Genomic DNA, 55133 nt, shown 5'->3' with positions numbered 1-55133 from the left:
TCGGTGGCCGAGGACAGCGGTACGAGGTAGGGGCGGCAGCCGAGCGGGAAGGACAGGTCGCCGGTGTGCACGTCGTAGACCGGGTCGAAGCCGCGCCAGGACAGGAAGGCGAGGTAGCGGCCGTCGCGGGTGAAGACGGGGTTCTCGTCCTCGAAGCGGCCGTTGGTGACGTCGACGATCGTGCGGTCCTTGATCCGGGCCATCTTGATCAGCCGCAGGGAGCGGCCGATGCCCGGGTGCGACCAGGTCAGCCAGGCGCCGTCGGGGGAGAACGCGAGGTCGCGGACCGGGCCGTTCGTGGACCGGATCAGTTCGGTGACCTCGCCCCCGGACTCCTCGGACGCGTCGAGCAGCAGGACCCGGCCGTCGTTCGAGGCGATGGCGAGCAGCTCGCCGTCCGGGTCGGAGACCAGTTCCTGTACGCGGCCCAGGGCGCCGGAGGCGAGGCGGCGCGGGGCGCGGTCGCCGCTGGCCCGGGGCAGATAGGCGATCTCGACGGCGTCGGCGCCCTCCGCGTCGGTGACGTAGGCGACCTGGCCGCCGGAGCCGAGCATCTCGGGGAGCCGGACGCGGACACCGGGGGTGTCGGCGATGGTGCGGGCGGGGCCGTCGCGGTGGGTCAGCCAGTACAGGGAGCCGCGGACGACGACGGCGCTGGCCCGGCCGGTCTCGTCGACGGAGAGCGCGTCGACGTGGTGGGCGGCCGGGACCTGGTAGGCGCGGCGGCCGGAGCGCGGGCCGCCGAGCCGCACGGTGAGGCGGCGCGGGCGTGAGTCGGGGGTGAGCGCGTCGAGGATCCACAGTTCGCCCGCGCACTGGTAGACGACGCGGGTGCCGTCGGTGGAGGCGTGCCGGGCGTAGAAGGCGTCGTGGTCGGTGTGACGGGTGAGGTCGGAACCGTCCGGGAGGCAGGAGTAGACATTGCCGACGCCCTCGTGGTCGGAGAGGAACGCGATGCGGTCGCCGACGAACATGGGGGCGTCGAGGTGCCCGTCGAGGTCGGCGAGGATGCGCTGCCCGTGCACCCACAGGCGGCCCTGGGCGCCGCCGCGGTAGCGCTTCCAGGCGGCGGGTTCGTGGGGCGGGGTGCCGGTGAGGAGGAGGGTGCGGCGCGCGTCCCCTTCGGCGGTCGGGAAGTCGGCGACCTGGATGTCGGAGACCGGGCCCCAGGGGAGCTTGCCGCCGGGGGAGCCGTCGGTGGGGACGCTGTAGGCGAACGTGAAGTAGGAGAACGGTTCGCCGTGCGAGGCGACGGCCAGGATGTCGCCGTCGGGGGTCCAGCCGCGGACCTCCGTGTCGGGGGAGCCCCAGTAGGTGAGCCGGCGGGCGGCTCCGCCGTCGACCGGGGCCAGGTGGATCTCGGGGTCGAGGCTGCGCCAGGTCGTGTACGCGATGTGACGGCCGTCGGGACTGAAGCGGGGGTGGCCGAGTTTGGTGCGGTCCGCGGTGAGTCTCCAGGCTCGGGCCGAGCCGTCCAGGGGGGCCAGCCAGAGGTCGTCCTCGGCGACGAAGCAGAGGCGCTCGCCGCTCAGGTGGGGGAAGCGGAGGTAGCCCGGGGTGGTCGTCTCGGCCGTCTTGTCGTCCGTCACGTGTTCATGCTTTTCCGTTGTGGGGGGTCCGGCAACCGGGGAGGGGTGTTCCGATTCGTTGCCGTCCTGAGGCCGGTGGGGCTTCTCGCGCAGTTCCCCGCGCCCCTGAAATGCAGACCCTTCGGGTCGCATTTCCCCGATGGAGGTGTGGCGGGGAACACGTACGAAACGGTTTCGTTTCGTTAAGGGGGCGGGTAGATTCGGGGCTGGAAGACCCGGAGTGGAGAGGTGACCGGCATGGCGGCGGAGCCGATGCGGCGGAGTCGGATCACGCCTGAGCGTGAGGCCGAGTTGTACGGCGCCGTGCTCGATCTGCTGCGCGAGGTCGGTTACGACGCCCTGACGATGGACGCCGTGGCGGCCCGCACCCGGTCCAGCAAGGCCACGCTCTACCGCCAGTGGGGCGGCAAGGCCGAGCTGGTCGTGAAGGCCCTGCGCCAGCAGAAGCCGCACTTCGACGAGATCGACACCGGCACCCTGCGCGGTGACCTGCATGCGATGACGCTCCGCGAGGACGACTGTCACATGGAGCAGAACAGCGCGCTGATGCGCGGTCTGATGGTCGCCGTGCACGCCAACCCGGATCTCCTGGAGGCGTTCCGCGAGTGGATCGTCGAGCCGGAGATGTCCGGCCTCGACCGGATGCTGCGGCGGGCGGTGGAGCGGGGTGAGATCCGCCCCGACAACCCGGCGCTCGGCTACGTGATCCACATGCTGATCGGCGCCTTCGCCACCCGGACGCTCATCGACGAGCTGCCGCCCACCCAGGCCTATCTGGCCTCCTACATCGACGCCGTGGTCCTCCCCGCCCTCGGCGCCTGACCTCACCGGAAAACCCGCACCACCCGCAGCACCTGACGCGCACCGCTCACGTCGTCGGGCCGATGCCCCCTGCCCAGACTCAGTCCCACGACCTGACCGGGAGTACGCCCCCGTGGCCACGTTCCTCTACAAACTCGGCAAGTTCGCCTTTCGCCGGCGGCACTTCGTCGCCCTGATCTGGGTGGCCCTGCTCACCCTCGCGGGCGTGGGCGCCGCCACCGCCCCGACCGCCGCCTCCAGTTCCTTCTCGATCCCCGGGACCGAGGCGCAGAAGGCCTTCGACCTGCTCGACCAGCGCTTCCCCGGCTCCGCCGCCGACGGGGCCACCGCCCGCGTCGTCTTCAAGGCGCCGGCCGGCGAGAAGCTCACCGATGCCGCCAACAAGGCCGACATCCAGGACACCGTCGCGCAGATCAAGGCGAGCTCGGACCAGGTGGCCTCGGTCGCCGACCCGTTCGCCGCCAAGACGGTGAGCCGGGACGGCACGATCGCCTACGCCTCGGCCTCGTACAAGGTCTCCGGCATGGAGCTGACCGACGAGGACCGGGACGCGCTGCAGGAGGTCATCGACGAGGCGCAGAAGACGGGGCTCACCGTCGAGGTCGGCGGTGACGCGCTGCAGGCCGTCCCGGAGACGGGCGCCACGGAGATCATCGGCATCGCGATCGCCGCGGTGGTCCTCGTCATCACGTTCGGCTCGCTGATCGCCGCCGGGCTTCCGCTGCTCACCGCGATCATCGGCGTCGGCATCGGCGTCTCCACGATCACGGCCCTGGCCAGCGTCCTCGACCTGGGCTCCACCACGTCCACGCTCGCGATGATGATCGGCCTCGCGGTCGGCATCGACTACGCCCTCTTCATCGTCTCCCGCTACCGCGCCGAACTGGCCGAGGGCCGCGAGCGCGAGGAGGCGGCCGGGCGGGCCGTCGGCACCGCGGGCTCCGCGGTCGTCTTCGCCGGGCTCACCGTCGTCATCGCCCTGGTCGGCCTCGCCGTCGTCAACATCCCGATGCTCACCAAGATGGGCGTCGCCGCCGCCGGCACCGTCGCCATCGCCGTGCTCATCGCGCTCACCCTCATCCCGGCGCTGCTCGGCTACGTCGGCAAGCGGGTGCACGGCCGCAAGGCCCGTAAGAACCTGGCCGCGGAGAACCCGGTCGAGGCGAAGGCGAACATGGGGACCCGCTGGGCCCGCTTCGTGCTCCGCCGCCCGGTCGCCGTGCTGATCGCCGGCATCGTCGGTCTCGGCGCCATGGCCGTCCCGGTCGCCTCGCTTCAGCTGGGCCTGCCCGACGACGGCGTCCAGCCCACCGACACCACCCAGCGCAAGGCCTACGACCTGCTGTCCGAGGGCTTCGGCCCGGGCTTCAACGGGCCGCTGCTCACCGTCGTCGACGCGCGGGGCGCGGACGACCCGAAGGCCGCAGTCGACCGCGTCGTCTCCTCCATCAAGGGGACGGACGGCGTCGCCGCGGTCACCCCGGCCACGTTCAACAAGGCCGGTGACACCGCCATCGTCACCGTGATCTCGAAGTACCAGCCGTCCTCGACGGAGACCGAGGACGTCGTCCACGCGATCCGCGCGGAGGGCAAGGAGATCACGAAGGGCACCGGCGCCGAGCTGAGCGTCACCGGCTCGACCGCCATGAACATCGACGTCTCGCAGAAGCTCAACGACGCCCTCGTGCCCTACCTGGCACTCGTCGTCGGCCTGGCCTTCCTGCTCCTGATGGTCGTCTTCCGCTCGGTCCTGGTCCCGCTCAAGGCGGCGCTCGGCTTCCTGCTCTCGGTGCTCGCCGCGCTCGGCGCCGTCGTGGCCGTCTTCCAGTGGGGCTGGCTCGGCTCGCTGTTCGGCGTCGAGCAGACGACCCCGATCATGTCGATGATGCCGATCTTCATGGTGGGCGTGGTCTTCGGCCTCGCGATGGACTACGAGGTCTTCCTCGTGACCCGCATGCGGGAGGCGTACGTCCACGGGGAGCGTCCGGCGCAGGCCGTCGTCACCGGGTTCAAGCACGGGGCCCGGGTGGTCACGGCCGCGGCGATCATCATGATCGCGGTGTTCGCGGGCTTCATCGGCTCCTCGGAGCAGATGATCAAGATGATCGGCTTCGGTCTCGCGATCGCCGTCTTCTTCGACGCGTTCGTGGTCCGCATGACGATCGTGCCCGCGGTGCTCGCACTGCTCGGCAAGCGTGCCTGGTGGCTGCCGAAGTGGCTGGACCGGCTGCTGCCGAACGTCGACGTGGAGGGCGAGGCCCTGCAGAAGGCCGACGAAGGCGGAGCCGGCAAGGACGGCGACGCGGACCGGGAGCTGGTCAGCGCCTGACGGTTCGGGACGCGGCCGCTCAGTGAGCGGCGGGCACCGGGGCGACGGCCGTGTACGTACGACGCAGGAAGCGGATCAGCGCCTTCACGTCGAACTGCACGACCGTCGCCCCGTGGTGTGCGTGGAACTCCATGACCGCCTGGACCCGGCCGCACGGCCAGATCCGGATGTCGCCGCCGGTGGCCGGGGCGCGCAGCCCGCGTTCGAGCAGCTCGCGCGCGAAGGTCCACTCACCGGCGTCGGGCAGGGTGACGTGGACCAGGCCGCCGGTCCAGCGGAGCACGACGGCGACCGAGCGGGCGGCTTCGGGGGAGTCGGTGACGACGCGGGCGCGGACGTACTGCTCCACGTACTGCTCGACGGACTGCTCCGTGAACTGCTCGGCGGCATCCATGCCATCCAATGTCCCATATGTCCGAGATAAGTGACGAGGTGCGGGCTGTGACCAGCTGAGGGACAGGCGCTCTTGCGAGCAGTTCGCAACAAGGCCCTATCATCGAACGGCCGACCAGCCGGTCGACCAGCCGCCCGAGCGCCGGAGTTCCCGCCCATGCATGTCCCCGACGGATTCATCAACGCGCCCGTCTCCGCGGCCGCCGGTGTCGTCGCCGCGGGTGCCGTCGCCGTGAGCCTGCGCGGAGCGCGCCGCGAGCTGGACGAGCGCACCGCACCCCTGGCCGGCCTGGTCGCGGCGTTCATCTTCGCCGTCCAGATGCTGAACTTCCCGGTCGCCGCCGGCACCAGCGGCCATCTCCTCGGCGGCGCACTCGCCGCGATCCTCGTGGGCCCCTACACAGGGGTCCTGTGTGTGTCCGTGGTGCTGCTGATGCAGGGCGTGCTGTTCGCCGACGGCGGCCTGACCGCGCTCGGCGTCAACGTCACCGACATGGCGATCACCACCACCGTCGTCGCCTACCTCGTCTTCCGCGGCCTCGTGAAGCTGCTGCCGCGCGGCCGGCGCTCGATCACCGTCGCGTCCTTCGTGGCCGCGCTCCTCTCGGTCCCGGCCGCCGCCCTCGTCTTCACCCTGCTCTACGCCGTCGGAGGGACCACCGACGTCTCCCTCGGCAAGGTCGCCACCGCGATGGTCGGCGTCCACGTCCTCATCGGCATCGGCGAGGCCGTCATCACCGCGCTCACCGTCGGCGCCGTCGTCGCCGTCCGCCCCGACCTCGTGTACGGGGCGCGCGGACTGACCGTGCCGCTCAAGCTGCGCGTCGGCGGCGAGCTCGTCGACGCCCCCGCCGCCGCGCCCGCCCCGGCCGCGTCCGGCGGCTCGCACCGCAAGATCTGGATCACCGGCCTCGTCACCTCCCTCGTCCTCGCCGGCTTCGTCTCCTTCTACGCCTCCGCGAACCCGGACGGCCTGGAGAAGGTCGCCCACGACAAGGGCCTCGACCGCAAGACCGAGGAGCACGCCTCCGCCGACTCCCCGCTCGCCGACTACGGCGTCCGCGACATCACGAACTCCCGGCTCTCCGGCGGCCTCGCCGGCGTCATCGGCGTCGGCGTGACCGTCGTCGCCGGATCCGCCGTCTTCTGGGCGCTGCGCAGGCGGCGTACGAGTGACGCGGCCTCCACCGAGGTCCGCGCCGGGGACCCGGTGGCCTGACATGGGTGCCGGACACGCCCACCGCCTCTACCGCGCCGCCGACTCGCCGGTGCACGCCCTGCCCCCGCACACCAAGCTCGCCGCCGTCTTCGGCTTCGTGATCGTCGTGGTCTCCACCCCGCGCGAGGCCATGTGGGCCTTCGGCCTGTACGCGGTGCTGCTCGGCTGCGTCGCGTACGCGGCCCGGGTCCCGGCCGGCTACCTGCTCAAGCGGCTCCTCATCGAGATCCCCTTCGTCGCGTTCGCGGTGCTCATGCCGTTCGTCGCCGAGGGCGAGCGGGTGCAAGTCCTCGGCCTGTCGCTCAGCGAGTCCGGCCTGTGGGGCGCGTGGAACGTGCTGGCCAAGGGCACCCTCGGCGTCGCCGCCTCCGTGCTCCTCGCCTCCACCACCGAACTGCGCGAACTGCTCCTCGGACTCCAGCGCCTCAAGCTGCCGCCGCTGCTCGTCCAGATCGCCTCGTTCATGATCCGCTACGGCGATGTGATCACCGACGAGATGCGGCGCATGAGGATCGCCCGCGAGTCCCGCGGCTTCGAGGCCTCCGGAGTCCGCCACTGGGGCGTCCTCGCCAAGTCCGCCGGCGCCCTCTTCATCCGCTCCTACGAGCGCGGCGAACGCGTCCACCTCGCCATGGTCAGCCGCGGCTACGCGGGCACCATGCCGGTGATCGACGACGTGACCGCCTCCCGCGCCCAGTGGACCTCCGCCCTGGCGCTGCCCTCCGCCGCCCTCGTCGTATGCCTGTTGGGATGGACCCTGTGACCGCTTCTCTGGAGGTCTCCGGCCTCGCCTTCGCCTACCCCGACGGCCACCAGGCCCTCTTCGGCGTCGATCTCACCATCGGGCGCGGCGAGCGCGTCGCCCTGCTCGGGCCGAACGGCGCCGGCAAGACGACCCTCGTGCTGCACCTCAACGGCATCCTGACCGGCGGCGCGGGCACCGTCACCGTCGCCGGGCTCCCGGTCTCGAAGAAGAACATGGCGGAGATCCGCCGCAAGGTCGGCATCGTCTTCCAGGACCCCGACGACCAGCTGTTCATGCCGACGGTCCGCGAGGACGTCGCCTTCGGCCCGGCGGCCGCCGGACTGAAGGGCGCCGAGCTGGAGGCCCGGGTCCACAAGGCGCTCTCGCTCGTCGGCATGGAGGAGTACGCGGACCGCCCGCCGCACCACCTCTCCTTCGGCCAGCGCCGCCGCGTCGCCGTGGCCACCGTCCTCGCGATGGAGCCGGAGATCCTCGTCCTCGACGAGCCGTCCTCCAACCTCGACCCGGCCTCCCGCCGCGAACTCGCCGACATCCTGCGCTCCCTGGACGTCACGGTCCTGATGGTCACCCACGACCTGCCCTACGCCCTGGAGCTGTGCCCGCGCTCCCTGATCCTCAGCGAGGGCGTCATCGCCGCAGACGGCCCGACCGCCGGCCTCCTCACCGACGAGACCCTGATGCGCACCCACCGCCTGGAACTCCCCTTCGGCTTCGACCCCCGCTCGGTCGCGGACGCCCCCGGCCTCCCGGGCTGAGGCCCTGAAGCCCTCAGGCCCGCCCGGAATCAATCGCCCCAACCCCCTGTTGCACAGCCTGTGGACACAGCAGTGAACGGCACGACGGACCCCCGTTTCGAAGGCGTGAAGCAGGCCTTCGCCGAGAACTTCGCGGCGCGCGGTGAGCGCGGCGCGGCCGTCGTCGTCTACGAGGACGGAACGGTTGCCCGTTGAGTCCCGCCTGAGGGTGATTATGTGAGGTATCTCGTCGTTGGCGCCCGGAGGGGCGCGACAGCAGGGCTACTATCGCGTGGTCCGGCAACGATTCGTCGGACCTACCGCCGGGCGGGCGGGAAGTCAGGCCTGCGGAGGCCGTGTAAGACCGGCCTTCATTGGTTGGCAGTGGCCTGTGAAACAGGAACCCGAGGTGGTGTCGCACAGCGGCACGGACCAAAATCTCCTGCCACAGGCAGGTGAGGGCGTCAACACGCCCAGACCTACAGCTGAGGTCGGCGGCCGCTTCCTCGGGACCTTCGTCGCCGGGGAGACGGCTGTCCTCAATCGGCGCCGACCTGTGGATCGGACTGCCCGCCGCGCAGGCCCACCGGGCCGGCCGGGTGGGCCCCGTCGAGGCCCCGGTCGTGCCCGGCGCCCCGCGCTCGCGCCCCAAGCCCGCCCTCGTCGCGGCGTACGCGGACCCGGCCTCGCCGACCCGCCGCGCCTTCGACTCCATCGCACCCGCGCCGGACGAGAACGACCCGGCCTACCGCGCCGCCGAACTGCCCGCCTCCAACGGCATCGGCACCGCCGACGGACTCGCCCGCTTCTACGCCTCGCTCATCGGCGAAGTCGACGGCGGGAGCCGCCTGTTCACCCCGGAGACGGTGCGGCTCGCCCGTACGGAGGCCTCCGCGGGACCGGACCGGGTGCTGATCGCCCCGTCCCGCTTCGGCCTCGGCTACATGCTGCACGGCGCCTCCTCCCCACTCCTCGCCCCCGGCTCCTTCGGCCACCCTGGCCGCGGCGGCGCCCTGGGCTTCGCCGACCCCGAGTCGGGCCTCGCCTTCGGCTACGTCACCAACGGCCTGCAGAAGGGCGTCACCGCGGACCCGCGTGCTCAAGCGCTCCTCAGGGCGGTGCGGGACGCGCTCGGCAGCCACAGGGGCGCATAGCCGACCAGCAGCAGCAGCGCGGCCACCGGCATCAGGTCCTTGCCCAGGAACGGCATCAGCGCGGAGACGAACACCAGGCACGGCGCCCACAGCGGCAGCCTGCGCAGCGCCCCGAGGCGCAGGGTGAGCACGATCTGCCCGACGAAGAACAGCATCGGCCCGAACATGTAGAAGGCCGCCTCCACGCCGGGCAGCGAACCGAAGTTGTCGCTGAGGCGGGCCATCTCCGCGTGGTCGGCGGCCATCAGGCCCGTCACGATGTCGACGCCGAACTGCACGCTCAGCGCGACCGCCCCCGCGATGCCGGTCCAGAGTCCCGTCGTCGCCACCGGGTCCCGGTGCCGCGCCCGGCTCCGCAGCGCCACGAACCCTCTGACGAAGAAGACGAGCCCGACGAGGAAGCACAGATGCCCGGCGGTCCAGGCGAGCCCGGGCCCGCGCTCGCCGTCGAGGCCGTCGAGCACACGGATCAGCCCGTACGCGCCGAAGAGCGCGGGGCCGAGGAAGAAGGCGGTGCGGGCGGAGGTCGCGGTCGCCGCGACGGTTGCTGAGGTCATGCCCACATGCTGGCCTCGGCGGGTCCCCAACTCCCTCCGGAACAGCCCTGGTTCAACCCCCGGACGCCCCTGAGGCGCACCTGGGGGAAGCCCCGGGGAAAGACCTCGGGGGCGCGGGTAAATCACTGGACGCCCCGTGCGCGGCCGTGGTCGGGTGACCGGCATGTCTTCTCTCGTGCGCCACATCACCTTCGACTGCGCCGACCCCTACACCCTGGCCGGGTTCTGGGCCGCCGTCCTCGACGGCGAAGTCTCCGACGAGGACGTCCCCGGCGACCCCGAGGCCCTCGTGACCAGTGCGAACGCGGCGCTGCTCTTCGTCCGCGTCGAGGACGTCAAGACCGTCAAGAACCGGGTGCACCTCGACCTCCAGCCCCAGGACCGCACCCGCGACGAGGAGGTCGAGCGGCTGCTCGGGCTCGGCGCGAAGCTCGCGGGCGACCACCGCCGCCCCGACGGCCGGGGCTGGGTGACCCTGCACGACCCCGAGGGCAACGAGCTGTGCGTGGAGCGCTCCGCCGGCGAGATCGCCGCGGGCTGACACATCGTCACCCGGCGTGCAGCATCAGCCCGATGCCCGCCACCATCACACCCGCCGCCAGGATCCGCGGCATCCCGAACCGTTCCTTGAAGAACACCGCCCCGATCGCCGCGCCCACGATGATGGACGACTCGCGCAGCGCGGAGATCGGGGCCAGGTCCGCCCGCGTCTGCGCCCACAGCACGAGGCCGTACGCGGTCACGGACAGCGCCGCCCCGAAGAGCCCGCGCAGCGCGAACGGCCGCAGCGTGGCCACGAATTCACCCCGCCACCGGTACGCCGCCCAGAGCGGGATCGCGAGGCCCTCCAGGATCATCAGCCACGCGATGTACCCGATCGAGGACCCCGAGGCGCGCACCCCGAGCCCGTCCACCACCGTGTACGCGGCGATCGAGGCACCGGTCGCGAGGGCCGCGCCGAGCGCCGTCCAGTCCGGCCTGCGCCCCGTCCCGCGCAGCCCCCACAGCGCGAGGCCCGTCAGACCCGCGCAGGACACCGCGACCCCGGCCGCCTGCCAGCCGCCCGGCACCTCACCGGCGAACACCGCCGCGAGGACCGTCACCAGGAGCGGGGCCGTGCCGCGCGCTATCGGGTAGGCCTGACCGAAGTCGCCGAGCCGGAACGAGGTCATCAGCAGGCACATGTAGCCGACGTGGAGGATCGCGGAGGCGACCAGGTACGGCCAGGCGCCCGCGGCCGGGACCGGCGCGAACAGCGCGAGCACGAAGCCGATCAGCGCCCCGCCGCCGGCGATCAGCGTGAAGCCGACCAGCTTGTCGGTGATGTGGTGGGCCAGCGCGTTCCACGACGCGTGGGTGACCGCGGCGAGCAGCACCGCCGCGGTGACGAGCGGCGTCACTCCCGCACGTCCACGAGCGTCGCCCCCGCGTGCTCGATCAATTCCTTCGGCCCCATCGGGAACACCGCGTACGGGGTGCCGGCCGCGGCCCACACCTCGTCGTGCGCGAGCAGCGAGCGGTCGGCGAGGACCCGGGTGCGTGTGCGGTGCCCGAAGGGCGGCACGCCGCCGATCGCGTAACCGGTCGTCTCGCGCACGACGTCGGCCCTGGCCCGCGTGACCTTCCCGGCGCCGAGCGCCTGTCGCACCCGCTCCAGGTCGACCCGCGAGGAGCCGTCCATCAGCACGAGCACCGGAACACCGTCGGCGGCGAAGATCAGCGACTTGCAGATCTGGCTGAGCTCGCAGCCGATCGCGGCGGCCGCCTCCTGCGCGGTGCGGGTCGCGTCCGGGAACCGCCGTACGCGCGGCAGGAGTCCGGCGAGACCCATACCGGTCACGGCCTCGGCGAAGCGGGGGTGCGCGGCGCCCGCCGCTGCTTCCGACGAGGCTCCCGCTGCGGCTTCGGAGGCGGCTCCCGATGCGGAGGTACCGCTGTCTGTAGACGTCATGGACGGCACGCTAACGGTCCGTGTACCGCCCATGCGACCGGGTATCGGGCCTCGGATCCGCCCCGGCCGCGGGCCCGGCTCAGCCTCCGGACAGCAGCATCTTCCGTACGACCGGACCGGCCGAGTCGCCACCGTGGCCGCCCTGCTGCACGACCGCGGCCGCCGCGAGGTCCCCGCGCCAGGCCGTGAACCAGCCGTTGGGCTCCTTCTGGCCGTCGACCTCCGCCGAACCCGTCTTGGCGCCCATGTCCGCGCCGAGCCCCGACATCGGCTTGACCGCCGTGCCCGCGACCGCCGTGTAGTGCATCAGCTCGCGCAGATCCCCGACCGTCTTCGCGGACATCGTGCGCGAGGCCTTCGCCAGCGTGCGGTGGTCGAAGTCCGGTGAGACGAGGTACGGCTGGTGGAAGGTGCCGGACTTCACGGTTGCCGCGACCGAGGCCATGTTCAGCGGGTTCATCCGCACCCCGCCCTGCCCGATCAGCGAGGCGCCCATCTGCGCCTGCGACTGCACCGGCACCGCGCCGTCGAAGCTGGACACCCCGATCGACCAGTTGTTCATCCCGAGCCCGAACACCTGCTGGGCCTGCAGCGTCAGCGAGTTGTCCTCCAGCTCGGGGGCCTGGCTGATGAACGCGGTGTTGCAGGACGCGGCGAAGCTCGCCTTGAACGTCCCGTCCTTGATCTGGAACTTGTCGTCGTTCTGGAACTTCCAGTGCCCGTACGTGAAGTACTTCGGGCACGGGTGCTTCTTGTCGACGCCCGCCAGATGCTTCTCCAGCAGCATCGACGAGGTGATGACCTTCATCGTGGAGCCGGGCGCGAGCGAACCCTGGAACGCCGTGTTGAACCCGGGGCTGGAGTTCGCCACCGCCAGGATCTCGCCGGTCGAGGGCCGCACGACCACGACCGAGGCCTTCTTGCGCGAGGCGACCTGCTTCTCCGCCTCGGCCTGCAACGACGGGCTCAGCGTCGTCTTCACGGTGCCCGGGGTGCCCTCGGAGAGGGTGAGCAGCGTCTTGTCCGGCAGCGCGTTCTTGTCCTGCGCCTTCGTCGTCGCGGCCTTCTTCCCGGACGCCTCTTCGGAGTCCTTGCGCACGACGCGCAGTTCGACGCCCGCGGTGCCGCCGGCCTTCTTCCCGTACTTCTCGCGCAGCCCGTCGACGACGGTGCCGAGCGAGGCGTACTTCTTCACGCTCAGCTCGCCGCCGTCCCGGTCCAGCGCCTTGACCGGCGGATCGCCCGCCTCGCCCGTCACCAGCCGGTCCCCGTCCCGGAGATCCGGGTGCACGACGGACGGCGCCCAGTCGACGGACACCTTGCCGGTCCTCTTGTCCCGCACGACGGAGAGCCTCGAGTCGTACGCGAACGGCTTGCTCGTCTTCTCGTACGTGACCTTCGATGTGACGTGGAAGGGAACGGTGGCGCCCTTGCGGGTGCCCGGGGTCAGCTTCATCTCGCCGAGGTGGGCGTCCTCGGCCAGCGCGGACAGGGCCGTCCGTGCGGCGGGGGCGTCGTCCGTGGCCGCGGCGGCACCGGCGGTGTCGCCCTTCTGCCACGCGGACAGGAAACGTTCGGCGGCCGCCCGGGTCTCCGCGGAGGTGGGCGGGCCCGTCTTGATCCGGGGCTTGCTGTCGGCGGCGGCCTCGCTGTCGCCGTCCGCGAAGGCGTACACGCCGATGCCCGCGCCTACGGCCACGACGGTCGCGGCCGCGCCGATCACCAGGGCGTTGGTGTTCCGGCGCGAGGGCTCGCGCCGCTTGCCTCTGGTGCCCACGTGTTCCCTCCGGTGGTTTGGCTGATGTTCAGACTAGGGGGCTGGTATCGGCGCGGGGAGCCGGGTGCGCTTCTTCGCCGTAGGACTGAACGGTGGTGGCGCGGCATCGGTTGCGTTCTGTGGGCACTTACGAGGCGCTTCTCAGTACCGTCGCCACGATCGGGCCCGCCGCGTCGCCTCCGTGGCCGCCGCTCAGGACCATCGCCGAGGCTGTCACGTCGCCGCGGTACCCCGTGAACCAGGAGTTGGACTTGCCCTGGCCGTCCACCTCCGCCGAGCCCGTCTTCGCGCCGATGTTCGGGCCCAGACCCGCCATGACCTGCGTCGCCGTGCCGTAAGGGGCGGTCGCCGTGAGGTTCATCATGCGGCGCAGCTGGGACACCGTCGCGGACGGGAGTCCCTGCGCCGTGGCCAGGGTGCGGTCGTCGAGACCCGGGGCGACGAGGACCGGCTGGTGGAAGGTGCCGGTGATCGCGGTCGCCGTCACCGAGGCCAGGTTCAGCGGGTTCATCTGCACCTGCCCCTGGCCGATCATCCCGGCGGCCGCGTCCGACCCGCCCGCCGCCGGCACCGAGCCGTCGAACGAGACGATCCCCGTCTTCCAGTCCTTGCCGAGCCCGAACCGCTGCGTCGCCTCGTCGGCGAAGTTCTGCGCGCCGAGGTCGTCGGAGTACTTGATGAAGGCCGTGTTGCAGGAGCGGGCGAAGCTGTTGGCCAGGGTCGCGCCCTCGTTCGGGGCCATGCCCTTGAGGTTGTGGAAGGTCTGGCTCATCGCGACCGCCGAGTCGGGGCACGGCGCCGGGCCGGTCTCCGTCGTGACGCCGTGGTCGACGAGCGCCGCCGCGGTGAGGATCTTCAGCGTCGAACCGGGCGCCACACGGCCGTTGAACGCGGCGTTGAACTCGCGCTCCGAGGCGTTTGCCACCGCCAGCACCTCACCGGTCGACGCCTTCACGGCGACCACCGACGACTTCGCGTACCGCGCGACGGCGCCCTCGGCGGCCGCCTGGGCGTTCGCGCTGAGGGTCGTGTGCAGCGTGCCCGGCCTGCCCTTGGTGAGGGTGAGCAGCGTCTTGGCGGTCTCGGTGCCGTCGGCGTTCGTGTGCTGGACGTACGTCTCGACGCCCGGGGTGCCGCCGGCCTTGTCCCCGTACCGGGAGCGCAGCTGGTCCAGGACCGGGCCGAGCGAGGGGTACTTCTTCGCGGTCAGGACGACCCCGTCGCGGTCGACGGCCTCGATGGGCGGCGCCGCGGACTCGCCGGTGAGCAGGGTGTCGCCCTCCCGCAGGTCCGGGTGGAGCACGGACGGGCTCCACTTCACCAGGGCCCGCCCGGTGGTCTCGCCGCGCACGACGGTGAGCGAGGAGTCGTAGGACAGGGTCTTCTTCTTCCCGCCGAACTCCACGGTGGCCCGTACCGAGAACGGGACCTTCGCCCCGGACGGCTTCCCGGCCTTCAGCGCGGTGTGCGTGACGTGCGCGTCCTCGTGCCAGCCGCGCAGCGCCTCGCGTGCGTTCTCCGCGAAGTTGGTGAACCCGGCGGCCCCGTCCGCGTCGTTCCTCCCCCACGCCGCGAGGAACTTCCGCGAGGTCTCGTCGACCTCGTCGGCCGTCGGCGGCCCCGTGCGGTGGGCCTGCGGCCCCGCCGCGGATGAGCCGCCGTCCCCCGTGACGGCCGTGACGATGTTGAAGGCCCCGTACCCGGCTCCGCCCACCATGACGGTGAACACCCCGCCGACGATCGCGACCTTGGCCCCCTTGCGCATGTGCGTCCCCTCCCCAGGTTGACGCTGGGACTGTAGGCACGCGTGAGGCCCCGGCGACGGGGAGTTAGGTGGATGGTGTCCGAAAGTATCCGAAGAGAGATCGAGAAAACGGCCGAAACGGACTCGGGCCCAGGTATCGGGTATGCGCGATCAGACCCAGGTGTCGAGCCACATCCGAGAGCGCCACGAGTCGATCGGGATCGCCGTGCCCGTGTAGATCGGCCAGAAGTAGATGGAATCCCGGAAGGTCGGGACCACGAGGCCCCGACCTGCGGCGATAGGAAGCTCTCGGCGCCCATCACGCCGCCTGGGCCGTCCCTGGGCCGTGATCTTGCTCAGCGGGCGCCTGGAAGGCCCGGTCCACGGCCTTGCGGGTACGGCCCTCGCTGCTCGGCATGAGGTGCGTGTACGTGCGCAGGGTGAAGCCAGGGTCCGCGTGCCCGAGGTACTGGCTCAGCGCCTTGATGTTCTCTCCGGCGTCGAGCAGCACAGAGGCGTAGAAGTGGCGCAACGCGTGCATGCCGTTGTCCGGCGCGGCGGCGTAACGCTGACCCTTCCTCGGCTCCGGAATGATCCCTGCCATCACCAGTGCAGGCTTCCACTTCCAGTCGTTGAAGTAGCTCACGCGGACGTGATCGCCCCTGTCTCCGGAGAACAACAGTTGCTTTGTGACGGCCGACCCGTCAGGGGTACGCCAAGGCAGAGTGACGAGTGTCGGCGGAAATCGCTTGATGTGCTCGCTGAGCGCGGCGGCGACGACCTTGGGGAGGGGAACCTTCCTGGTTTTGTTTCCCTTCGGCCGCGCAAAGACGTACTCGCCTCGGATGCGCTTGAGCTGGTGGTTCACGTGAAGCCATCCACCCTCGATGTCGAGCTCATCGACAGACAGGCCGAAGACTTCACCCTGTCGCAGACCACAACCGGCGCCGGCGTCGACCGTGGCCTGGAAGCGCTCGGGGAGTGCCTCCCGCACGGTGACAACCTGAGGGATTGTCCAGGGCACGATCTGCCCGGGTGCGGCCTTCGGGATCGTCACCGACCGGGCACGGCACGGGTTCTTCGCGAGCAGCCCGTCATCCACCGCCGCGTTGAGGACTGCTGAGACCGTGCCGTAGATGATGCGGCGGCTCGACTCGGCAGGGGCCACAGGCTCCAACTGGGCAAGCCAAGTGCGGATGTGCTCCGGCTTGAACGAGCCGAGCGGGCGAGTCCCGAAGTACGGGTAGACGTGCAGCCGCAGGCGCCGCTCCGCCGCCTCACGACTGTTGATCTCGCCCGGGTGTGCCTTCACCCACTTCTCGGCGTACTGCCTGAAGGTGATCCGCGAAGCGCGAGGGTCGGTGTACTGACCGCGCGACATGTCGGCCTCGATGTTGGTCAGCCACTTCTCGGCGAGACGCTTCTGTCCGTCGCGGAAGCTCTTGGACTTCTCCGCTCCGTCAGGGCCGATGTAGCGGGCTCGATAGCGGAGTCCCGTGCCGTGACGCTCGGACTTGACGCGGCTGCCCTTGCCGTCGGCGTTCGTCTCGGTCTTGAACCAGCGGTCTTGGATGTGGCCTGCCATTGCGGCGAGTTCCTTCCTGGATGTGCCGCAGGGGGCGGCCGTTCCACGGCCGCCCCCTGCGGGGTGAGGTGATCTCAGGCGGCTTCCTGGTCCGCCGTCTTGAGCTGCGCGACGAACATCCGTACCTCGGCGGGGTCGTAGCGCACGTGCTTGCCGATGCGGAATCCGGGCGGGCCGGTGCGCTTCTTGCGCCACTGGTAGACGGTTTCGAGGGGGACACCGAACATCCCCGCGATGTCATCGGGGGTGAGGTAGCGATCCGGCAACCCCGCGCGGAGAGTGGCGCGGGGGTCGCTTGAAGTCAGGTCGGGCGAGCGCATGAGGCTCCTTTGCGGCGCGAGCGTCGACGGGCCTTCTCAGAAGTCCGCTACATCCGCTACAGCGCTACATCGCAGGTCAGCGGGGGTGTTTTTGTAGCGGAGGGGTGGCGTGTAGCGGCTACGCATGCGCTACGCCGTAGCGGGCGTAGCCGCTACACGCTGGGGTGCCGCTACAGATTCAGGGGCTCTGAGCTGGGCTGTAGCGGCGTAGCGGATGTAGCGGCTTCCTGGGCAGGGGGCGGGCAGTAACGCGCCCAGGCGTCGGCCAGATCCTCGGCGTGGAAGCCCTTGAAGACACCGCCGGCCGTGCGGATGTTGCGGGACTTGACCGGCGTGTTGTCGACGGTCATGTACTCCCCGAGCATCCTGGCGAGCCGCCGGTTGTCGAGGGGCTTGCCGTCGAGGTCGGCCCAGGGGGCGTCGTCGAGGGCGTTGAGCCGGTCGAGGATGGCGATGGTGGGCAGCTTGTCCACGCCGATCAGGACGTGGTCGCGCAGGTCCGTGAGCAGCCGGATTCCGACGCTGTGCTTGTCCGTGGTCTGAGCCGCCTTGACCAGGGCCACGCATGCCGCGCGGACCCGCTCCGGCCAGGCGCCGCCTGCCGCGTCCGCGATGGCGAGCAGGGGCTCCCAGACGTCGGCCGGCCGGTCCGTGATGCCCTCGGGCATCTCCGGCCAGGCGCCCATCACGCGCTCGGAGACCTGCTCTGCCCACGTTGCGAGCCGATCCCGCAGGGCGAAGCCCTCCTTCTCGTGGATACGGGTGCGGTAGGGCTCGACCTTCTCGTTCCGAGCCCTGCGCCGCATGCGGATGACGACCGAGCGGGTCAGGATCGTGTCCGGCAGAGAGCCGAGCCCGGCCACGGCGACAGCGGTGTAGGAGTGGAAGGCCTGCACGGTCTGGTTGGCGCCATCGCCCACGCAGCGGAACATGGGGCGATTGCGGCGGTGGCCCGCGTTGATGAACCCTCGGAGCTGCTCGTTCTCCCCGGCCTTGGGGCCGAAGATGGTGTCGATCTCGTCGAAGAGGATCGTGGGCCGCTGGCCGTCGACGCCCGAGACCGCGCGGAAGAGCGCGGCGGCGGATGCGTCGACAGCGGCCATCGCGTTCGGCACGAGCGTTTCCACGATCTCCAGCGCCCGGGACTTGCCGGAACCCGGCTCGGGGGACAGGAAGGCCAGGCGCGGGGTGGACTCGAAGCAGTCGAGCAGGTGGGCGTGGGCGTCCCACAGCGCCACGGCGACGTAGGCGGCCTCTGTCGGGAAGACGTTGAAGCGGCGGTGGAAGGCTTCCACCTCGTCGAGCAGTGCGGCGCCGTCGATGGTGGGCTGGTAGGTCATGCTGCGGCCCGTCCTTCCTGAAGATTGCGCAGGGGGCACACGGTGCGGTGGTAGTCGTGTCCGGCGACCAGGGCGAACACGTCGGCCTGGCCGCGCGCGCTCAGGTCGCGTCCGCACGCGCACCACGATTTGGCGGTGGGGGTGCCGCGACCGGACGCGGTGATGGTCAGCCACGCGATGGGGCGGCGTCCGTCGTCTCCGCGCGGGTCCACACCAAGAGCAGTGCGGACGCCTTCGGCGACTACCTTTCGGGTGCCCACGGCCGGGGTGTCCACAGGCTGTGGGGCGGCCTGCGGGCCGGTCGGCGTGGCGGGTTGGCCTTCCAAGGGGGAGCGGGTGGGGTGGCTCATGCCGCCTCCCGGGCTCGGGCCTTGCGAAGGGAGCTGTCCAGGGCGCTGCGGATCGTGGCGCGGCACTCGGCCGGCGGCAGGCCCGTCGACTCCCCCGCCCTTTGGAAGGCCTCCTCCACCACGTGCCGGGGGAGGTCGCCCCACGCAACGAAGCGCCCCAACTTGAACGCGCTGCGGTTGAGCGTCGTGTTGCGCTGCGATTCCGGCGCCGCCGCCACCGTCGCGCACTCAGCCTCCAGTGCAGCGAGCGCGGCGCGGCTCCCGTTGACCGCAGGAAGCCTCAGCGGGGCCGTAGGGCGCGCGGGGGTGGGTTCCAGGATGGTTTGGAGCCAGGAGGGCAGCGGGACGGCCTCGGGGCCGTTCACGTGCCGGTACATCCCGCCGGGGACGACGCTGCCCGCGCCGACGACGTAGCCGCCCCAGCCCCGGGTGTCGATCAACTCCCCAATGGTCCCGGCGGTGTTGGTCAGCCGGAGGCCGTTCGGGACGGTGAAGTACAGGTGCTGCCCGCCCGTCGCGGTCCGCACCCGGTAGGTGCTGGGGACGGCGTGGCCGGCGCGCTCGCAGAGCGCCTCAAAGGTCATCGCGCCGAAAGGCGCGTCCGAACCGCTCTTCTCCTTGGGCACGTCCAGGTCGACGACCAGCAGCCCGGAAGGCCCGGTGGCGATGCCGACGTTGAACATGCCCTCCGACCACGTGGCCCGGATGAGGTCAGGGTCGGTGGTGGCGCGCTGCTCCCACTTCAGGTGCCCGCCGGAGCAGGCGCCCGTACGCGGGCAGGAGGCTTCGCCGTGGAGCGCGGGCCGCTTGGTTCCGAGGCGGAGGGGGAAGACGTGCCAGCCCCGGGCGGCGGCGGTCAGGGCAGCACTCAGCAGGGTGTTGTTCATGCTGCGCTCCTCTCGTCGAGGGCGAGGAACTGGGTGGCGATCCAGTGGGTGTAGGCGGGGGGTACGGCTTTGCGGGCTTCAAGGTTGCTCATCCAGGTGCAGCCCATGGCGTCGGCGTAGGCGCGTTCGCCCTTGTGCTCGAAGGCGAGCAGTCCTTTGCGGTGCCAGCAGGGCGGGAGCAGGTCACCGCCGCCGCCCCATGAGGTCTCGAAGGCGCGGTGGCGGCGGATGCTGAGGCCGAACTGGGTTCCGCACAGGAGGTAGTCCGGGCGCAGGATGCGTGCCTTGGTGGTCTCGGGGACGTTCTCGATGACCCACGGGCGTCCGGTGGCCTGCATGACCTCGCGGCCCGGTGCGATCAGGTCCGGGTGCTCTTCTGGGTTGCCGCGCCATTTGGTGACGGTGGCGTAGCGCTCGCAGGGCCAGGAGCCGTGGACCAGGTCGAAGGTGTGGCCGTGCCGAGCGGCGTAGTCCAGGCCGTCGGCCTGGACGAAGGGGAACGGGTAGTTGGGCTGGGGTGCGATGTCGACGCCGACGACGTCGAACCCGGCGAGGTAGTAGCCCATGGAGAGACCACCCGCGCCGCAGCACAGGTCCAGGACCCTCATCCCGTTCGGCCGCCGCAGGGGCAGTACGCGGGCGTTCACGCGGCCACCCCCACAGGTCGCCGGGAGGCGAGGAGGGCGATGCCGATGTACTCGCCGTACGCGGGCGGGATGGCCTCGGTCAGCTCCTCGCGGACGCTCGTCCAGTCGATGCCGAGGGCGGCCTGAAGCTCCGGCACGGACGGCTTGCCGCCGCCGTTGCCGTATGCGGCGACGTAGGGGCCGTCGTAGAACTTGCCGTGCCGGTAGCCGCGCACCCGGCCCCGGTGTGGGACGTGCGCCGGCTGCTCGATGCTCCAGCCGCCCAACTCGAAATTGCGGTGGCGGATTACACCGAGGCCGAACATCTCACCGCACAGGGTCAGATCCTTGCGGATCTCCGCCTGTCCGTTGGGCTGCTCGATCACGTACGGCAGGCCGGTCTGGTCGAGCAGCGCACGCGTCGGGGCCACGAGGTCGACGTGGGTGCCGCCCCAGCCCCGGGACCGGTTGGTGCCCACGGTCAACGTGTTCTTGGCCTGGCAGGGCGGGGAGCTGTGCACGGCCGCGTAGCGCTCGATCTCACCCGTGTCGATGAGGTGGGCCAGGTACTCCAGGGCGTCGCCTCGGTGCCAGGTGAAGGGGTAGTTGGGTCGGTCGGCGACGTCGCATCCGTGGACGCGGAACCCGGCACGGGCGTAGCCCGTGGCGGCGCCGCCGGCGCACGAGAAGAGGTCCAGCAGTAGTGGCCGGTCGGGGCACTCTCGCCGGATGTCGGTCAGTTCGGTCATGCTGGGTGTCTCCAGTCCTGTTGCAGGGTGCTGGGCGACAAGGGCGGCCCCGGGTTCATTGGCGTGAGGCTGGGGCCGCGCTTGGCGTAACTAGAGGTGGGCTTTAGACATGCACTGGGGTGTTCTGGCAGCCATCAGGAGGTTTTCGTGATCCCGCGCATCGACGTGAAGGTCGACCCGTCATTCCCGGAGGGCGCGCCCATGGGAATGCCCGCTGAGGACGAGATAAGTGAGGAGGGGTACGGCTTCTTCCGAGGCGTGTGGGACATCAGCGGTGTCACCCACGACGAGGCCCGCGCGATTGTGGAAGAAGAGCGCGACTTGGTTCACCTGGTGGATCAAGCGAGCACGGATGCCGACTCGTTCGAGGACTTCGCCATCTCGGTGGAGAGAGGCGACCCCGACTCCCTGCCAGCCGGTTTCGCGGAGCGGCAGCCGGACAGCGAGCTTCTGGAAATCGTCGGGGACGGCGACCGTGAGGACAATGTTCTGGACAGCCTGGAGATCGGGGTGGCGGGCCTGTCGTATGCCCTCTCCTCCATCGGCTGTTTTCCAGCGGCGAGTTGCCGGAGCCATGCCTCGGGGCATTCATGGTCCGATCGACCGGTCGTCTATTTCGCGGCCGAACGTCTGACCGTTCACTGGTTGACCCCGTTGGTCCGTGACAGCGGATGCGGGTTCGGGAACGGGGGCGATCGCGGCGATCTGCTCTTCGTGGAAGCGCCGTCGATCAGCAACTTCATGAAGCTGGCCAATCTGATCCTTGATCAGGTTGAACGTCAGTCGCTCAACCGCTGATCAAGGATCGAAGTCGGCAACCGGGTCATGGCGCCCTTGGCGCAACTAGCGGTGGATGCGGTTGCGCTTGACGACGGTCTTGCGGGTGTTGACGGTGGTGGCGCGCTGGTCGACGTGGCCGGTGTAGTGCTGGTGGATCTCGGGCGCGGGCTTGGCCTTCTTCGCGAGGCGCGCGAGGGCGAGGACGAGGGCGGTCGGGGCGCCGAAGACGATGGCGCAGACGACCGGGTCGGCGTACTGCGACGCGTACATGAGCACGGCGGTGGTGAGGCCGACCATGGACGTGGCGCCGCCGCCGGCGAGCATGAGGACGCTCGCGTCGGTGGCGCCCTGGCTCATGGGGGGCCGGCCGGGCTGGGCGACGGGCGGGGTGGTGCCGACGTGGGGCACGGGGGTGTCGTCGCGGTAGGCGGTGGGGGTGGGCCGGTAGGCGTTGTCGATGATGCGGCGGGCCTCGTCGGCTGCCTCGGTCTCGGTCATCGACGTGCCGGGCGGGGTGGTCATGAGGGACTCCTTGAAGGCGCCGCGGGGCGGCGTGGGCGAGGGGAAGCGGAACCGTGCGAGTGGAGCCTCAGGGAGGGTGAGGCACCCCCTTGCCGTTGCGCTGTGGAGGGGGTTTCAGGGGTGTTGACCTGCGGGCCTCCCTGACTCCCTGATTGATCATTCGTGCAGGTCAGAGCCAGGGAGGCGGGTCAGGGAGGGGGTCAGGGAGTTCTCCCTGCCTCCCTGACCCGGACGGTGTTGCCTCCCTGCCGTCAGAGGCTGGAAGCGGAACCCTCGTCGTCGCGCTTGGCGAGCGCGCTCACGAGCCGGTCACGCCGGACGACCATGCGGCCGTCGGACTTGCGGGGCTCGGCTCCGGTGCCGTCGAGGACGCGCTTGAGGTCTATGAACGACCACTCGCCGTAGGCATCCTCGTTGAGCGCGGCGAGCCGCTTGAGGACGTCCTGCGTGCGCAGCCGCGGAGCGTCCCCGAGGACGGTCGCGATGTCGGCGAGCGGGTCGCGCTCCTCGCCTCGCTCGATGACGTGCAGGGTGGTGACGCCGTCGCGCATGGCCTTGGCCCGGTCGGTGATGGCCACCGCTTCCTCGTCGCCGATGAAGTGTGTCCGCACGGTGATGGATGTCTGGCCCTTGGGGATGTCGATCCCGTCGGAGGCGACCACGAGGGTGCCCTTGTCCAGGCCCTGGCGCAGCAGGTGCGGGGCCGCGCCGCCGTCCACCGCCTTGTCGCTCAGCGCCATGCGGGCCTGAGACTCGGTGCCCAGTGCGAGCGAGGCGCGGGTGTGGGCCCCTTCCCGGACCAGCTTGGGAAGGTTCTGGTCGGTCGGGTCCTGAGTGCCCTCCCACAGCAGGACATCGACGACGCGCCCCTGGTTGTGGACCTTGCGCACGGCCATGAAGTAGCGGCTCGTCGCCTTGGATCCGCCGTAGGGCCGCTTGGCCTCGTCCTTGGCCGGGCACATGAACGCGACCTGCGCTTCGTCGACGATGCCGATGAGCGGATCGAAGACCGCGCCCGGCTGGGTGCGCCGGATCTCGATCCGGCGGTTCATCTCGTCCACCAGGTCCTCGACCATCTCAGTAGCCTCGATCACCTGCTCGTCGGTGGGCCCCTGGATCAGGACGGTGGCCAGGCCCTCGAACATGGCCCAGTCGCCGGCACCCTTGAGGTCGGCGATACGGAACTCCACCCGGCGGTCCAGGGACGCCCACAGAGCCAGCGACCGCAGCGCGGCCGTCTTGCCCTGGTTGGACAGGCCGGTGACCAGCACCATGCGCTGATACAGACTCAGCATGGCGGCATCCCCGCGCAGGTCCTGGCCCCACGGGGCCTTGCCCTTGGTGTAGTCGGCGGTCATCGACTCGTCCGTGACCAGCGGCGACGGGCCGATCGGCTCGTCGAGCGCGCCCGAGTCGGCGACCCACAGACGCACGGTGCGGGCGGCGGTCGGGATGGTGATGAACACCTCGTGCTCGTGCCGGGTGAGGTTCTCGGCGAGCTTGCGGCGCCGCTGCTGAACCTCGATCGTCGACACCCCCGAGGGCAGGGTGACGTCGACCTCCACGCCGCATCCGGCGATCCGGATCGGCCCGAGCATCGAGGCACCGGCGTCGCCCATTTCCTTGATGGAGTTCCGCAGAGCAGGAACGCCCAGGTCACGCAGGGCCTTGACCACGATCGAGGGGGTGATCGGCTCGCCCTCACCGTTGCGGGCGTTGTCGGGCAGTGCCCAGTACGGGGCGGCCTGTGCCCGGCGGCCGACCTCCCACAGCCCGAGCAGGGCGAGGAACGGGCCGATCGTGATGAGCGGACCCCAGACGACCTGCACGATCGTGATGAGCAGTTGAATGAGGTCAACGACCGCCATGAGCGGGGTGATGACGTCGGAGACGTCCTTGGTGGCCACGGCCAGGGCGATGCCGAGCACGAGGAGACCGCCGATGCCCAGGCCGGTTCCGGCGGCGGCGCCCTTGGCGGCGTCGACGGGTGCTTCGAGCAGGTCCATGCGGCGGCGGTGGCGCAGGTCGCGGAAGCGCTGCAGCCGCTCTTCCCACTCGGCTGCAACCTCGTAGTTGCCGGCCGCTTCGGCAGCGCGGAGCAGGCGTTCGTAGCGGGCGCCGGTGCGGCCGTCCCAGGCGCGGCGGGTCATGATCCGGGTGCCACCGACCACGTACATGCTGTGGCGGGCCGCCAGGCGGCCAGCGGTGCGGGTGCGTTCGTCGGTGACGGCCTTGCGCACGGCGCGGCCGGACCGGACCCACAGCGGTACCGGACGCGAGTCCGGCACGACCGTCAGGGCGGGGGTGGTGGGGGTCTGAGCAGGGGTTTCGTCGGTGCTCTTGCGGAGCTGAACCACGTTCTCACTCACTGGAAACACTCCTCAACCGCCCAGGACAGGACGGGAGTCGAAGACGAGGGAAGGCGGGGTGGCCGCCGGCGCGGCCACCCCGAGGGCGGTGCTCGCACGGCCCGTGGGGGCCGGGCGGTCACCACCAGGCGATACGCGCGGACTTCTTGTCGCCGGCCTCGCGGACGATGCTGCGGCGCTCGGACTCCAACTCCGCGATCTCGGTCAGGATCCGGTCGGCGGCCTCGTCCCAGACGCGGTCGATGCGGCGGTCGGCGCGGCTCGTGCTGCGGCCCCGCACGACCTGCGTACTCCCGGCCGCCATGGCGGAGAGGGCCTTGCGCTTCTCGCGCCCGGTCAGCGGGGTCAGCTCCCGGTTCTGCACCGCAGCGAGCCGGTCACGTGCGTCGGAGATCTTGTGGTCGATCTTGCGGGTGTTCGGCCTTGCCATGGTCAGTCCCTCCCCTGGGAGTCGTTGCAGGTCAGGCACATGCCGAGCGACGTCGGCAGGCAGTAGTCGTACGTGACCGAGCAGACGGGGCAGGTGCGGCGGGCCAGCATCGCCAGCGCGAGCGCACCCCACTTCCGCGACGTCATCGGCCGCACCGGCTTGGCCAGCTCGACCCGGTAGAGGTAGGCGACCAGCGGGCCGCGACGGCGCCGGGGACGCTCCATCTGGGCGGCCACCTCCTGGCCCCCGGGCCGCAGCCCGAGCGCACGGAGCTGCCGGCGCGTGGCCAAGCCCTCAGGGGCCAGACGCCACCGGTAGACGGGCACGGTGGTCATGACGCCACCGCCAGACCGCGCTCGGAGCGCAGGGTTTCGCGCAGCGTGCGGGCCTTGGCCGGCGACGTGCGGACCTCGCGGCGGATGCCCTCAGCCGTCAGCTTCTCGTCCGGCCAATTGGCCGTCGCCGCGCGGGCCTCGTCGAGCAGCTCGTCCGGCGTGCGCTTCGGCCGGGGCGATCGAGCGACCTCCGGAACGCGGCCGGTCGCGCGGGCCGGTCGGGTCGATTCGGCGGCCACCGCCCGGCGCTCGATCGACGCGACCGGCGCCGGCTCGATCGACGCGATGGGCTTGAGCGGGAGGGTCGACTTCAGGAAGCCGACGGGCACCGGTCGGGGCAGCGCCTTCACGTTCGGCGTGATCGGCGCCGGGGTCGATACCGGCAGGTCAGCCGTAGACCGATTACTCTCGGTATGGGGCAATTCCTCCGCATTCTCGGGCGGGGTGTCGATTGGGGCGGGGCGGTGGTGCAGCACCTTGGCCACCAAATCGGAGCCGAAGTAGATCGACCCGACGGGCAGCGACGTGGCGAGCAGCACGAGCGCCCAGTTGGCCGGGTCCCAGTCGGCCAGCCGACCCCAGTCGACCGACCGGCCGTGCAGCTCTGGCACCAGCCCGTGCACGTAGTTCAGGACCAGCGAGGCGAGCGTGTAGGTGCCCAGCACCCGTAACGCGAACGTCCGGTCCTTCCCCGCGAGCACGAGCGTGGCGATCAGCGCGAGCGCCATGAGCCCGTCGACCACGAACGGGTAGAGCATCGCGGCCGTGTCGTCGGCGCCCACGGCACCGGCGATGTCGCGCAGCGCGTTCCAGGACACCCGGAACGCCATCACGACCACGACCACCAGAGCAAGCACGAGGGCGGCGCGGCCCTTGCGGTGAAGGTTCATCGCTCACCCTCCCGCCCATCGCGCAAGTCACCGTGCTCCCACACGAACGACTCGAACTCCGCGTCCTCCGCGTCGCCCTCGTCGTCCGCCTCGTCCTGCACCGGCTCCATTTCGAGGGCGGCGCCGGAGCAGGCGAACAGGCCGCTCACGATGAGGGCCAGCCACCAGAGCGGGTCGTGCCGCAGGACCAGCGAGCCGGCCAGGGCCAGCGTCAGCCAGCTCATGACGTGCAGACCGTTGGCGGTCCAGCGCTTTGAGGCGGGGATGGTGTTCATGCGGCACCGCCCGTCTGCACGGTGGTGCCGTTGAGCTGGTCGCGGTGGGCGGCGAGCACGCGCCGGCGGGCGCGGCGGATGCGGCGCTCGTCCAGCTCGGTCGGGGTCCGGTCGATGACGACGACCTGCGCGTCGAGCAGCTCCATCTCCGCGCGGATGACGGGCATCTCGCGCTCGATGGCGTCCAGCTCCGCGTCCGTGGGCTCCATGAAGTCGGCGAACGCGGTAACAGCGTCCTGAACAGTGACGATGTGGTTCATGGGTCGTGACTCCCTAGCAGTAGGTACGGCCCGAAAGAGCCCCCGGTGTTCGAGCACCGGGGGCTCACGCCGTTGAAGTGGTGGTTCGTGGTGCGTGCCCCGGCCTGCATTCGAGGCGTAGGCCCGGGATCGACCGGGCCGGGGCTGTCCGCGCCAGCCGTAGCCGCGCGATCCGTCTTTTCGACTCGGGGAGACGGGGCCCACCTGTTCAGTTCTCAACCAGCAGTCGCTTCCATCGAGCCGTTTCACGGGCCCTCCGGGCGCCGGGAGCAGCACAAAGAAGGCCCTCCCGCGTTCGCTGTCCTGGGACTGCGAGGCGCTTGAGAAGACCATGGCGCACAGTCCCGGGACTGTCAACAGTCCTGGGACTGTGTTTGACTGGACTCCAGTCGAGAGGAGTTCGCGTGGCACCGAAGTGGCGGGAACTGGCGGACAAGCTGGCCGAGCAGATCCGGACCGGGGCCTACGCTCCGGGGCAGCAGCTCCCCCAGATCCGTGAACTGGTCGAAGCGGGCGAGGGGTCTAAGACGACCGTCCACGCGGCCTACAAAGCGCTTGAGGCTGAGGGGCTGGTGACCTCATCCCGGGGGCACGGCACCGTCGTGCGCGAGCAGGCTCCACTCAAGCGACTCGGTATCGCTCGGTACGACAAGGCGAAGTGGCGCGACGGCGACGAGGTCGCATTCATTGCGGACCGGGTCGCATCCGGTCGGGCGTACAAGCGCGGCGAGCAGACGCAGACTGTCGAGCGTGTCATGGCGCCTCCGGCCGTCGCTGCGGCGCACGGGTTGCCCGACGGGGCCGAGGTGTACGCGCGGGCCCGTCTGGTGAAGGAAGGCGACCAGCCGACGCACACCCTGACCAGCTACTACCGACCCGAGCACGTAGAGGGGACACGGATTGTCGACCCGGCGCCCGGCCCCGCTGGCCGTGGCGGCGGTTTCAGGGTGCTGTACGACGCCGGATACGAGATCGATCACATGCGGGAGGAGCTGTTCGCCCGCTCGGCCAAGCCGGAGGAGGCGGAGCAGCTCAAGCTCCTGCCCGGGGAGTGGGTGGTGGAGCTCCACCGCACCACGTTCACGGCGGACGGCACAGTGGTGGAGTTCGCGATCGGCGTCCACGCGGCGACGCGCTTCGCCTGGGCGTACGACTTCAAGGTGCCTGACTCGGCGGCTGGGGAGAACAAGTGATCTCCGCACAGAACTGGGCCGATGCCCATACGCTCTGGGACTTTCAGCAGATGGGACATGCCCCGCGCCCCTGCTCGGTGGGCATCGGGCTCGGCAGCCACGATCTCGGTGTCGCGGATGCCACGGTCGACCTCTACCGGCGTGGGATGTTTCCCCTGATCGTCTTCACCGGCGCCACGAGCCGAACCACCGAGGGGCGGATGCCCAGAGGGGAGGCGGAGCACTACCGGGAGCGGGCACTGGAACTGGGCGTGCCGGAGCCGGCGATCCTCGTCGAGCCGAACGCCCGGAACACGGGCGACAACATCCGCTTCTCGCAGGCGTTGCTCGAAGCGCGGGGCGTAGGTGTCTCGTCCATCCTGCTCGTGAGCAAGCCGTACGAGGAGCGGCGAGCGTATGCGACCGCCCGCAAGTTGTGGCCGGCGGTCGACGTCGTGAGTGCCTCTACGAACATGGAACTGGAGGAGTACGTCGACTCCATCGGGGACGCCCGCTTGGTCCTAGACATGCTCGTCGGTGCCCAGCAGCGTCTGGTCCTCTACCCGAAGCGCGGATTCACCGTCGCCCAAGACGTTCCGGAGTATGTCAATGCGGCCTACGAGCGGCTGCGTGACGGTGGATTCACGACGCGCCTCATGGCGGAATGAGAACAGCAGCTCCCGAATACACAGAGGCCCCGTCAGGTACCTGACGGGGCCTCTGTGTACCGCGCCTCACGTGCACATGATCAACTAGGCGTCTCGCCATGCCTGAAGGAAGCGCTCACGATCTTCAGTCGTATCGTGCCTCCGGCGGTTGGCGAGCAGTACGTGCCAGGCGGTGGTTTCGGCGTCACGCAGCCACAACTTGCCGAGGTACCTGGCACCGCCCATGAGGTCCAGGGCGTTCCCGATCACGTCGGCGACGGCGTTGTGCTGGTCGTCGCTGAGGTCTTCGAAGAAGCTGAGCACGCGCCCAGCAATACCCGTTTCGTTGCCATCGAGCAGGTAGTCGAAGAACGGGCCGCCGGCGTTGGCTGGGACGATGTTCCAGGCGGCTTCGCCTCCCGCTTCCCCGAGCGACCGCCAGAACTCTCGTCCCTCTGTGGTGCCAGGCAGGGGCAGCGAAGCGAACAGGTCGACCAGGTGGCCGTTAGCCGCTTGGTCGTGGGAGACGTCGCACGCCGCCGCAGCCGCGATCTTCGCCACGTGCTCTGTGTCCAACCCGCCAGTACCTGGCCAATCGAGTGGCGAATTCAGCTTGCGCGCGAGGTGCTGAGCCAGCTCGTCGTCCTTATCCAGGTAGAGCCGAACGATCACAAGTTCCCCCACTTCAGCGGCAGACAATGCACGAGGTGTGGCGTGTTCGTTGGCCAGTCTGCCCACCTGCCGGCACGAGGGGTGAAGTACACGGACAACGTCCGGAAGCGGCCCATTGTTGACTTGATGAGCGTCCGGGCCGGGCCGTCGCTGGGCCGTCCGACGGCGGCCCAAGTCGACCAACAACGACCAACAACGACGTGAGGGGCACGGCCGAAGCCGTGCCCCTCATGTTCGTTTGCCCAGCTAGACCCACGTGTCGAGCCACATCCGCGACCGCCACGAGTCGATCGGGATCGCCGTGCCCGTGTAGATCGGCCAGAAGTAGATGAAGTTCCACACGATCAGCAGGACCAGGACGCCCGCGCCCGCCGCCCCGGCCATCCGGCGCCGGTCCGACGAGCCCGGTCTCCCGATGATCGCGCCCAGCATCATCGCCACCGCCAGACACAGGAACGGCGCGAAGACGACTGCGTAGAAGTAGAAGATCGTCCGCTCCTGGTACTGGAACCAGGGCAGATAGCCGGCCGCGATCCCGCACACGATCGCGCCCGCGCGCCAGTCACGCCGGAAGAACCAGCGCCACAGCACGAACAGCAGCGCGACGGCCGCCGCCCACCACAGCAGCGGGGTGCCGAGCGCGAGGACCTCGCGGGCGCACTTGTCGGCCGCGTCCGCCGGGCAGCCGTCGGCGCCGGGCGACGGAGACTCGTAGAAGTAGGAGACCGGACGGCCGTCGACGATCCAGCTCCACGGGTTCGACTGGTACGTGTGCGCCGAGGTCAGATGGGTGTTGAACTCCCAGACCTCGTGCTCGTAGTGCCACAGGCTGCGCACCCAGTCCGGCAGCCACGTGAAGTGGCCGCCCTTGCCCGCGGTCACCGCCCAGTTCCGCAGATAGCCGCCCGTGCCGTCGTCCGGCGACAGGATCCAGCCCAGCCAGGACAGCACGTACGTGCCGATCGCCACCGGCACCGTGGACAGGAACGCCCAGCCCACGTCCCACTGGTAGGTCGCCATCCAGGGGTGCCGCGCCCCGGCCACCCGGCGCGCGCCCACGTCCCACAGCACCGTCATCAGGGCGAACGCGGCGACGTAGACGAACCCGTTCCACTTCGTCGCCGCCGCCAGGCCCAGGCACAGGCCCGCGAGCAGCCGCCACGGCCGCCACCCGAACCGGAACGTCTCCGCGATGTGCGCGTCGGGCCGCACCAGGCCGTTGTCGTCCACCGGCAGCGCCGCCGCCAGCCGCTCCCGGCTGCGGTCCCGGTCCACGACCAGGCAGCCGAACGCCGCGAGCACGAAGAACACGAGCACCGAGTCGAGCAGCGCGGTCCGGCTCATCACGAACGCGAGCCCGTCCACCGCGAGCAGCAGACCGGCGAGACAGCCCAGGAACGTCGAGCGGAAGATCCGCCGCCCGATCCGGCACACCATCAGCACGCACAGCGTGCCGAGCACCGCCGTCATGAACCGCCAGCCGAAGGGGGTGAACCCGAACAGCCACTCGCCGATCCCGATCACGTACTTGCCGACCGGCGGATGCACGACGTACGAGGCGTCGTGCGGGATCGGGATGTCGCCGCCGCGCTGGAGGATCAGGTCGTTGGCGTTCTTGGCCCAGTTGACCTCGTAGCCGCGGTGGATGATCGCCCAGGCGTCCTTCGCGTAGTACGTCTCGTCGAATATCACCGCCTTCGGGCTGCCCAGGTGCCAGAAGCGCACCAGGCCCGCGAGCAGCGTGACCAGCAGCGGCCCGACCCAGCCGGAGAACCGGCCGAGCCCGCCCGTCGGCCACCGGCGCGAGGTCGGCACGGGGAACGAGGGCACGAGCCGCTCCCGGACACCGCCCCCGCCGCCTTGCCCCACGTACCCGAACCGGCGCAGACCGCGCAGCCACGACGACGGCCGCTCCGCCTCGGCGGGGTCCTGCCGGGCAGCGGCGCGCGACGGGGTCTCGGTCGGGTGGGACGACGACGCGGTATGGGTCACCGCGCCATCGTAGGGAACCCGACTGTGCGAATCGTGTCTGTGACCCCTGCGAGACTGGAACAGTGACAGGAACCGCAGATTCGACCGGAACGCTGGTACTCGCAGGGACCCCGATCGGGGCCATTTCGGACGCGCCGCCGCGGCTCGCGCAGGAGCTGGCCGTCGCCGACGTGGTCGCGGCCGAGGACACGCGGCGCATGAAGCGGCTCGCGCAGGCGCTCGGAGTGACCGTCGGCGGGCGCGTCGTGTCGTACTTCGAGGGCAACGAGTCGGCCCGGACCCCCGAGCTCGTGGAGGCGCTGGCGGGCGGGGCGCGGGTGCTGCTCGTCACCGACGCCGGGATGCCGTCCGTGTCGGACCCCGGGTACCGCCTGGTGGCCGCCGCCGTCGAGCGCGACATCCGCGTCACCGCCGTACCGGGCCCCTCCGCCGTGCTCACCGCGCTCGCGCTGTCCGGGCTGCCCGTCGACCGGTTCTGCTTCGAGGGGTTCCTGCCGCGCAAGGCGGGCGAACGGATGGGCCGGCTCAAGGAGGTCGCCGACGAGCGCCGCACCCTCGTCTACTTCGAGGCGCCGCACCGCCTCGACGACACCCTCGCGGCGATGGCCGAGGCGTTCGGCGCCGACCGCCGGGCCGCCGTGTGCCGCGAGCTGACCAAGACCTACGAGGAGATCAAGCGGGGCCCGCTCAAGGAGCTCGCCGCGTGGGCCGCCGAGGGCGTCCGCGGCGAGATCACCGTCGTCGTGGAGGGCGCCCCGGAGAAGTCCGGGGACGACATCACCCCCGCTGAGCTGGTGCGCAGGGTCCAGGTGCGGGAGGAGGCGGGGGAGCGGCGCAAGGAGGCCATCGCCGCCGTCGCCGCCGAGGCGGGCTTGCCCAAGCGGGAGGTCTTCGATGCCGTCGTCGCGGCAAAGAATGCGGATCGAACCGCCCCATAAGCGCGTAAAGGACTAACCTGAAAAGCAAAGCGAAGACCGGGTACGGCGCCCTTTCGGCAGGGAAGAGCCAAAACGGCTCCAACAGTCGACAGGTCCTTTGCGCCCGGTCCGCCGGAGGCGTCCACTGGTCGAAGGGGACGCACCCGTCCCCACGCTGCCCGAGGGCAGCGCTTGTCCAGCGGACAAGAGGAGCTGGCATGAGCGAGTTCGCAGTCTCCAGGACGACCACCGGTGCCGAGACGCCCCCGATCCCCGATCGCAGCGCGGCGACCGCCGTCGCCCACGAGTCGTACTCCTTCGCCTGCATGCGCTGCGGGCACGGGTGGGAGCAGTCCTACGAGATCGAGCACCACGTCGCCGGGGACGGGGCGGAGTTCGTGATGTACGTGGCGGACGGCGAGCGCGTTCCCTCGCCGCTCACCCGCCCCACCTGCCGGAACTGCGGCGGGCACGTCGTACGGATCATGCGGGCCGGCCGGGTCTCCTCCGTCCTCGACATCATGCAGAACCCGAAGAACCCGCAGCACCGCACGCCGCCCGCCGGGCCGGTCGAGGCGCCCGAACCGGCGGCCGCGGAGGCCCGGAAGCCCCACGAACACCACTGGCACCTGTCGGCCCTGCTCCACCCCTTCAGCCACCACCACAAGAAGGACGCGACCGAGACGGACGAGCCCGGCTCGTAGCGCTCGTAGGACCGGAATCGGTTCGTCGGACCGGAGGGCCGGTTCGTAGGATCGGGGCATGAGCCCCAACGCCAAGGACGCCACCCCGCCCCCGCCGCCCGCGCCGCTGGACGTGCCGGTCGCCGACTCGCACACCCACCTGGACATGCAGGCGGGCACGGTCGAGGAGGCCCTCGCCAAGGCGGCGGCGGTGGGCGTGACGACCGTCGTGCAGGTGGGCTGCGACCTCAAGGGCTCGCAGTGGGCCGCCGACACCGCCGCCGCGCACGCCGCGGTCCACGCGACCGTGGCCCTGCACCCGAACGAGGCGCCGCGCATCGTGCACGGCGACCCCGACGGCTGGTCCCGGCAGGGTGCGCGCGAGCCGCTCGGTGACGCCGGGCTCGACGCGGCGCTCGCCGAGATCGACCGGCTCGCCGCGCTGCCGCAGGTCAAGGGCGTCGGCGAGACCGGCCTCGACTACTTCCGCACGGGCCCCGAGGGCAAGGCGGCCCAGGAGAAGTCCTTCCGCGCCCACATCGAGATCGCCAAGCGGCACGGCAAGGCCCTGGTCATCCACGACCGCGAGGCCCACGAGGACGTGCTGCGGGTCCTGAAGGAGGAGGGCGCCCCCGAGCGCACCGTCTTCCACTGCTACTCCGGCGACGCCGACATGGCGCGGATCTGCGCCGAGCACGGCTACTTCATGTCCTTCGCGGGCAACGTCACGTTCAAGAACGCCCAGCCGCTGCGCGACGCCCTCGAAGTCGCCCCCACGGACCTGATCCTGGTGGAGACCGACGCCCCGTTCCTGACCCCGGCGCCGTACCGCGGTCGGCCTAACGCCCCGTACCTGATTCCGGTCACGCTGCGCGCCATGGCGGCCGTCAAGGGCGTCACCGAGGAAGCCCTCGCGACCTCGGTCTCCGCCAACACGGCCCGCGCCTTCGACTACTGAAACCGGGACCGGCCCCGCGCCGGTGATCGCGACACCACGTAGTCGCGTCGCTTTGGAGAGTGACGACCGCTCCGCTAGGTTCTGCTCGCCCGACCCGCCCCCGCCCCGGGGGCGGACCCCTGGAGCGCCTGGAGCGTCGTCGTGAGCAAAGCGCCGTACGAGACGTACGAGCCGTACGAGACGTACGAGCCGTACGAGACGTACGAGGATCCGTACGGTTCCGTCGGTTCCGTCGGTTCCGTCGGTTCCGGGGATGCTCACGGCTCCCGGGGGTACGAGCCGACCGTCGTCGCGCTCGACGCGCCGTGGTCCGAAGGCGCCGAGGCCCAGGCCTACGCGACCGCCACCGCTCGCACCGAGACGGCCCTGCCCCGCCAGAAGACCCAGGGCACCCGCCGCGCCGCCCGCCGCAAGAAGAGAGACCCGCGCCCCGACACCCTGCGCCGACTGGTCCCCCAGGCCCTGGTCGTCGCGTTCCTCGCCGGCGGCACCTCCGCGTTCGTCGCCAACGACAAGGGCGTCCACCTCAGCATCGACGGCCAGGAACGCACCCTGCACACCTTCGCCGACGACGTCACCGAGCTGCTCGCCGACGAGGGCGTCGACGTCGGCGACCACGACCTCGTCGCCCCCGCCCCGGGCGCCGCGCTCGCCGACGGGGACGAGGTCGCCGTCCGCTACGGGCGGCCCGTGCGGCTCACCCTCGACGGACAGCGCCGCGAGGTGTGGACGACCGCCCGCACCGTCTCCGGGGCGCTCAGCCAGCTCGGCGTGCGGGCCGAGGGTGCCTACGTCTCCACGTCCCGCTCCCAGACCATCGGACGGCACGGCCTCGAACTCGCCGTCCGCACCGAACGCGGCGTCACGATCATGGCCGACGGGCAGCGCCGCACCCTGCGCACCAACGCGGCGACCGTCGGCGAGGCCGTCGACGAGGCCGGGATCACCCTGCGCGGCCAGGACACCCTGTCCGTCGCCCGCGACAGCTTCCCGCGCGACGGACAGACGATCACGGTGATGCGGGTCACCGGCCACAAGGAGGTCCGCGAGGAGCCCGTCCCCTACGAGACCGAGCGCAGCCGCGACGACAGCCTCTTCGAGGGCACGGAGGTCGTCACCCGGGCCGGCGAGACCGGGCTGCGCCGGGTCACGTACGCGCTGCGCACCGTCAACGGGGTGCGGCAGAAACCGCGCCGGGTCGCCGACGAGCTGGTCCGGGCGCCGCGGGCCCAACTGGTCCGGGTCGGCACGAAGCCGCGGCCCGCGGAGGAGACGGGGTCCGGGTCCGGCTCCGGGCTGAACTGGGGGGCGCTGGCCCAGTGCGAGTCCGGGGGCCGACCCGGCGCGACCGACCCCAGCGGCACGTACGGCGGCCTCTACCAGTTCGACACCCGTACCTGGCAGAGCCTCGGCGGCTCGGGCCGGCCCCAGGACGCGTCCGCCTCCGAGCAGACCTACCGGGCGAAGAAGCTCTACGCCCGCCGTGGCGCCACCCCCTGGCCCCACTGCGGAGCCCGCCTCTGACCCTGGGCCCGGGCCCAGCCCTCCGGGGGTGACACCTGCCGCCCATGCCCCGCGCTTACGGGGCGGGGCCCAGCCCGGGGTGATGCTCGCCCCGGGCCTCCGGGCCTCCGGGCCTCCGGGCCTCCGGGCCTCCGGGCCTCCGGGCCTCCGGGCCTCCGGGCCTCCGGGCCCCCCGGGCCCCCCGGGCCTCCGGGCCCCCCGGGCCTCCGGGCCCCCCGGGCCTCCGGGCCCCCCGGGCCCCCGGCCCCACGACCGCCCGCGCTCCTCCACCCCGGCGCCTCCCGCGCCGGCCCCACGGGCTCCCATGGCTTCGGCCTCCTGGGCCTCATGGCCCCTGCATCACCGGGCGCCGATGGCCTCGGCCCCGCTCCCACCCACCCGCCCCCTCCGGGGGCGTTCGGCCCGGCGCCCGGCCTCGGGCACGTCGTTCTGGATTCGGGCAGTCTGCCGCCGGGGTGCGTGATGGGGCCGGCCTCGGCTGCGGGGCCGCCGCCGTAGGGGCTGACGCTCGTCGCCGACTGCTGCGCCGTCGTGGTTGCTCGCGCAGTTCCCCGCGCCCCTGAAGGGCACACTTCGTGCGCCCCCAGGGGCATGCCGGTCGTGCCCTGAGTCGGAGTCGCTGATCGGGTACGGCCCCGCGCCCTCTGAAGGTGCACTTCGTGCGTTCCCGGGGACCGCCGGTCGCGCCCCCGCGACGGAGTCGCTGATCGGGTACAGCCCCGCGTCCCTGAAGGCACACTTCGTGCGGCCCCGGGGGCAGTCTGCTGGGCGCCGGGCCGACGCCCCCGGAGGGGGCGGGCGGGTGGGAGCAGGGGGCAGGCCAAGGGCCGAAGTGCGGGCGCGGGCGGGTCCGGGCGTGATCCCGGGTGGGGCCGAAGTGCGGGCGCGGGCGGGTCCGGGCGTGATCCCGGGTGGGGCCGAAGTGCGGGCGCGGGCGGGTCCGGGCGTGATCCCGGGTGGGGCCGGAGTGGGGGCGCGGGCGGGGCCGGGCGGCAGCGGGCGTGAGGGCGGGCGGGACGGAGGTCAGGCGCGGCTACCCTTGAACGGTGAGCAGCACTGAGCCTCAAGGCCCCCTTTTCGGCGCCGCAGACATCCGCGAGCTGGCGGCGGTCCTCGGCGTCCGGCCCACCAAGCAGCGCGGTCAGAACTTCGTGATCGACGCCAACACGGTCCGCCGCATCGTCCGCACCGCGGAGGTCACCGAGGACGACGTCGTGGTCGAGGTCGGCCCCGGCCTGGGCTCGCTCACCCTCGCGCTCCTGGAGACCGCCCGCCACGTCACGGCCGTGGAGATCGACGACGTCCTCGCCGCCGCGCTGCCCGCGACCGTCGCGGCCCGCCTCCCGGCCAAGAAGGACGTCTTCGACCTGGTCAACATGGACGCGATGCAGGTCACCGCGCTCCCCGGCCCGCCCCCGACCGCGCTGGTCGCGAACCTCCCGTACAACGTCGCGGTACCGGTCCTGCTCCACATGCTCGCCGCGTTCCCGAGCATCGAGCGCACCCTCGTCATGGTCCAGGCCGAGGTCGCCGACCGCCTGGCCGCCAAGCCCGGCAACCGCGTCTACGGCGTCCCCTCCGTGAAGGCCAACTGGTACGCGGAGGTCAAGCGCGCCGGCTCCATCGGCCGCAACGTGTTCTGGCCCGCGCCCAACGTGGACAGCGGCCTCGTCTCCCTGGTCCGGCGCACCGAGCCCGTCGCGACCACGGCGACGAGGGAAGAGGTCTTCGCGGTCGTCGACGCCGCGTTCGCCCAGCGCCGCAAGACGCTGCGCGCCGCGCTCTCCGGCTGGGCCGGGTCCGCGGCCGCCGCCGAGGCCGCGCTCGTCGCCGCCGGGGTCTCGCCGCAGGCCCGGGGCGAGGCGCTCACCGTCGAGGAGTTCGCCCGGATCGCGGAGGCCAAGGGGGCCGCGCAGTGACCACCTCGGTGACCGTCCGCGTCCCCGCCAAGGTCAACGTCCAGCTCGCGGTGGGCCCCGCCCGCCCCGACGGCTTCCACGACCTCGCCAACGTCTTCCTGGCCGTCGGCCTCTACGACGAGGTCACGGTCACCGAGGCGGACGCCTTCTCCCTGACCTGCACGGGCCCGGGCTCCGACCAGGTCCCGCTGGACCGTACGAACCTGGCCGCCCGCGCCGCGTTCGCGCTCGCCGAGCGGCACGGTCTGCCCGACCCCGCGATCCACATCCACATCGCCAAGGACATCCCCGTCGCGGGCGGCATGGCGGGCGGCTCCGCCGACGCGGCGGGCGCCCTGCTCGCCTGCGACGCCCTCTGGGGCACGAACGCCTCCCGCGCCGAACTCCTCGACATCTGCGCCGAGCTGGGCAGCGACGTGCCGTTCAGCCTCGTGGGCGGGGCGGCGCTCGGCACGGGACGCGGTGAGCGGCTCGAACCGCTCGACGTGGGCGGGGCGTTCTGGTGGGTGTTCGCCGTCGCGGACGGCGGGCTCTCGACGCCGGCCGTGTACGGGGAGTTCGACCGGCTCAGCCCGGACGCGCCCGAACCCGTCGCGTCGCCCGCGCTCCTGGAGGCGCTGCGTACCGGTGACGTCGCGGCGCTCGCCGCCTCCGTCACCAACGACCTGCAGCCCGCCGCGCTGTCCCTCTTCCCGAGCCTGAAGTCCACGCTCGACGCGGGGCGCGGGGCCGGAGCTCTGGCCGCGCTGGTCTCCGGGTCGGGGCCGACCACGGCGTTCCTCGCGGCGGACGAGGCGGCGGCGTCGGAGATCGCCGCGGCGCTCGTCGCGTCCGGCACGTGCCGCGCGGCCCGGCCGGCCTGCTCCCCGGCGCAGGGCGCCGTACTCATCTCCAGTTGAGTACGTCACCCCTGCCGGGGTGATCGCCGGCGCGGGACGCTACCGGCATGACGCGAACCCGTCCCCGCCGCCGACGTCTCCGCCGCGCTGTCGTCCCCCTCGGCGCGGTGGCCCTGGTCGGCCTGCACACGACGATGGTCCTGCGCGGCCACCCGCTCCCGCCGCCGAACCTCGGCGGCCCGGGCCGCCTGGTCCGCCCCCGCGAGATCACTCCGTTGGTACGTCGGCGAGTGCGGGTCCGTCGTGGCTGGTCGCGCCCCGCGGCGGAGCCGCAGATCGACACAGCCCCGCGCCCCTGATGAGGCTGCGCCTCATCGGGGAAATGCGACCCGAAGGGTCTGCATTTCAGGGGCGCGGGGAACTGCGCGAGAAGCCCCACCGGCCGCAGCCGTGAGACAGCCCGCACCGCCCACGGCGAAAACGCACCCCCGACCCCGACTACGCTGGATGGTCGGCCCAAGGAGCGGAGCGCAATGGCAGTCAATCTGGTCAACGTCGAGAACGTCACGAAGGTCTACGGCACCCGTGCCCTCCTCGACGGCGTCTCCCTCGGCGTGCAGGAAGGCGACCGGATCGGCGTCGTGGGGCGGAACGGCGACGGCAAGACCACCCTGATCCGGATGCTCGCCAAGCTGGAGGAGGCCGACACCGGCCGCGTCACGCACAGCGGCGGCCTCCACCTCGGCGTGCTGACCCAGCACGACTCGCTGGACCCGAAGGCGACCGTCCGCCACGAGGTGATCGGCGACCTCGCCGACCACGAGTGGGCGGGCAGCGCCAAGATCCGCGACGTGCTGACCGGCCTGTTCGGCGGCCTGGACCTGCCCGGCTTCCCGCAGGGCCTGGACACGGTCATCGGCCCGCTCTCCGGCGGCGAGCGCCGCCGTATCGCGCTCGCCAAGCTCCTCATCGCCGAGCAGGACCTGATCGTCCTCGACGAGCCGACCAACCACCTCGACGTCGAGGGCATCTCCTGGCTGGCCGAGCATCTGCGGGCCCGCCGCTCCGCCCTCGTCTGCGTCACCCACGACCGCTGGTTCCTGGACCAGGTCTGCACCCGCATGTGGGACGTGCAGCGCGGTGACGTCTACGAGTACGAGGGCGGCTACTCGGACTACGTGTTCGCCCGCGCCGAGCGCGAGCGGATCGCCGCGACCGAGGAGGCCAAGCGGCAGAACCTGGTCCGCAAGGAGCTGGCCTGGCTGCGCCGCGGCGCCCCGGCCCGTACCTCCAAGCCCCGCTTCCGCGTCGAGGCGGCCAACGAGCTGATCGCGGACGTGCCCGAGCCCCGCGACAAGAGCGAACTGATGAAGTTCGCGAACGCCCGGCTCGGCAAGACCGTCTTCGACCTCGAGGACGTCACCGTGCAGGCCGGCCCGAAGACCCTGCTCAAGCACCTGACCTGGCAGCTCGGCCCCGGCGACCGCGTCGGCCTGGTCGGGGTGAACGGCGCGGGCAAGACCTCCCTGCTGCGCGCCCTCGCGGACGCCGCCACGACCGGCGGCGAGACCCAGCCGGCCGCCGGAAAGGTCATCGTCGGCAAGACCGTACGGCTCGCCTACCTGTCCCAGGACGTGACCGAGCTGCCCCCCACGCTCCGCGTCCTGGAGGCCGTGCAGCAGATCCGCGACCGCGTGGACCTGGGCAAGGGCCGCGAGATGACGGCCGGCCAGCTGTGCGAGCAGTTCGGCTTCTCGAAGGAGAAGCAGTGGACGCCCGTCGGCGACCTGTCCGGTGGTGAGCGCCGCCGGCTCCAGCTGCTGCGCCTGCTGATGGACGAGCCGAACGTCCTGTTCCTCGACGAGCCGACGAACGACCTGGACATCGAGACCCTCACGCAGCTGGAGGACCTCCTCGACGGCTGGCCCGGCTCGATGATCGTGATCTCCCACGACCGGTTCTTCGTCGAGCGCACCACGGACAACACGTTCGCGCTGCTCGGCGACGGCGCCCTGCGGATGCTGCCGCGCGGCATCGACGAGTACCTGGAGCGCCGCCGGCGGATGATCGAGGCCGCCACCCCGACGCCCGCGCCCGCCCCGGCCCAGGACCCGGCCGGCAAGGCCCCCTCCGCGGCCGACGCCCGCGCCGCGAAGAAGGAGCTCCAGAAGATCGAACGGCAGCTGGACAAGATCTCCGAGAAGGAGACCAAGCTGCACGCGAGGATCGCCGAGAACGCGACGGACTTCGCGAAGGTCGCCGAGCTGGACGCGGAGCTGCGCGCCCTGTCCGGCGAGCGGGACGAGTTGGAGATGCGCTGGCTGGAACTCGCCGAGGACGCGTGAAGACGATCGGCAGATTTTCTGAAGGTCCGGGAAGAACGGGCGAAGCCGCGTAACGGACACATCACGGGCCGGTGCTCCCTTGGGAACAGGCGAGCGACCGGCCCCTGTGCGGGGCGCCCCGAGTGATAGAAAGGGCGGCTGAGGGGGGCCCGAGGGCACCCCGCGACCGACCTGAGAACGTCCGGGGAAACCAGCCAGGCGTGCCAGTACATCAGCAGAAACGGGGGGAGCGCTGATGACTCAGCCGCCCAACCAGCCGCCCGCCGGCGGCTTCGGAGCACCGCAGGATCCGCAGGGGCAGACGCCGCCCCCGCCCACGGGTCCGCCGCAGACGCCCCCGCCGGCGCAGCCCGGTTACGGCTACCCGCAGCAGCCTCAGCCCGGTTACGGTTACCCCCAGCAGCAGCAGCCCGGCCCGTACGGCGCCCCGCCCCAGCAGCCGGGCCCGTACGGCCAGCCGCCGCAGCAGCCCGGCCCGTACGCGCAGCAGCCCGGCCCCTACGGCCAGCAGCCCCAGTACGGCTACCCGCCCCAGCAGCAGCCCGGCGCCCCCGTCCCGCCGAACGGCGGCGGCATCAAGGGCAAGACCTGGGTGATCGCGGCGGCCGCGCTGGCCCTCGTGGTCGTCGCGGGCGGCGTCGTGTTCGCCGTCGTCGGCGGTGACGACGACACCACGGACAACAAGAAGGAGCCCTCGGCCAAGGGTAAGGACCCCAAGGCCTCCGCCTCCGCCCCGGTCAACCCGGGCGACGGCCAGGGCGACGGGCACTCCGGCGACGAGGACCTCAACGAGGGCCGCCAGGACGGCGAGGCCAAGGTCCTCTGGTACAAGACGGCGCCCAAGGTGCCCGGCGACGGCGCCGACGCCCCCGGCATGTGGATCACCGACAAGGTCGCGGTCAAGGCCGCGTACAAGGAGGTCCTGGCCTACAACGTCGACGACGGCAAGATCAGCTGGCCCGCCGTCTCCTTCCCGCAGAAGATCTGCGCGGTCACCAAGACGCCCTCCGACGCGGGCAAGATCGTCGTCGCGTACAAGAGCGGCACGTCCTCGCGCGCCAAGTGCAACCAGGTGCAGGAGATCGACCTGGCCACCGGCGCGAAGGGCTGGGCGGCGAAGATCCCCGAGCGGGAGAACGACGACGACTTCTTCGACGGCACCGGCTCCGAGATCGGCCTGAACTACGCGGGCGACACCCTCATGGTCGGCCGCCAGATGTCCGGCCTCGCCCTGAGCGCCAAGGACGGCAAGCGGAAGTTCGCCGTCGAGCAGTACGGCGACGACTGCTTCCCCAAGGCCTACACCGGCAACAGCAAGAAGCTGCTCACGGTGGCCTCCTGCGGCGCCGGCGGCGACAAGGCCCACGAGGAGCTGCGCCAGCTGAACCCGCAGACCGGCAAGGCCCTGTGGACGAAGAAGTTCCCCAAGGACTGGCAGATCGCGAACGTCTACTCGGTCAGCCCGCTCGTCGTCTACAGCACCAACGACGACGACAAGAAGTACAACATCGCCTCCTTCAAGGAGAACAGCGCGAGCGTGCAGGCCGAGGTCGGCGTCGACGGTCTCGACACCAAGTGCGGCAACTCGTTCTCCTTCCTCAACCGCGACCTGAACGGCTGCGCCGGCGCCGTCACGGACGCGAGCACCCTCTACATGCCCACGCAGGGCAAGGCGGGCGGTGCCAACGAGGTCGTGGCGATCAGCCTGACCAGCGGCAAGGAGCGCTGGCGCGTGAAGTCGCCGGAGGACCAGTCGCTGCTGCCCGTCACCGTGGACAACGGCGCCGTGGTCACGTACATGGAGGCGTCCTACGGCGGTGACGCGGGCCGCGTCCTGTCGATCCCGGTCAACGGTTCGCACACGCCGAAGACGCTGCTGCAGAACCCGGCGGGCACGGCCGCGATCGAGAGCGGCTTCTACTCGAAGGACGTCGCGTACGCCGACGGCCGCTTCTTCCTCTCCGCCACCAACCTGTCCGGCAGCGCCAAGGGCCAGCAGAAGCTCATGCTGGCCTACGGCGACTGACGTCGCGCACTCCTGAACCGTCCCCTCACGTAAGGCATCCCGAGGTACCCACGCCATGACGCAGCCGCCGCCCCAGCCTCCGAACGATCCCCAGCAGCCGCCGCAGGTGCCGCTCGGCAAGAACCCCGAGCCCCAGGACGCACCGGCCGCACCGGCCGCGCCCCCCACCCCGCCCGCGGGCGGTTTCGGCGCGCCCACGCCGCCCCCGGCCGGCGGTTTCGGCGCCCCGACGCCGCCCCCGCCGCAGGGCGGTCCCGGCTACGGCTACCCGCAGGCGCCGCAGGGCGCCCCGCAGACCCCGCCCCCGCCGGCCGCCCCGCCGCAGGGCGCCCCGGGCTACGGCTACCCGGCCCAGCAGCAGCCGCCGACCCCGGCGTACGGCCAGGAGCAGTACGGCCAGCAGCAGTACGGGCAGCAGCCGTACGGCCAGCCCCAGCCGGGCCAGCAGCAGTACGGCTACCCGCAGCCGGCCACCGCGCCGATGGCGCCGGTCAACGGCGGCGGCAACGGCGGCGGCAAGTCCGTCTCGCCGGTCGTCTGGATCGTCACGGCGGCCGTCGTGGTCATCGCCCTGATCGTCGGCGGCGGCATCATCTACGCCGGTTCGTCCGACGACGGCAAGAGCGACACGACCGCCGGCGGTGAGAAGGGCGGCGAGGGCACGAGCGGCAAGGGCGGTGGCGGCGGCGGCTTCGGCGGCGCCGGCGAGGAGAAGGTCCCGGGCAACACCTCGGCCCAGATCGCCTTCCAGCTGCCCGCGCCGAAGGTCGCCAAGGACAACGTCGACAGCGTCATGGGCTCCTGGCTCACCGACAAGACGTACGCCAAGGCGGGCGTGAACGAGATCGTCGGCTACGACCCGGCGAACGGCAAGGAGCAGTGGACGCTGCCGCTGTCCGGCCAGACCTGCGGGTTCACCCCGACCGTCACCAAGGACGCGCTCGCCGCGGTCGTCGCCGAGGACGCCAAGCGTCCCAAGGACGGCATGCACAAGACCTGCTCCCAGGTGACGCTGTTCAACGTCAACACCGGTGAGAAGGTCTGGACGACGAGCATCGGCTCGGGCGAGCAGGCCGTCCCGTTCGAGGAGCTCTCCTTCGTCGGCGACACCCTGGCGGCCGGCGGCGGCCTGCGCGGCGGCGCCGCGTTCGACGTGAAGACCGGCAAGCCGCTGTGGAAGCCGCAGCAGGGCAGCTGCGAGGACGTCGGCTACGCGGGCGGCGCCCAGCTCGTCGCGGTCCGCAAGTGCGGCGACTTCGACAACGAGAAGTACGAGGTCCAGCTCCTGGACCCGAAGTCCGGCCAGCCGAAGTGGTCGTACAAGCTCGCCACCGGCGTCGACAACGCCAAGATCCTCTCCACCGACCCGGTCGTCATCGGCGTCGGCGCGGGTGACAACTCGGCGGGCACCGTCTCCGACATCTTCTCGATGGACGCGAACGGCAAGCTCATCACGAAGATCGCCATCGACGACGAGAAGTACGACTTCGACTGCGAGGTCGGCAAGATCGACGGCTGCAAGAAGATCGTCGTCGGCAACGGCCGCGTCTACCTCTCCACCCGGCAGCACGACGCGGGCGGCGACATCGGTCAGACCAACGAGATCGTGTCGTACGACCTGAAGACCGGCAAGACGACGGCCGACCGGGCCGACGGCGGCGAGTACGAGATCTTCCCGATGCGCATGGACGGCGGCAACATCCTGGCGTTCAAGCGCGGCCCGTACGACAAGGGCAGCGAGGTCGTCACGATCGAGCCCAAGGCCATGAAGCAGACGACGCTCCTGGTCGCCCCGAACACGGAGCCGGTCAAGAACGCGATCAGCGCCATGGTCCCGGGCAGCACCAGCAGCGAGCTGCTCTACTCCAACGGACGCCTGTACTTCGGCAAGGGCCTGATCAGCAAGCCCTACTCCGCGGACGAGAAGCAGTACACGGCCGTCGGCTTCGTCGCCAACGGCTGACCCCGCTCCAGGGCCGGCGGCCCCGCTCCCCACCCGGGGGCGGGGCCGCCGCTTTTTGCGCCCGAGTCCGCCCGAGTGCGCGCATCGTCCCTGAAAGAACGGGATTTCAGCATTCCGGGCCGCTTCTCGCCGGTAGGGGGCGCGCGACGTCGAACAAGCGTGTAGCTTCCGGGAGATGAAGACGGGCGGGGAGTCGGGGGGCTCGGTCGTCCGTGGGGGGCCCGTGCGACCGACGCGGAGCGCGGGGCGAACTGGGGGGTTGGCTCGATGGGTGTGCGGCTCATGGTGGTCGACGACCACCGTCTGCTCGCCGAGGCGCTGGCCTCGGCCCTGAAGCTGCGGGGGCACCGGGTCCTGGCCGCGGCCGCGCCCGCGGCGGGCGCCGCCGACCTGGTCGTCTCCCGCGCGCCCGAGGTCTGTCTGTACGGCACCGGAACCCCGGCCGAGCCCGGCATCTTCGACCCGATCGTGCGGATCAAGCGGGAACGCCCGCAGGTCGCCGTGGTGGTCCTCGGCCCGGTGCCCTCGCCGCGCGGCATCGCCGCGGCGTTCGCGGCCGGCGCCTCCGGCTACGTACGCCACGACGAGCGGATCGAAGGGGTCGAGCGGGCGCTGATGAAGGCGCGGTCGGGGGAGGCGGCGGTCGCTCCGGCGCTGTTGCAGGGCGCGTTCGGGGAGCTGCTCAACCCGGCGGCGCAGCCCGACGACGAGGGGCAGCGGCTGCTCCAACTCCTCACGCCGCGCGAGGTGGAGGTCCTGGTGCGGGTCGCCGAGGGTGAGGACACGCGGCTGATCGCGGCCGGGATGGGCATCGCGCCGAGCACCGCGCGCACCCATGTGCAGCGGGTGCTGATGAAGTTGGGTGTCGGCTCGCGCCTGGAGGCGGCGGCGCTCGCGGCCCGCACGGGGCTGCTCGACCGGGCGGGTCCGGTGCCCGCGCCGCGTGAGGCGGTGACGGAGCTTCCCTCCGACCCCGCTCCTGGGCTATAGTCGATCTTGCGCCGGTCGCCGCAACTAGCGAAGCCCGGCAGTGCGTTGGTGGTCCAAGGAAAGACGCCCCACTTCCTGTGGGGAGATGCAGGTGCAAGGCCTGCCCGGCGCTCCACTTCACGAAGCCCCGTCCCGCTCACGCGGGGCGGGGCTTCGTCGTGTTCCCTACGCGGCGGGGGAGTCCGTCTCGTCCGGGGTGGGCGGAGCCGTCGGGCGCAGCTTCAGCCAGACCAGGAAGAACAGGCCGAGCGCGAGCATGCCCAGGCCGGTCCACAGGTTGATGTTGATGCCCTCGGCCTTCTTCAGGTCGGCGTCGGACGCGGTGATCCCGGCGATGGTGACGATCACGCCGTAGAGGGCGAACAGGCCGCCGATGATGCGCCGGATGTCGAAGAGCCGGGCCGCGGTCGCCGACTTGCGCTCCAACTCGGAGACTTCGTTCTGGAGTTCGGACATGGGGGGTCGAGCCTCCGATCAGAGGGAGTAGGGGAGGTAGCAGAGCGCGGCGAGGACGATGGCGCCCCAGCCGAGCAGGGCCGGCTTGCGGTACCAGGCGTCGTCGCCCTCGGCGGGCGGCTCCTCCAGGCCGGGCGCGGTCGTGCCGTAGACGAGTCCCGCGAGCTCCGCCTCGGGCTTGGGCGCGGTGAAGAGCGTGACCAGGACCATGACGACCGCGCCGGCGACGAAGCCGACGATCGCGGACACGAAGTTGGCGCCCTGGTCGGTGGGGATGTCGATGACGCCCTGCTTGTAGATCCAGAAGTAGTTGACCATCGCGGCCGTGGTGCCCGCGAGCAGGCCCCAGACGCCGGACTTCATGGAGGCGCGCTTCCAGAACATGCCGATGATGAAGACGACGAACATCGGGACGTTGAAGAAGGAGAAGAGCGTCTGGAGGTAGCCCATGATGTTCGAGAACGACGAGGCGATGAACGCGGTGCCGATCGAGGCGAGGACGCCGACCGCGGTGATGAGCCGGCCGAACTTCAGGTAGTGGGCGTCGGGCTTTCCGGGCTTCATGTACTTGGCCCAGATGTCGTAGGTGAACACGGTGTTGAAGGACGACACGTTGGCCGCCATGCCGGCCATGAACGCGGCGAGCAGACCGGTGACCGCGATGCCGAGGACGCCGTTGGGCAGCAGCTCCTGCATCAGGTACGGGATCGCGTCGTTGTAGGTGAGGTCCGAGCCGGCCGCGCCGATCTTGGGGACCAGGACCGCGGCGATCAGGCCGGGGATCATCACGAGGAAGACGATGAACATCTTCGGGAACGCGGCGATCAGCGGGGTGCGCTGGGCGGCGGAGAGGTTCTTCGCGGACAGGGCGCGCTGCACCTCGGCGAAGTTCGTCGTCCAGTAGCCGAAGGAGAGGACGAAGCCGAGACCGAGGATGATCGTCAGCCAGTTGGCGCCGAGCGGGTTCGGGTCGCCGATGCCGGTGCCGCCCCAGGCGGACAGGAAGTTGTCGCCGTGCTGCGCCTTCAGGGAGTCCGTCATGCCGCCCCAGCCGCCGACGCGCTTGAGGCCGATGACGCAGATCGGGATGAGGGCCGCCAGGATCACGAAGAACTGGAGGACCTCGTTGTAGATGGCCGAGGAGAGGCCGCCGATCGTGATGTACGCGAGCACGAACAGACCCGCGACCACGATGGCCACCCACTGCGGCCAGCCGAGGAGCGCCTCGACGACGATCGACAGGGCGTAGAGGTTCACGCCCGCGATGAGTATCGCCGCGAAGGCGAACAGGACCGAGCTGAGCAGGTGGGCCGACCTGTCGAAGCGCTGGAGCAGGAACTCCGGGACCGAGCGGACCTTCGAGCGGTAGTAGAAGGGCATCATCACGAGGCCCAGGAAGACCATGGCCGGGATCGCGCCGATCCAGTACCAGTGGACGACGGCGACGCCGTACTGCGCGCCGGTCGCGGCCATGCCGAGGATCTCGGTCGCGCCCAGGTTGGCGGCGACGAAGGCGAGGCCGGTGACCCAGGCGGGCAGGGAGCGCCCCGAGAGGAAGAAGTCGAGGCTCGTCTTCACGGAGCGGCGGGCGGCGAAGCCGATGCCCAGGACGACGACGAAGTAGATCGCGAGGATCGCGTAGTCGAGGCCGTTGGTGGGCAGCCGGAGCCCTGCGGCCAGGGTCGTGGTGGCTGTTGGTGTGGGGGCATGCATGAGCGGAACGTACGTCCGCACCCGAAAGAAGTGAACAGTTCTGGTGATGTTCTTTGTTGGATTGTGATTGATAGCGCTTACTGTGCGCCCTTGGTGGGGACCGTGACCAGCCGTCACCCGTCGTTACCCTTGACGCACTCTCCGGCTCATGGTTTGTTATGTTTGATTCTGTTGAGTTGGTGTGGTGAGGAGTATCGGCCGTGAAGAAGACGTCGACCCGGCTCGCCGACGGGCGCGAGCTCATCTACTACGACGTCCGCGACGACGTCGTACGGGACGCGGTCGACCGGCGCCCCCTGGAGCGCACCGTCACGACCTCCGAGATCCGCCGCGACCCGCTGCTCGGCGACCGTGTCGCCATCGCCTCGCACCGCCAGGCCCGCACCTACCACCCGCCGGCCGATGAATGCCCCCTGTGCCCCTCCGAGGGTGAGCGGCTCTCCGAGATCCCCGACTCCTCCTACGACGTCGTGGTCTTCGAGAACCGCTTCCCCTCCCTCGCCGGCGACTCCGGCCGCTGCGAGGTCGTCTGCTTCACCTCGGACCATGACACGTCCTTCGCCGACCTCACCGAGGAACAGGCCGGGCTCGTCCTCGACGCCTGGACCGACCGCACAGCGGAGCTCTCCCACCTCGACTCCGTCGAACAGGTCTTCTGCTTCGAGAACCGCGGCGCCGAGATCGGCGTCACCCTCGGCCACCCGCACGGCCAGATCTACGCCTACCCCTTCACCACCCCGCGCACCGCGCTCATGCTCCGCTCGCTCGCCGAGCACAAGGAGCAGACCGGCGGCCGCAACCTCTTCGCCGACGTCGTCGACCGGGAGCGGGCCGACGGCACGCGGATCGTCCTGGAGGGCGAGCACTGGGTGGCCTTCGTGCCCTACGCCGCGCACTGGCCCTACGAGGTGCACCTCTACCCCAAGCGCCGGGTCCCCGACCTGCTCGCGCTCCACGACGCGGCACGCACAGAGTTCCCCCAGGTCTATCTGGAACTGTTGAAGCGCTTCGACCGGATCTTCGGCGAGGGTGAACCGCCGACGCCGTACATCGCCGCCTGGCACCAGGCCCCGTTCGGCACGCTGGAGGAGTTCGACGGCGTCACGCGGGACGACTTCGCGCTGCACCTCGAGCTTTTCACCGTCCGCCGCACTTCCGGCAAGCTGAAATTCCTCGCGGGTTCCGAATCCGGCATGAGTGTGTTCATCAACGACGTGCCGCCGGAGGCCGCGGCAGAGCGACTGCGAGAGGTAGCGAGCAAGTGATGGGCAAGACCGAACCCCAGAAGTCCGCTCCCAAGAAGTACCTGGTCACGGGCGGAGCCGGCTACGTCGGCAGCGTCGTCGCGCAGCACCTCCTGGAAGCCGGCCACGAGGTCACCGTCCTCGACAACCTCTCCACCGGCTTCCGCGAGGGCGTCCCCGCCGGCGCCACGTTCGTCGAGGGCGACATCCGCGACGCCGCCAAGTGGCTGGACCCCTCCTACGACGCGGTCCTGCACTTCGCCGCGTTCTCCCAGGTCGGCGAGTCCGTCGCGAAGCCCGAGAAGTACTGGGCGAACAACGTCGGCGGCACCATGGAGCTGCTCGCCGCGATGCGCGGCGCCGGCGTGCGCACCCTCGTCTTCTCCTCCACCGCCGCGACCTACGGCGAGCCGGTGAACACCCCCATCACCGAGACCGACCCGACCGCCCCCACCTCCCCCTACGGCGCCACCAAGCTCGCCGTCGACCACATGATCAGCGGCGAGGCGCACGCCCACGGGCTCGCCGCCGTCTCCCTGCGCTACTTCAACGTCGCGGGCGCCTACGGCGACTGCGGCGAGCGGCACGACCCCGAGTCGCACCTCATCCCCCTCGTCCTCCAGGTCGCCCAGGGCCGCCGCGAAGCCATCTCGATCTACGGCGACGACTACCCGACTCCTGACGGCACCTGCGTCCGCGACTACATCCACGTCGCCGACCTCGCCGAGGCCCACCTCCTCGCCGTCGGCGCCGCCCGCCCCGGCGAACACCTCATCTGCAACCTCGGCAACGGCAACGGCTTCTCCGTCCGCGAGGTCGTCGAGACCGTCCGCCAGGTCACCGGGCACCCGATCCCCGAGGTCGTCGCCCCGCGCCGCGGCGGCGACCCGGCCGTCCTCGTCGCCTCCGCGCGGACCGCGCGCGAACGCCTCGGCTGGAACCCGACCCGCGCGGACCTCGCGGGAATCGTCGCCGACGCCTGGGAGTTCACCCAGGCCCGCCAGGAAGGCCAGGGCCTCTAGGCATGACCGTTGCCGCGCAGTTCAGCGATCTGTACGGGTACGAGCCGGACGGGGTGTGGGCGGCGCCCGGCCGCGTCAACCTCATCGGCGAGTACACCGACTTCAACGAGGGCTTCGTCATGCCGCTCGCGCTGCCGCACACCGCGGTCGCCGCGGTGGCCCGGCGTGAGGACGGCGTACTGCGCCTGCACTCCGCCGACCTCGATGCCCCGATCGCCGAACTGCGCGTCGACGCACTGGAGCCGCTCTCCAAGTACGGGCAGGGCGGCTGGGCCGCGTACCCGGCGGGCGTCGTCTGGGCGCTGCGCGACGCCGGCCACGCGATCACCGGCGCGGACGTCCACCTGGCGTCCACGGTCCCCACCGGCGCGGGTCTGTCCTCCTCGGCGGCCCTGGAGGTCGTCACCGCGTACGCGCTGAACGACCTCTTCGGACTCGGCCTGAGCGGACCCGAGCTCGCCGTGCTCGCCCAGCGCGCCGAGAACGTCTTCGTCGGCGTCCCGTGCGGCGTCATGGACCAGATGGCCTCGGCCTGCGCCGTCGAGGGGCACGCCCTGCACCTCGACTGCCGCGACCTGTCCGTCCGTCAGGTCCCCTTCGACCTGGCCGCGCAGGGCCTGCGGCTCCTCGTCGTCGACACGCGCGTCAAGCACGAACTGGGCGACGGGGCGTACGCGGAGCGGCGGGCCGGCTGCGAGGAGGGCGCCCGCCTCCTCGGCGTCACCCACCTGCGGGACGTGCCGTACGCGGACCTCGACAACGCGCTGGCCCGCATCGAGCGGTCCGGCGCGGACGAGAAGGTCGTCCGCTACGTCCGCCACATCGTCTCCGACGACCACCGTGTCGAACAGGTCATCGGCCTCCTCGACGCCGGGGAGCCCCGCGCGATCGGCCCCGTCCTCTACGACGGCCACCGCTCGCTCCGCGACGACCTGCGCATCTCCTGCCCCGAGCTGGACCTCGTCGTCGACACGGCCCGCTCCGCCGGGGCGGTCGGGGCGCGGATGACCGGCGGCGGCTTCGGCGGCTCGGCGATCGTCCTGGTGGAGGCGGCGGACGCGGACGCGGTCACGAAGTCGCTCCTCACGGCCTTCGAGACCGCGGGCTTCACCCCACCCCGCGTCTTTCCGGCGACCCCCTCGGCGGGAGCCCGCCGACTGTCCGTCAGGTGAGCCGTTTGGTGAGGGTGAACTCCTTGATGCCGGGCGGGTAGTCGGGGACGACGGCGACGACCTCGTAGCCGTGCTGGCGATAGAAGCCCGGCGCCTGGAAGTCCCAGGTCTCCACGCGGGAGTTGGTGCAGGCGTGCTGGTCGCGGGCGATGTGTTCGGCCTGGGCCAGGAGGCGGGAGCCGAGGCCGGCGCCGCGGTGGTGGTCGGCGACCCAGAGCAGGTTCACGTGGAGCCAGGTCGCCCAGGTGTGGGCGTCCAGGCCACCCGCCAGCTCGCCCGCCGCGTCGAACGCCCAGACCTGCAAAGGGGTCTCGCGCTCGGCCGGGGTGCCGCGCAGGTCGCGCAGCGCGGGGGACGACGCCGTGTTGGTGTCGCGGAGCGCCGCGCGGAGCAGAAGGCGGCGCTCTTTGTCGACTTCTGTCTCAATGCGAAACATGCGTCTCACCATAAACGCGCGAGACGGTCGCCCGCCGGTCGAGCCGCCTCAGTTCTGTGAATCGCCTTCCCCTCCGGGCCGTCGGCCCTACTCTGAAGGGCAGTACCGGTGGGGGCCGGTGCTGATCAGGGGGCGAGACAGCCAGGTACGACGCCTGGAGTGGGGGTGGCAGTTCGGCACGGCGGCGGCCGTGCGGCTGCGGTGACCCGTACTCCGGGCGCCGTACCTGCGTTGGTCCGTCCCCCGACCAGTGGGGGTAATTCAGTGGTTCGCATACGGGTTCTGGTCGTCGACGACCACCGCATCTTCGCCGAGTCGCTCGCCGCCGCGCTGGCCGCCGAGCCCGACGTCGAGGTGGCGGCCGCGGGCAGTGGGCCCGCCGCGCTGCGCTGCCTGGAGCGGGCGGCCGGCGAAGGGCGCAGGTTCGACGTGATGCTCGTCGACGCGGACCTGGGGACGGCGGCAGCCGAGGGCCTGCGCCCGCCCGCCGCCGTGCCGGACGGGGCCGCGCAGGACGGGCTCGTCGACGGCATCTCGCTGGTGGCCGGGGTCCGTTCGGGCCGGCCGGCCGTCCGTACGGTGGTGCTCGCCGAGCGGGACGATCCGCGGCGGGCCGCGCTCGCGCTCCAGGCCGGCGCGTCCGGCTGGGTCGCCAAGGACTGCTCCCTGTCGCGGCTGCTCACCGTCATCCGGGGCGTGCTGCGGGACGAGACGCATCTGCCGCCGGCGCTGCTCACGGGGGTGCTGCGCGAGCTGACCGCGGCGCGCAAGCACCGTACGGAGTCGGAGCAGTTGGTGGAGTCGCTGACGCCGCGGGAGCGGGAGGTTCTGCGGTGCATGGTCGCGGGCCTCGGTCGCAAGGCCGTCGCCGAGCGGCTGTTCCTGTCGCCGCACACCGTGCGGACCCATATGCAGAACGTGCTGGGGAAGCTCGGGGTGCATTCGACGCTGGCGGCGGTCGCGCTGGCGCGGCGGGCGGGGGTCGGGCCCGCCGATCTGGAGGCGGCCAGCTGAGGTGCGGGGATGGTTGTCGGGCGGGTGCGGCTGGGTGGGGGCTGGTCGCGCAGTTCCCCGCGCCCCTGGAAGGCATGCGGCTTCGCCGCGCCTTCCCCAGATGAAAGGCGCCCCGCACCTGGATCGGGGAAATGCGGCGCGTAGCGCCTGCATTTCAGGGGGGCGGGGAACTGCGCGACCAGCCCCCACCGGACCCGCGGACGAACGCGATGAGAGGAACAAGCGTGGAGCTCAAGATCCGGCCCAGGTCGCGCGCCGGGTGGACCATGGCCGTGTTCGGGGTGCTGGCCGCCGGTATGGGGATCGTGGGGCTCGCGGCGCCGGACGCGCTGATCGATGTCATGGGATTCGCCGCGGCGCCCGACGGAGGGCGGACCGACGGTGACCACACGCTGGTCTTCCTGACCGCGTCCTCGATGGCGGCGCTCAACATGGGCGTCTACTACGTCCTCGCGGCGGCCAGCGACTGGACGGCCTTCTTCCGTTGGACGGTCCCGTTCAGGCTGCTGACCTGCACCGTCTTCACGCTCGCGGTCCTCGGTGACCGGGCGCCCACGGGATTCGTCGGGGTGGGCCTGTGGGAGGGCGCAGGCGCGCTGGCGACAGCGGTCGCGCTGCGTGCGGACAGGCGCCGGGCCGCCGGGGAGCCCCGCGCGGCCACCGTGCCCGCCTGACTAGCCGGGGATGTTGTCGAAGGGGGCCGTCAGCTGGCGGAGCAGCGAGGCCAGTTCGCCCCGCTCCCGGCCCGAGAGCTGGACCAGGATCGCCCGCTCCTGCTCCAGCAGGCCCGCGAGGGCCTGGTCCGCCCGGTCGCGGCCCTCTTCCGTGAGCCGTACGAGGACCCCGCGCCGGTCGCTGGGGTCGGGCAGTCGCTCGACGAGGCCCTTCTTGGCGAGGCGGTCGATCCGGTTCGTCATCGTGCCGGAGGTGACCAGGGTCTGGGTCAGCAACTGGCCCGGAGAGAGCTGGTACGGGGAGCCCGCGCGGCGCAGCGACGTCAGGACGTCGAACTCCCAGGGCTCGAGCTGATGCTCGGAGAACGCGATGCGACGGGCGCGGTCGAGATGGCGCGCCAGTCTGCTGACCCGACTGAGCACCTCGAGGGGCTCCACGTCGAGGTCAGGGCGCTCTCGGCGCCACGCTGCGACCAGACGGTCGACCTCGTCCTCCATGACGATCAGTGTAGAGGGTGTGTCGACATGAAGTCTCTTGATATCGATTATCTTGACGTCGAGATAGTTTGGGGGTCACCCTGGACGTATGACGACGCCGCAGACACCCACTTGGGACCCCCAGCAGTACCTCCGCCATGCCGACCACCGCGGCCGCCCCTTCATGGACCTGCTCGCCCGCGTCCCCGAGCCGCCGCGCAGCCCCGCCCGCGTCGCCGACCTGGGCTGCGGCCCCGGCAACATGACGGCGCTGCTCGCCGAACGCTGGCCCACCGCGCACATCACCGGGTACGACAACTCGCCCGAGATGCTGGAGAAGGCCCGCGCCCACGCGAGCGGCCGGCTCGACTTCGCGCACGCGGACGCCGCCCGCTGGGCGCCCTCGGAGACGTACGACCTGATCCTGTCGAACGCGACCCTGCAATGGGTCCCCGGGCACGTCGACTCCTTCCCGCGCTGGGTGGAGGCGCTGGCGCCGGGCGGCACGTTCGCCTTCCAGGTGCCGGGCAACTTCGACGCGCCCAGCCACGTCCTGATGCGCGAGCTCGCCGGGTCCGCGCGCTGGAAGGACCGGCTCGGCGACGTCCTGCGGCACGGGGACGCGGTGCACACCCCGGCCGCGTACCTGGAGCGGCTCGCCGGGCTCGGCTGTGCGGTCGACGCCTGGGAGACCACGTATCTGCACCTGCTGGAGGGGGCCGACCCGGTGCTCGACTGGGTCAAGGGGACCGGGCTGCGACCCGTGCTCACCGCTCTCGCCGGCGATCCCGAGGCGCGGGACGCGTTCGTGGGGGAGTACGCGCGGTTGCTCCGTTCGGCGTACCCGGGGACGGAGCACGGCACGGTGTTCCCGTTCCGGCGGGTCTTCGTCGTGGCGGTGAAGGCGTGATCGCGGGGCTGGACCATGTGCAGCTCGCGGCGCCTGTGGGGAGCGAGGAGCTGTTGCGGGGGTTCTACGGGGAGGTCCTCGGGATGACCGAGATCGCCAAGCCGGCGGTGCTGGCCGCGCGGGGCGGGTGCTGGTTCTCGGCCGGGGCCGTGCAGTTGCATCTCGGGGTCGAGGAGGATTTCCGGCCCGCGCGGAAGGCTCATCCCGGGATTCTGGTGCGGGGGATCGAGGCGTTCGGGGAGCGGCTGGCCGGGTTCGGGGTCGACGTCACCTGGGACGCGGCGCTCCCCGGGTACCGCCGCTTCTATGCCCTTGACCCCGTCGGGAACCGGCTGGAGTTCCTGGAGCCTGAGCGTCTGCCGAGCTGAGGTCGCGTCGGCGGGTGCGCCCCGGTGGCGGCTGGTCGCGCCCCGCGGCGGAGCCGCTAGTAGACACAGCCCCGCGCCCCTGAAGGCGAACGGCTTCGCCGTTCAGCCTTCATCGGGGAGATGCCACCCGAAGGGTGTGCATCTCAGGGGCGCGGGGAACTGCGCGACCAGCCACGACGAGAGCCGCGGACAAACGATCAGCTCTTCCGGTGGCCTATCAGGCGCGGCTTCGGCTCCAGGCCGTCCA

The 55133-nt window shown here is 71.3% G+C and carries 56 protein-coding genes and 1 pseudogene (2 of these 57 running past the window's edge); 29 read left to right on the top strand and 28 right to left on the bottom strand.

The features are described 5' to 3' along the window. Positions 1-1721 carry the 5' portion of a S41 family peptidase gene (locus tag ACIBTU_RS25695; protein WP_399128783.1) on the bottom strand. The gene continues 1693 nt to the left of window position 1, outside the view, so 1721 of the gene's 3414 nt are visible here — the first part of the coding sequence; its start codon is at positions 1719-1721; the stop codon falls past the left edge of the window. Between the two features lie 105 nt (positions 1722-1826). On the opposite strand from ACIBTU_RS25695, the gene ACIBTU_RS25690 reads away from it, so the two are divergent. Continuing rightward, positions 1827-2411, top strand: coding sequence for a TetR/AcrR family transcriptional regulator (locus ACIBTU_RS25690; protein WP_399128782.1), 585 nt, complete (start codon positions 1827-1829; stop codon positions 2409-2411). Between the two features lie 112 nt (positions 2412-2523). Continuing rightward, positions 2524-4740 carry an MMPL family transporter gene (locus ACIBTU_RS25685; RefSeq protein WP_399128781.1) on the top strand — a complete coding sequence of 739 codons (2217 nt, stop codon included), beginning with the start codon at positions 2524-2526 and terminating at the stop codon, positions 4738-4740. A gap of 19 nt (positions 4741-4759) precedes the next feature. Here ACIBTU_RS25685 and ACIBTU_RS25680 read toward each other — a convergent pair whose 3' ends face one another. Continuing rightward, positions 4760-5134 carry an SsgA family sporulation/cell division regulator gene (locus ACIBTU_RS25680; protein ID WP_399128780.1) on the bottom strand — a complete coding sequence of 125 codons (375 nt, stop codon included), beginning with the start codon at positions 5132-5134 and terminating at the stop codon, positions 4760-4762. Positions 5135-5290: 156 nt separating this feature from the next. On the opposite strand from ACIBTU_RS25680, the gene ACIBTU_RS25675 reads away from it, so the two are divergent. The 5 genes and pseudogenes from ACIBTU_RS25675 to ACIBTU_RS25655 all read left to right on the top strand — a co-directional run. Then, complete coding sequence (locus ACIBTU_RS25675; RefSeq protein WP_399128778.1) at positions 5291-6352, top strand: energy-coupling factor ABC transporter permease; 1062 nt, start codon at positions 5291-5293, stop codon at positions 6350-6352. 1 nt (position 6353) lies between these two features. Next, positions 6354-7115, top strand: coding sequence for a cobalt ECF transporter T component CbiQ (cbiQ, locus tag ACIBTU_RS25670; RefSeq protein WP_399128777.1), 762 nt, complete (start codon positions 6354-6356; stop codon positions 7113-7115). Beyond that, the gene (locus ACIBTU_RS25665) at positions 7103-7873 is read left to right on the top strand and encodes an energy-coupling factor ABC transporter ATP-binding protein (RefSeq protein ID WP_399128776.1); all 771 of its coding nucleotides are present in this window, start codon (positions 7103-7105) and stop codon (positions 7871-7873) included. Before cbiQ ends, ACIBTU_RS25665 begins: the two co-directional genes overlap by 13 nt. 72 nt (positions 7874-7945) lie before the next feature. Further along, complete coding sequence (locus tag ACIBTU_RS25660; protein ID WP_399128775.1) at positions 7946-8068, top strand: hypothetical protein; 123 nt, start codon at positions 7946-7948, stop codon at positions 8066-8068. Positions 8069-8388: 320 nt separating this feature from the next. Then, positions 8389-9006 (top strand): annotated as a pseudogene (locus ACIBTU_RS25655) (serine hydrolase domain-containing protein); the annotation flags it as partial. Here ACIBTU_RS25655 and ACIBTU_RS25650 read toward each other — a convergent pair. Beyond that, positions 8952-9563: a hypothetical protein gene (locus ACIBTU_RS25650; RefSeq protein WP_399128773.1), complete on the bottom strand. Its 612-nt coding sequence runs from the start codon at positions 9561-9563 to the stop codon at positions 8952-8954. The pseudogene ACIBTU_RS25655 and the gene ACIBTU_RS25650 sit on opposite strands and share 55 nt — an antisense overlap. A 163-nt stretch (positions 9564-9726) precedes the next feature. Here ACIBTU_RS25650 and ACIBTU_RS25645 point away from each other — a divergent pair, with 163 nt between their 5' ends. Then, positions 9727-10104, top strand: a complete 378-nt coding sequence (locus ACIBTU_RS25645; protein ID WP_399128772.1) for a VOC family protein — start codon at positions 9727-9729, stop codon at positions 10102-10104. 7 nt (positions 10105-10111) lie between these two features. On the opposite strand, the gene ACIBTU_RS25640 is transcribed toward ACIBTU_RS25645, so the two are convergent. The 11 genes from ACIBTU_RS25640 to ACIBTU_RS25590 form a co-directional block, all read right to left on the bottom strand. Next, positions 10112-10963, bottom strand: coding sequence for an EamA family transporter (locus tag ACIBTU_RS25640; RefSeq protein ID WP_399128771.1), 852 nt, complete (start codon positions 10961-10963; stop codon positions 10112-10114). Then, positions 10960-11514: a YbaK/EbsC family protein gene (locus ACIBTU_RS25635; RefSeq protein WP_399128770.1), complete on the bottom strand. Its 555-nt coding sequence runs from the start codon at positions 11512-11514 to the stop codon at positions 10960-10962. The genes ACIBTU_RS25640 and ACIBTU_RS25635 overlap by 4 nt, the downstream gene beginning before the upstream one ends. Before the next feature lie 79 nt (positions 11515-11593). Further along, a complete protein-coding gene (locus tag ACIBTU_RS25630; RefSeq protein WP_399128769.1) occupies positions 11594-13291 on the bottom strand; it encodes a penicillin-binding transpeptidase domain-containing protein in 1698 nt (565 codons plus the stop codon). A 127-nt stretch (positions 13292-13418) separates the two neighbouring features. Beyond that, positions 13419-15056 (bottom strand): penicillin-binding transpeptidase domain-containing protein, encoded by a 1638-nt coding sequence (locus ACIBTU_RS25625; protein ID WP_399128767.1) that lies wholly within the window; start codon positions 15054-15056, stop codon positions 13419-13421. Positions 15057-15354: 298 nt separating this feature from the next. After that, the gene (locus tag ACIBTU_RS25620; RefSeq protein ID WP_399128766.1) at positions 15355-16620 is read right to left on the bottom strand and encodes a tyrosine-type recombinase/integrase; all 1266 of its coding nucleotides are present in this window, start codon (positions 16618-16620) and stop codon (positions 15355-15357) included. 74 nt (positions 16621-16694) lie between these two features. Further along, the gene (locus ACIBTU_RS25615; RefSeq protein WP_399128765.1) at positions 16695-16940 is read right to left on the bottom strand and encodes a helix-turn-helix transcriptional regulator; all 246 of its coding nucleotides are present in this window, start codon (positions 16938-16940) and stop codon (positions 16695-16697) included. Between the two features lie 170 nt (positions 16941-17110). After that, positions 17111-18280: a DUF3631 domain-containing protein gene (locus tag ACIBTU_RS25610; protein WP_399128764.1), complete on the bottom strand. Its 1170-nt coding sequence runs from the start codon at positions 18278-18280 to the stop codon at positions 17111-17113. Further along, entirely contained in the window at positions 18277-18630 is a 354-nt protein-coding gene (locus ACIBTU_RS25605; RefSeq protein ID WP_399128763.1) for a hypothetical protein, read from the bottom strand. Before ACIBTU_RS25605 ends, ACIBTU_RS25610 begins: the two co-directional genes overlap by 4 nt. Then, positions 18627-19517 (bottom strand): bifunctional DNA primase/polymerase, encoded by an 891-nt coding sequence (locus ACIBTU_RS25600; RefSeq protein ID WP_399128762.1) that lies wholly within the window; start codon positions 19515-19517, stop codon positions 18627-18629. Before ACIBTU_RS25600 ends, ACIBTU_RS25605 begins: the two co-directional genes overlap by 4 nt. Beyond that, positions 19514-20164, bottom strand: a complete 651-nt coding sequence (locus ACIBTU_RS25595; protein ID WP_399128761.1) for a class I SAM-dependent methyltransferase — start codon at positions 20162-20164, stop codon at positions 19514-19516. Before ACIBTU_RS25595 ends, ACIBTU_RS25600 begins: the two co-directional genes overlap by 4 nt. Beyond that, a complete protein-coding gene (locus tag ACIBTU_RS25590) occupies positions 20161-20892 on the bottom strand; it encodes a DNA methylase (protein WP_399128759.1) in 732 nt (243 codons plus the stop codon). The genes ACIBTU_RS25595 and ACIBTU_RS25590 overlap by 4 nt, the downstream gene beginning before the upstream one ends. A 147-nt stretch (positions 20893-21039) precedes the next feature. Between ACIBTU_RS25590 and ACIBTU_RS25585 the strand changes: the two genes are divergently transcribed. Next, positions 21040-21690 (top strand): hypothetical protein, encoded by a 651-nt coding sequence (locus ACIBTU_RS25585; protein WP_399128758.1) that lies wholly within the window; start codon positions 21040-21042, stop codon positions 21688-21690. A gap of 45 nt (positions 21691-21735) precedes the next feature. Here ACIBTU_RS25585 and ACIBTU_RS25580 read toward each other — a convergent pair whose 3' ends face one another. The 7 genes from ACIBTU_RS25580 to ACIBTU_RS25550 all read right to left on the bottom strand — a co-directional run bounded on the left by ACIBTU_RS25580 (position 21736) and on the right by ACIBTU_RS25550 (position 26753). Further along, positions 21736-22194 (bottom strand): hypothetical protein, encoded by a 459-nt coding sequence (locus ACIBTU_RS25580; protein ID WP_399128757.1) that lies wholly within the window; start codon positions 22192-22194, stop codon positions 21736-21738. Positions 22195-22445: 251 nt separating this feature from the next. Then, on the bottom strand, positions 22446-24563 hold the full coding sequence (locus tag ACIBTU_RS25575; protein WP_399128756.1) for an FtsK/SpoIIIE domain-containing protein: 2118 nt from the start codon (positions 24561-24563) through the stop codon (positions 22446-22448). Positions 24564-24681: 118 nt separating this feature from the next. Next, complete coding sequence (locus ACIBTU_RS25570) at positions 24682-24993, bottom strand: hypothetical protein (protein ID WP_399128755.1); 312 nt, start codon at positions 24991-24993, stop codon at positions 24682-24684. 2 nt (positions 24994-24995) lie between these two features. After that, the gene (locus ACIBTU_RS25565; RefSeq protein WP_399128754.1) at positions 24996-25328 is read right to left on the bottom strand and encodes an RRQRL motif-containing zinc-binding protein; all 333 of its coding nucleotides are present in this window, start codon (positions 25326-25328) and stop codon (positions 24996-24998) included. Further along, positions 25325-26218: a DUF2637 domain-containing protein gene (locus tag ACIBTU_RS25560; protein ID WP_399128753.1), complete on the bottom strand. Its 894-nt coding sequence runs from the start codon at positions 26216-26218 to the stop codon at positions 25325-25327. Before ACIBTU_RS25560 ends, ACIBTU_RS25565 begins: the two co-directional genes overlap by 4 nt. Further along, positions 26215-26493, bottom strand: a complete 279-nt coding sequence (locus tag ACIBTU_RS25555) for a hypothetical protein (protein ID WP_399128752.1) — start codon at positions 26491-26493, stop codon at positions 26215-26217. The genes ACIBTU_RS25560 and ACIBTU_RS25555 overlap by 4 nt, the downstream gene beginning before the upstream one ends. Continuing rightward, complete coding sequence (locus ACIBTU_RS25550; RefSeq protein WP_399128751.1) at positions 26490-26753, bottom strand: DUF6284 family protein; 264 nt, start codon at positions 26751-26753, stop codon at positions 26490-26492. Before ACIBTU_RS25550 ends, ACIBTU_RS25555 begins: the two co-directional genes overlap by 4 nt. A 404-nt stretch (positions 26754-27157) precedes the next feature. On the opposite strand from ACIBTU_RS25550, the gene ACIBTU_RS25545 reads away from it, so the two are divergent. Both ACIBTU_RS25545 and ACIBTU_RS25540 read left to right on the top strand, forming a co-directional pair. Then, the gene (locus tag ACIBTU_RS25545) at positions 27158-27946 is read left to right on the top strand and encodes a GntR family transcriptional regulator (protein WP_399128750.1); all 789 of its coding nucleotides are present in this window, start codon (positions 27158-27160) and stop codon (positions 27944-27946) included. Then, complete coding sequence (locus ACIBTU_RS25540; protein ID WP_399128749.1) at positions 27943-28593, top strand: YdcF family protein; 651 nt, start codon at positions 27943-27945, stop codon at positions 28591-28593. Before ACIBTU_RS25545 ends, ACIBTU_RS25540 begins: the two co-directional genes overlap by 4 nt. 84 nt (positions 28594-28677) lie before the next feature. On the opposite strand, the gene ACIBTU_RS25535 is transcribed toward ACIBTU_RS25540, so the two are convergent. Beyond that, a complete protein-coding gene (locus ACIBTU_RS25535) occupies positions 28678-29310 on the bottom strand; it encodes a hypothetical protein (RefSeq protein ID WP_399128748.1) in 633 nt (210 codons plus the stop codon). A 180-nt stretch (positions 29311-29490) separates the two neighbouring features. After that, positions 29491-31236 (bottom strand): dolichyl-phosphate-mannose--protein mannosyltransferase, encoded by a 1746-nt coding sequence (locus ACIBTU_RS25530; protein ID WP_399128747.1) that lies wholly within the window; start codon positions 31234-31236, stop codon positions 29491-29493. A 62-nt stretch (positions 31237-31298) separates the two neighbouring features. On the opposite strand from ACIBTU_RS25530, the gene rsmI reads away from it, so the two are divergent. The 11 genes from rsmI (at position 31299) to ACIBTU_RS25475 (ending at position 45400) form a co-directional block, all read left to right on the top strand. Further along, a complete protein-coding gene (gene rsmI, locus ACIBTU_RS25525) occupies positions 31299-32174 on the top strand; it encodes a 16S rRNA (cytidine(1402)-2'-O)-methyltransferase (RefSeq protein ID WP_399128746.1) in 876 nt (291 codons plus the stop codon). A gap of 197 nt (positions 32175-32371) precedes the next feature. Then, the gene (locus ACIBTU_RS25520) at positions 32372-32857 is read left to right on the top strand and encodes a hypothetical protein (protein WP_399128745.1); all 486 of its coding nucleotides are present in this window, start codon (positions 32372-32374) and stop codon (positions 32855-32857) included. Positions 32858-32915: 58 nt separating this feature from the next. Next, positions 32916-33794, top strand: a complete 879-nt coding sequence (locus tag ACIBTU_RS25515) for a TatD family hydrolase (protein WP_399128744.1) — start codon at positions 32916-32918, stop codon at positions 33792-33794. Between the two features lie 141 nt (positions 33795-33935). Next, positions 33936-35318: a ubiquitin-like domain-containing protein gene (locus tag ACIBTU_RS25510; protein WP_399128743.1), complete on the top strand. Its 1383-nt coding sequence runs from the start codon at positions 33936-33938 to the stop codon at positions 35316-35318. A gap of 1046 nt (positions 35319-36364) precedes the next feature. Next, positions 36365-37237: a 16S rRNA (adenine(1518)-N(6)/adenine(1519)-N(6))-dimethyltransferase RsmA gene (gene rsmA / locus ACIBTU_RS25505; protein ID WP_399128742.1), complete on the top strand. Its 873-nt coding sequence runs from the start codon at positions 36365-36367 to the stop codon at positions 37235-37237. Continuing rightward, positions 37234-38136 (top strand): 4-(cytidine 5'-diphospho)-2-C-methyl-D-erythritol kinase, encoded by a 903-nt coding sequence (locus ACIBTU_RS25500; RefSeq protein ID WP_399128741.1) that lies wholly within the window; start codon positions 37234-37236, stop codon positions 38134-38136. Before rsmA ends, ACIBTU_RS25500 begins: the two co-directional genes overlap by 4 nt. 47 nt (positions 38137-38183) lie before the next feature. Then, positions 38184-38435 (top strand): hypothetical protein, encoded by a 252-nt coding sequence (locus tag ACIBTU_RS25495; RefSeq protein ID WP_399128740.1) that lies wholly within the window; start codon positions 38184-38186, stop codon positions 38433-38435. A gap of 174 nt (positions 38436-38609) precedes the next feature. Beyond that, positions 38610-40421, top strand: coding sequence for an ABC-F family ATP-binding cassette domain-containing protein (locus ACIBTU_RS25490; protein WP_399128739.1), 1812 nt, complete (start codon positions 38610-38612; stop codon positions 40419-40421). Positions 40422-40656: 235 nt separating this feature from the next. Beyond that, entirely contained in the window at positions 40657-42447 is a 1791-nt protein-coding gene (locus tag ACIBTU_RS25485) for a PQQ-binding-like beta-propeller repeat protein (RefSeq protein WP_399128738.1), read from the top strand. 55 nt (positions 42448-42502) lie between these two features. Then, positions 42503-44410, top strand: a complete 1908-nt coding sequence (locus tag ACIBTU_RS25480; protein ID WP_399128737.1) for a PQQ-binding-like beta-propeller repeat protein — start codon at positions 42503-42505, stop codon at positions 44408-44410. 267 nt (positions 44411-44677) lie between these two features. Then, positions 44678-45400, top strand: a complete 723-nt coding sequence (locus ACIBTU_RS25475) for a LuxR C-terminal-related transcriptional regulator (protein WP_399128736.1) — start codon at positions 44678-44680, stop codon at positions 45398-45400. 165 nt (positions 45401-45565) lie between these two features. Here ACIBTU_RS25475 and ACIBTU_RS25470 read toward each other — a convergent pair whose 3' ends face one another. Both ACIBTU_RS25470 and ACIBTU_RS25465 read right to left on the bottom strand, forming a co-directional pair. Continuing rightward, positions 45566-45856 (bottom strand): hypothetical protein, encoded by a 291-nt coding sequence (locus ACIBTU_RS25470; protein WP_399128734.1) that lies wholly within the window; start codon positions 45854-45856, stop codon positions 45566-45568. An 18-nt stretch (positions 45857-45874) separates the two neighbouring features. Then, positions 45875-47569, bottom strand: a complete 1695-nt coding sequence (locus tag ACIBTU_RS25465; RefSeq protein WP_399128733.1) for a sodium:solute symporter family protein — start codon at positions 47567-47569, stop codon at positions 45875-45877. 200 nt (positions 47570-47769) lie between these two features. On the opposite strand from ACIBTU_RS25465, the gene galT reads away from it, so the two are divergent. The 3 genes from galT to galK are packed head-to-tail and all read left to right on the top strand — an operon-like array spanning position 47770 to position 51007. Next, on the top strand, positions 47770-48834 hold the full coding sequence (galT, locus tag ACIBTU_RS25460) for a galactose-1-phosphate uridylyltransferase (protein ID WP_399128732.1): 1065 nt from the start codon (positions 47770-47772) through the stop codon (positions 48832-48834). Next, on the top strand, positions 48834-49835 hold the full coding sequence (galE, locus tag ACIBTU_RS25455; protein WP_399128731.1) for a UDP-glucose 4-epimerase GalE: 1002 nt from the start codon (positions 48834-48836) through the stop codon (positions 49833-49835). Before galT ends, galE begins: the two co-directional genes overlap by 1 nt. Before the next feature lie 2 nt (positions 49836-49837). Further along, positions 49838-51007 (top strand): galactokinase, encoded by a 1170-nt coding sequence (gene galK / locus ACIBTU_RS25450; RefSeq protein WP_399128729.1) that lies wholly within the window; start codon positions 49838-49840, stop codon positions 51005-51007. Here galK and ACIBTU_RS25445 read toward each other — a convergent pair. Next, positions 51000-51443, bottom strand: a complete 444-nt coding sequence (locus ACIBTU_RS25445; protein WP_399128728.1) for a GNAT family N-acetyltransferase — start codon at positions 51441-51443, stop codon at positions 51000-51002. The genes galK and ACIBTU_RS25445 overlap by 8 nt on opposite strands. A 264-nt stretch (positions 51444-51707) precedes the next feature. Between ACIBTU_RS25445 and ACIBTU_RS25440 the strand changes: the two genes are divergently transcribed. Beyond that, complete coding sequence (locus tag ACIBTU_RS25440; RefSeq protein ID WP_399128727.1) at positions 51708-52457, top strand: LuxR C-terminal-related transcriptional regulator; 750 nt, start codon at positions 51708-51710, stop codon at positions 52455-52457. A 209-nt stretch (positions 52458-52666) separates the two neighbouring features. After that, on the top strand, positions 52667-53131 hold the full coding sequence (locus tag ACIBTU_RS25435; RefSeq protein ID WP_399128726.1) for a hypothetical protein: 465 nt from the start codon (positions 52667-52669) through the stop codon (positions 53129-53131). On the opposite strand, the gene ACIBTU_RS25430 is transcribed toward ACIBTU_RS25435, so the two are convergent. Next, the gene (locus ACIBTU_RS25430; RefSeq protein ID WP_188338445.1) at positions 53132-53629 is read right to left on the bottom strand and encodes a MarR family winged helix-turn-helix transcriptional regulator; all 498 of its coding nucleotides are present in this window, start codon (positions 53627-53629) and stop codon (positions 53132-53134) included. 88 nt (positions 53630-53717) lie between these two features. Here ACIBTU_RS25430 and ACIBTU_RS25425 point away from each other — a divergent pair, with 88 nt between their 5' ends. Continuing rightward, on the top strand, positions 53718-54518 hold the full coding sequence (locus ACIBTU_RS25425) for a trans-aconitate 2-methyltransferase (protein ID WP_399128725.1): 801 nt from the start codon (positions 53718-53720) through the stop codon (positions 54516-54518). Next, positions 54515-54886 carry a glyoxalase gene (locus ACIBTU_RS25420; RefSeq protein WP_399128723.1) on the top strand — a complete coding sequence of 124 codons (372 nt, stop codon included), beginning with the start codon at positions 54515-54517 and terminating at the stop codon, positions 54884-54886. Before ACIBTU_RS25425 ends, ACIBTU_RS25420 begins: the two co-directional genes overlap by 4 nt. Positions 54887-55083: 197 nt before the next feature. On the opposite strand, the gene ACIBTU_RS25415 is transcribed toward ACIBTU_RS25420, so the two are convergent. Further along, positions 55084-55133 carry the end of a TetR family transcriptional regulator gene (locus ACIBTU_RS25415; RefSeq protein WP_399128722.1) on the bottom strand. It continues 631 nt past the right edge of the window, so 50 of the gene's 681 nt are visible here — the last part of the coding sequence; its start codon lies off the right edge, out of view — the gene reads right to left on this strand; its stop codon occupies positions 55084-55086.

The sequence above is a fragment of the Streptomyces sp. NPDC050145 genome, assembly GCF_044460245.1.
Lineage (GTDB): Bacteria > Actinomycetota > Actinomycetes > Streptomycetales > Streptomycetaceae > Streptomyces.
This window is presented reverse-complemented; position numbering and strand designations above follow the sequence as displayed.

Coding starts and splice junctions, on each gene's coding strand:
- ACIBTU_RS25520 (WP_399128745.1), top strand. CDS start 32,372: ATGAGCGAGTTCGCAGTCTCCAGGACGACCACCGGTGCCGAGACGCCC.
- ACIBTU_RS25475 (WP_399128736.1), top strand. CDS start 44,678: ATGGGTGTGCGGCTCATGGTGGTCGACGACCACCGTCTGCTCGCCGAG.
- ACIBTU_RS25495 (WP_399128740.1), top strand. CDS start 38,184: ATGACGCGAACCCGTCCCCGCCGCCGACGTCTCCGCCGCGCTGTCGTC.
- ACIBTU_RS25570 (WP_399128755.1), bottom strand. CDS start 24,993: ATGGCAAGGCCGAACACCCGCAAGATCGACCACAAGATCTCCGACGCA.
- ACIBTU_RS25645 (WP_399128772.1), top strand. CDS start 9,727: ATGTCTTCTCTCGTGCGCCACATCACCTTCGACTGCGCCGACCCCTAC.
- ACIBTU_RS25580 (WP_399128757.1), bottom strand. CDS start 22,194: ATGACCACCCCGCCCGGCACGTCGATGACCGAGACCGAGGCAGCCGAC.
- cbiQ (WP_399128777.1), top strand. CDS start 6,354: ATGGGTGCCGGACACGCCCACCGCCTCTACCGCGCCGCCGACTCGCCG.
- galK (WP_399128729.1), top strand. CDS start 49,838: ATGACCGTTGCCGCGCAGTTCAGCGATCTGTACGGGTACGAGCCGGAC.
- ACIBTU_RS25515 (WP_399128744.1), top strand. CDS start 32,916: ATGAGCCCCAACGCCAAGGACGCCACCCCGCCCCCGCCGCCCGCGCCG.
- ACIBTU_RS25610 (WP_399128764.1), bottom strand. CDS start 18,280: ATGACCTACCAGCCCACCATCGACGGCGCCGCACTGCTCGACGAGGTG.
- ACIBTU_RS25600 (WP_399128762.1), bottom strand. CDS start 19,517: ATGAACAACACCCTGCTGAGTGCTGCCCTGACCGCCGCCGCCCGGGGC.
- ACIBTU_RS25605 (WP_399128763.1), bottom strand. CDS start 18,630: ATGAGCCACCCCACCCGCTCCCCCTTGGAAGGCCAACCCGCCACGCCG.
- ACIBTU_RS25680 (WP_399128780.1), bottom strand. CDS start 5,134: ATGGATGCCGCCGAGCAGTTCACGGAGCAGTCCGTCGAGCAGTACGTG.
- ACIBTU_RS25435 (WP_399128726.1), top strand. CDS start 52,667: ATGAGAGGAACAAGCGTGGAGCTCAAGATCCGGCCCAGGTCGCGCGCC.
- ACIBTU_RS25470 (WP_399128734.1), bottom strand. CDS start 45,856: ATGTCCGAACTCCAGAACGAAGTCTCCGAGTTGGAGCGCAAGTCGGCG.
- galE (WP_399128731.1), top strand. CDS start 48,834: ATGGGCAAGACCGAACCCCAGAAGTCCGCTCCCAAGAAGTACCTGGTC.
- ACIBTU_RS25565 (WP_399128754.1), bottom strand. CDS start 25,328: ATGACCACCGTGCCCGTCTACCGGTGGCGTCTGGCCCCTGAGGGCTTG.
- ACIBTU_RS25425 (WP_399128725.1), top strand. CDS start 53,718: ATGACGACGCCGCAGACACCCACTTGGGACCCCCAGCAGTACCTCCGC.
- ACIBTU_RS25650 (WP_399128773.1), bottom strand. CDS start 9,563: ATGACCTCAGCAACCGTCGCGGCGACCGCGACCTCCGCCCGCACCGCC.
- ACIBTU_RS25480 (WP_399128737.1), top strand. CDS start 42,503: ATGACGCAGCCGCCGCCCCAGCCTCCGAACGATCCCCAGCAGCCGCCG.
- ACIBTU_RS25485 (WP_399128738.1), top strand. CDS start 40,657: ATGACTCAGCCGCCCAACCAGCCGCCCGCCGGCGGCTTCGGAGCACCG.
- ACIBTU_RS25550 (WP_399128751.1), bottom strand. CDS start 26,753: ATGAACCACATCGTCACTGTTCAGGACGCTGTTACCGCGTTCGCCGAC.
- ACIBTU_RS25625 (WP_399128767.1), bottom strand. CDS start 15,056: ATGCGCAAGGGGGCCAAGGTCGCGATCGTCGGCGGGGTGTTCACCGTC.
- ACIBTU_RS25430 (WP_188338445.1), bottom strand. CDS start 53,629: ATGGAGGACGAGGTCGACCGTCTGGTCGCAGCGTGGCGCCGAGAGCGC.
- ACIBTU_RS25690 (WP_399128782.1), top strand. CDS start 1,827: ATGGCGGCGGAGCCGATGCGGCGGAGTCGGATCACGCCTGAGCGTGAG.
- ACIBTU_RS25675 (WP_399128778.1), top strand. CDS start 5,291: ATGCATGTCCCCGACGGATTCATCAACGCGCCCGTCTCCGCGGCCGCC.
- ACIBTU_RS25635 (WP_399128770.1), bottom strand. CDS start 11,514: ATGACGTCTACAGACAGCGGTACCTCCGCATCGGGAGCCGCCTCCGAA.
- ACIBTU_RS25555 (WP_399128752.1), bottom strand. CDS start 26,493: ATGAACACCATCCCCGCCTCAAAGCGCTGGACCGCCAACGGTCTGCAC.
- ACIBTU_RS25445 (WP_399128728.1), bottom strand. CDS start 51,443: ATGTTTCGCATTGAGACAGAAGTCGACAAAGAGCGCCGCCTTCTGCTC.
- ACIBTU_RS25590 (WP_399128759.1), bottom strand. CDS start 20,892: ATGACCGAACTGACCGACATCCGGCGAGAGTGCCCCGACCGGCCACTA.
- ACIBTU_RS25615 (WP_399128765.1), bottom strand. CDS start 16,940: ATGCGCTCGCCCGACCTGACTTCAAGCGACCCCCGCGCCACTCTCCGC.
- ACIBTU_RS25490 (WP_399128739.1), top strand. CDS start 38,610: ATGGCAGTCAATCTGGTCAACGTCGAGAACGTCACGAAGGTCTACGGC.
- ACIBTU_RS25665 (WP_399128776.1), top strand. CDS start 7,103: ATGGACCCTGTGACCGCTTCTCTGGAGGTCTCCGGCCTCGCCTTCGCC.
- ACIBTU_RS25560 (WP_399128753.1), bottom strand. CDS start 26,218: ATGAACCTTCACCGCAAGGGCCGCGCCGCCCTCGTGCTTGCTCTGGTG.
- ACIBTU_RS25620 (WP_399128766.1), bottom strand. CDS start 16,620: ATGGCAGGCCACATCCAAGACCGCTGGTTCAAGACCGAGACGAACGCC.
- ACIBTU_RS25465 (WP_399128733.1), bottom strand. CDS start 47,569: ATGCATGCCCCCACACCAACAGCCACCACGACCCTGGCCGCAGGGCTC.